Annotated in this window: 53 protein-coding genes, 3 pseudogenes and 1 riboswitch (2 of these 57 cut by a window edge); of the genes and pseudogenes, 32 read left to right on the top strand and 24 right to left on the bottom strand. The window is 69.4% G+C overall.

The window, feature by feature from the left end; all coding sequences use genetic code 11:
- The 9 genes and pseudogenes from OG799_RS22910 to OG799_RS22870 form a co-directional block, all read left to right on the top strand.
- Nucleotides 1-1000, top strand: the 3' portion of a protein-coding gene (locus OG799_RS22910) for a hypothetical protein (RefSeq protein WP_406037358.1). 71 nt of this gene lie to the left of the window's left edge; the window shows 1000 of its 1071 coding nt (coding positions 72-1071); the start codon falls outside the window, past its left edge; its stop codon occupies nucleotides 998-1000.
- Between the two features lie 435 nt (nucleotides 1001-1435).
- Nucleotides 1436-1630 (top strand): annotated as a pseudogene (locus OG799_RS22905) (helicase); the annotation flags it as partial.
- Nucleotides 1631-1819: 189 nt separating this feature from the next.
- Entirely contained in the window at nucleotides 1820-1945 is a 126-nt protein-coding gene (locus OG799_RS22900) for a hypothetical protein (RefSeq protein WP_406046518.1), read from the top strand.
- Entirely contained in the window at nucleotides 1942-4995 is a 3054-nt protein-coding gene (locus tag OG799_RS22895; protein WP_406037356.1) for a hypothetical protein, read from the top strand. The genes OG799_RS22900 and OG799_RS22895 overlap by 4 nt, the downstream gene beginning before the upstream one ends.
- Nucleotides 4996-5007: 12 nt before the next feature.
- Nucleotides 5008-10347, top strand: coding sequence for a DEAD/DEAH box helicase (locus OG799_RS22890; RefSeq protein WP_406037354.1), 5340 nt, complete (start codon nucleotides 5008-5010; stop codon nucleotides 10345-10347).
- A 319-nt stretch (nucleotides 10348-10666) separates the two neighbouring features.
- A complete protein-coding gene (locus OG799_RS22885; RefSeq protein WP_406037352.1) occupies nucleotides 10667-11872 on the top strand; it encodes a DNA cytosine methyltransferase in 1206 nt (401 codons plus the stop codon).
- Between the two features lie 12 nt (nucleotides 11873-11884).
- Complete coding sequence (locus OG799_RS22880) at nucleotides 11885-12415, top strand: DUF4365 domain-containing protein (RefSeq protein WP_406037350.1); 531 nt, start codon at nucleotides 11885-11887, stop codon at nucleotides 12413-12415.
- Complete coding sequence (locus OG799_RS22875; RefSeq protein WP_406037348.1) at nucleotides 12412-13548, top strand: hypothetical protein; 1137 nt, start codon at nucleotides 12412-12414, stop codon at nucleotides 13546-13548. The genes OG799_RS22880 and OG799_RS22875 overlap by 4 nt, the downstream gene beginning before the upstream one ends.
- A gap of 69 nt (nucleotides 13549-13617) precedes the next feature.
- A pseudogene (locus OG799_RS22870) lies at nucleotides 13618-14078 on the top strand (transposase family protein); the annotation flags it as partial.
- Nucleotides 14079-14099: 21 nt separating this feature from the next.
- Here OG799_RS22870 and OG799_RS22865 read toward each other — a convergent pair.
- From OG799_RS22865 to OG799_RS22855, 3 genes are all read right to left on the bottom strand, one after another.
- The gene (locus OG799_RS22865; RefSeq protein ID WP_406037346.1) at nucleotides 14100-15221 is read right to left on the bottom strand and encodes an ISAs1 family transposase; all 1122 of its coding nucleotides are present in this window, start codon (nucleotides 15219-15221) and stop codon (nucleotides 14100-14102) included.
- 371 nt (nucleotides 15222-15592) lie between these two features.
- Nucleotides 15593-16807 carry a restriction endonuclease gene (locus OG799_RS22860; RefSeq protein ID WP_406037344.1) on the bottom strand — a complete coding sequence of 405 codons (1215 nt, stop codon included), beginning with the start codon at nucleotides 16805-16807 and terminating at the stop codon, nucleotides 15593-15595.
- Nucleotides 16808-17056, bottom strand: a complete 249-nt coding sequence (locus OG799_RS22855; protein ID WP_406037342.1) for a GntR family transcriptional regulator — start codon at nucleotides 17054-17056, stop codon at nucleotides 16808-16810.
- 398 nt (nucleotides 17057-17454) lie between these two features.
- On the opposite strand from OG799_RS22855, the gene OG799_RS22850 reads away from it, so the two are divergent.
- The 4 genes from OG799_RS22850 to OG799_RS22835 are packed head-to-tail and all read left to right on the top strand — an operon-like array spanning nucleotide 17455 to nucleotide 18647.
- Nucleotides 17455-17709, top strand: a complete 255-nt coding sequence (locus tag OG799_RS22850) for a hypothetical protein (protein ID WP_406037340.1) — start codon at nucleotides 17455-17457, stop codon at nucleotides 17707-17709.
- Complete coding sequence (locus OG799_RS22845; protein ID WP_406037338.1) at nucleotides 17706-17969, top strand: DivIVA domain-containing protein; 264 nt, start codon at nucleotides 17706-17708, stop codon at nucleotides 17967-17969. The genes OG799_RS22850 and OG799_RS22845 overlap by 4 nt, the downstream gene beginning before the upstream one ends.
- Complete coding sequence (locus OG799_RS22840) at nucleotides 17966-18229, top strand: hypothetical protein (protein WP_406037336.1); 264 nt, start codon at nucleotides 17966-17968, stop codon at nucleotides 18227-18229. The genes OG799_RS22845 and OG799_RS22840 overlap by 4 nt, the downstream gene beginning before the upstream one ends.
- A gap of 10 nt (nucleotides 18230-18239) precedes the next feature.
- The gene (locus OG799_RS22835) at nucleotides 18240-18647 is read left to right on the top strand and encodes a GIY-YIG nuclease family protein (RefSeq protein WP_406037334.1); all 408 of its coding nucleotides are present in this window, start codon (nucleotides 18240-18242) and stop codon (nucleotides 18645-18647) included.
- 323 nt (nucleotides 18648-18970) lie between these two features.
- Here OG799_RS22835 and OG799_RS22830 read toward each other — a convergent pair whose 3' ends face one another.
- The 3 genes from OG799_RS22830 to OG799_RS22820 form a co-directional block, all read right to left on the bottom strand.
- Nucleotides 18971-19888, bottom strand: coding sequence for a hypothetical protein (locus OG799_RS22830; protein WP_406037332.1), 918 nt, complete (start codon nucleotides 19886-19888; stop codon nucleotides 18971-18973).
- Between the two features lie 105 nt (nucleotides 19889-19993).
- Nucleotides 19994-20128, bottom strand: a complete 135-nt coding sequence (locus OG799_RS22825) for a hypothetical protein (RefSeq protein WP_406037330.1) — start codon at nucleotides 20126-20128, stop codon at nucleotides 19994-19996.
- The gene (locus OG799_RS22820) at nucleotides 20125-23418 is read right to left on the bottom strand and encodes an NACHT domain-containing protein (RefSeq protein WP_406037328.1); all 3294 of its coding nucleotides are present in this window, start codon (nucleotides 23416-23418) and stop codon (nucleotides 20125-20127) included. Before OG799_RS22820 ends, OG799_RS22825 begins: the two co-directional genes overlap by 4 nt.
- Before the next feature lie 102 nt (nucleotides 23419-23520).
- Here OG799_RS22820 and OG799_RS22815 point away from each other — a divergent pair, with 102 nt between their 5' ends.
- Nucleotides 23521-24087, top strand: coding sequence for a hypothetical protein (locus tag OG799_RS22815; protein WP_406037327.1), 567 nt, complete (start codon nucleotides 23521-23523; stop codon nucleotides 24085-24087).
- Here the strand turns inward: OG799_RS22815 and OG799_RS22810 are convergent.
- Together OG799_RS22810 and OG799_RS22805 are read right to left on the bottom strand one after the other, a co-directional pair.
- Nucleotides 24079-24558, bottom strand: coding sequence for a hypothetical protein (locus OG799_RS22810; RefSeq protein ID WP_406037325.1), 480 nt, complete (start codon nucleotides 24556-24558; stop codon nucleotides 24079-24081). The genes OG799_RS22815 and OG799_RS22810 overlap by 9 nt on opposite strands.
- A gap of 23 nt (nucleotides 24559-24581) precedes the next feature.
- Nucleotides 24582-24917 (bottom strand): winged helix-turn-helix transcriptional regulator, encoded by a 336-nt coding sequence (locus OG799_RS22805; RefSeq protein ID WP_406037323.1) that lies wholly within the window; start codon nucleotides 24915-24917, stop codon nucleotides 24582-24584.
- Between the two features lie 125 nt (nucleotides 24918-25042).
- Between OG799_RS22805 and OG799_RS22800 the strand changes: the two genes are divergently transcribed.
- Nucleotides 25043-25963, top strand: coding sequence for an alpha/beta hydrolase (locus tag OG799_RS22800; protein WP_406037321.1), 921 nt, complete (start codon nucleotides 25043-25045; stop codon nucleotides 25961-25963).
- A gap of 15 nt (nucleotides 25964-25978) precedes the next feature.
- On the opposite strand, the gene OG799_RS22795 is transcribed toward OG799_RS22800, so the two are convergent.
- A complete protein-coding gene (locus tag OG799_RS22795; protein WP_406037319.1) occupies nucleotides 25979-27052 on the bottom strand; it encodes a sulfite oxidase in 1074 nt (357 codons plus the stop codon).
- A gap of 575 nt (nucleotides 27053-27627) precedes the next feature.
- Here OG799_RS22795 and OG799_RS22790 point away from each other — a divergent pair.
- A pseudogene (locus OG799_RS22790) lies at nucleotides 27628-27723 on the top strand (hypothetical protein); the annotation flags it as partial.
- A 41-nt stretch (nucleotides 27724-27764) separates the two neighbouring features.
- On the opposite strand, the gene OG799_RS22785 reads toward OG799_RS22790, so the two are convergent.
- The 5 genes from OG799_RS22785 to OG799_RS22765 all read right to left on the bottom strand — a co-directional run bounded on the left by OG799_RS22785 (nucleotide 27765) and on the right by OG799_RS22765 (nucleotide 32379).
- Nucleotides 27765-28421 carry a HupE/UreJ family protein gene (locus OG799_RS22785; RefSeq protein WP_406037317.1) on the bottom strand — a complete coding sequence of 219 codons (657 nt, stop codon included), beginning with the start codon at nucleotides 28419-28421 and terminating at the stop codon, nucleotides 27765-27767.
- A gap of 220 nt (nucleotides 28422-28641) precedes the next feature.
- Complete coding sequence (locus OG799_RS22780; protein ID WP_406037315.1) at nucleotides 28642-29403, bottom strand: zf-HC2 domain-containing protein; 762 nt, start codon at nucleotides 29401-29403, stop codon at nucleotides 28642-28644.
- A gap of 75 nt (nucleotides 29404-29478) precedes the next feature.
- Nucleotides 29479-30033 (bottom strand): sigma-70 family RNA polymerase sigma factor, encoded by a 555-nt coding sequence (locus OG799_RS22775; protein WP_406037313.1) that lies wholly within the window; start codon nucleotides 30031-30033, stop codon nucleotides 29479-29481.
- A 206-nt stretch (nucleotides 30034-30239) separates the two neighbouring features.
- On the bottom strand, nucleotides 30240-30884 hold the full coding sequence (locus OG799_RS22770) for a DUF1775 domain-containing protein (protein ID WP_406037311.1): 645 nt from the start codon (nucleotides 30882-30884) through the stop codon (nucleotides 30240-30242).
- Between the two features lie 784 nt (nucleotides 30885-31668).
- Nucleotides 31669-32379: a YcnI family protein gene (locus OG799_RS22765; RefSeq protein WP_406037309.1), complete on the bottom strand. Its 711-nt coding sequence runs from the start codon at nucleotides 32377-32379 to the stop codon at nucleotides 31669-31671.
- 265 nt (nucleotides 32380-32644) lie between these two features.
- Here OG799_RS22765 and OG799_RS22760 point away from each other — a divergent pair, with 265 nt between their 5' ends.
- The 4 genes from OG799_RS22760 to OG799_RS22745 all read left to right on the top strand — a co-directional run bounded on the left by OG799_RS22760 (nucleotide 32645) and on the right by OG799_RS22745 (nucleotide 35076).
- The gene (locus OG799_RS22760) at nucleotides 32645-32776 is read left to right on the top strand and encodes a hypothetical protein (RefSeq protein ID WP_406037307.1); all 132 of its coding nucleotides are present in this window, start codon (nucleotides 32645-32647) and stop codon (nucleotides 32774-32776) included.
- A 332-nt stretch (nucleotides 32777-33108) separates the two neighbouring features.
- Nucleotides 33109-33717 (top strand): type IV toxin-antitoxin system AbiEi family antitoxin domain-containing protein, encoded by a 609-nt coding sequence (locus tag OG799_RS22755; protein WP_406037305.1) that lies wholly within the window; start codon nucleotides 33109-33111, stop codon nucleotides 33715-33717.
- Nucleotides 33714-34613 carry a nucleotidyl transferase AbiEii/AbiGii toxin family protein gene (locus OG799_RS22750; protein ID WP_406037303.1) on the top strand — a complete coding sequence of 300 codons (900 nt, stop codon included), beginning with the start codon at nucleotides 33714-33716 and terminating at the stop codon, nucleotides 34611-34613. Before OG799_RS22755 ends, OG799_RS22750 begins: the two co-directional genes overlap by 4 nt.
- A 157-nt stretch (nucleotides 34614-34770) precedes the next feature.
- Nucleotides 34771-35076: an aldehyde dehydrogenase family protein gene (locus OG799_RS22745; RefSeq protein ID WP_406046375.1), complete on the top strand. Its 306-nt coding sequence runs from the start codon at nucleotides 34771-34773 to the stop codon at nucleotides 35074-35076.
- A 141-nt stretch (nucleotides 35077-35217) separates the two neighbouring features.
- Here OG799_RS22745 and OG799_RS22740 read toward each other — a convergent pair whose 3' ends face one another.
- Complete coding sequence (locus OG799_RS22740; protein ID WP_406037301.1) at nucleotides 35218-37440, bottom strand: choice-of-anchor J domain-containing protein; 2223 nt, start codon at nucleotides 37438-37440, stop codon at nucleotides 35218-35220.
- Between the two features lie 344 nt (nucleotides 37441-37784).
- On the opposite strand from OG799_RS22740, the gene OG799_RS22735 reads away from it, so the two are divergent.
- On the top strand, nucleotides 37785-39107 hold the full coding sequence (locus OG799_RS22735) for an AAA domain-containing protein (protein ID WP_406037299.1): 1323 nt from the start codon (nucleotides 37785-37787) through the stop codon (nucleotides 39105-39107).
- A 375-nt stretch (nucleotides 39108-39482) separates the two neighbouring features.
- Here the strand turns inward: OG799_RS22735 and OG799_RS22730 are convergent, their stop codons facing one another.
- Nucleotides 39483-40397: a DMT family transporter gene (locus OG799_RS22730; protein ID WP_406037297.1), complete on the bottom strand. Its 915-nt coding sequence runs from the start codon at nucleotides 40395-40397 to the stop codon at nucleotides 39483-39485.
- Between the two features lie 400 nt (nucleotides 40398-40797).
- Here OG799_RS22730 and OG799_RS22725 point away from each other — a divergent pair, with 400 nt between their 5' ends.
- The 4 genes from OG799_RS22725 to OG799_RS22710 are packed head-to-tail and all read left to right on the top strand — an operon-like array spanning nucleotide 40798 to nucleotide 43651.
- Nucleotides 40798-41103: a hypothetical protein gene (locus OG799_RS22725; RefSeq protein WP_406037295.1), complete on the top strand. Its 306-nt coding sequence runs from the start codon at nucleotides 40798-40800 to the stop codon at nucleotides 41101-41103.
- A complete protein-coding gene (locus tag OG799_RS22720; RefSeq protein WP_406037293.1) occupies nucleotides 41100-41804 on the top strand; it encodes a VanZ family protein in 705 nt (234 codons plus the stop codon). Before OG799_RS22725 ends, OG799_RS22720 begins: the two co-directional genes overlap by 4 nt.
- A gap of 58 nt (nucleotides 41805-41862) precedes the next feature.
- Nucleotides 41863-42579: a response regulator transcription factor gene (locus OG799_RS22715; RefSeq protein WP_406037291.1), complete on the top strand. Its 717-nt coding sequence runs from the start codon at nucleotides 41863-41865 to the stop codon at nucleotides 42577-42579.
- Nucleotides 42572-43651 (top strand): sensor histidine kinase, encoded by a 1080-nt coding sequence (locus OG799_RS22710; RefSeq protein WP_406037289.1) that lies wholly within the window; start codon nucleotides 42572-42574, stop codon nucleotides 43649-43651. The genes OG799_RS22715 and OG799_RS22710 overlap by 8 nt, the downstream gene beginning before the upstream one ends.
- A 124-nt stretch (nucleotides 43652-43775) precedes the next feature.
- On the opposite strand, the gene OG799_RS22705 is transcribed toward OG799_RS22710, so the two are convergent.
- Both OG799_RS22705 and OG799_RS22700 read right to left on the bottom strand, forming a co-directional pair.
- Nucleotides 43776-44912 carry an NlpC/P60 family protein gene (locus OG799_RS22705; protein ID WP_406037287.1) on the bottom strand — a complete coding sequence of 379 codons (1137 nt, stop codon included), beginning with the start codon at nucleotides 44910-44912 and terminating at the stop codon, nucleotides 43776-43778.
- A gap of 2 nt (nucleotides 44913-44914) precedes the next feature.
- Nucleotides 44915-45066, bottom strand: a riboswitch (cyclic di-AMP (ydaO/yuaA leader).
- Between the two features lie 286 nt (nucleotides 45067-45352).
- A complete protein-coding gene (locus OG799_RS22700) occupies nucleotides 45353-46117 on the bottom strand; it encodes an SDR family oxidoreductase (protein ID WP_406037285.1) in 765 nt (254 codons plus the stop codon).
- Between the two features lie 100 nt (nucleotides 46118-46217).
- Between OG799_RS22700 and OG799_RS22695 the strand changes: the two genes are divergently transcribed.
- Nucleotides 46218-47072: a helix-turn-helix transcriptional regulator gene (locus OG799_RS22695; RefSeq protein ID WP_406037283.1), complete on the top strand. Its 855-nt coding sequence runs from the start codon at nucleotides 46218-46220 to the stop codon at nucleotides 47070-47072.
- A 73-nt stretch (nucleotides 47073-47145) separates the two neighbouring features.
- Here OG799_RS22695 and OG799_RS22690 read toward each other — a convergent pair whose 3' ends face one another.
- On the bottom strand, nucleotides 47146-47958 hold the full coding sequence (locus OG799_RS22690; RefSeq protein ID WP_406037281.1) for a maleylpyruvate isomerase N-terminal domain-containing protein: 813 nt from the start codon (nucleotides 47956-47958) through the stop codon (nucleotides 47146-47148).
- A 244-nt stretch (nucleotides 47959-48202) separates the two neighbouring features.
- Between OG799_RS22690 and OG799_RS22685 the strand changes: the two genes are divergently transcribed.
- Nucleotides 48203-49729: a hypothetical protein gene (locus OG799_RS22685; protein ID WP_406037279.1), complete on the top strand. Its 1527-nt coding sequence runs from the start codon at nucleotides 48203-48205 to the stop codon at nucleotides 49727-49729.
- Here the strand turns inward: OG799_RS22685 and OG799_RS22680 are convergent.
- The 3 genes from OG799_RS22680 to OG799_RS22670 form a co-directional block, all read right to left on the bottom strand.
- Entirely contained in the window at nucleotides 49722-50507 is a 786-nt protein-coding gene (locus OG799_RS22680; protein ID WP_406037277.1) for an SDR family oxidoreductase, read from the bottom strand. The two genes, OG799_RS22685 and OG799_RS22680, sit on opposite strands and share 8 nt — an antisense overlap.
- A gap of 20 nt (nucleotides 50508-50527) precedes the next feature.
- Nucleotides 50528-50848, bottom strand: coding sequence for a GYD domain-containing protein (locus OG799_RS22675; protein ID WP_406037275.1), 321 nt, complete (start codon nucleotides 50846-50848; stop codon nucleotides 50528-50530).
- A 283-nt stretch (nucleotides 50849-51131) separates the two neighbouring features.
- Nucleotides 51132-51677, bottom strand: coding sequence for a dihydrofolate reductase family protein (locus OG799_RS22670; RefSeq protein WP_406046374.1), 546 nt, complete (start codon nucleotides 51675-51677; stop codon nucleotides 51132-51134).
- A 252-nt stretch (nucleotides 51678-51929) separates the two neighbouring features.
- Between OG799_RS22670 and OG799_RS22665 the strand changes: the two genes are divergently transcribed.
- The 4 genes from OG799_RS22665 (at nucleotide 51930) to OG799_RS22650 (ending at nucleotide 54653) form a co-directional block, all read left to right on the top strand.
- Nucleotides 51930-52415: a hypothetical protein gene (locus OG799_RS22665; protein WP_406037273.1), complete on the top strand. Its 486-nt coding sequence runs from the start codon at nucleotides 51930-51932 to the stop codon at nucleotides 52413-52415.
- Between the two features lie 522 nt (nucleotides 52416-52937).
- Entirely contained in the window at nucleotides 52938-53510 is a 573-nt protein-coding gene (locus OG799_RS22660; protein ID WP_406037271.1) for a zinc ribbon domain-containing protein, read from the top strand.
- Nucleotides 53473-53772, top strand: coding sequence for a transposase (locus OG799_RS22655; protein WP_406036412.1), 300 nt, complete (start codon nucleotides 53473-53475; stop codon nucleotides 53770-53772). The genes OG799_RS22660 and OG799_RS22655 overlap by 38 nt, the downstream gene beginning before the upstream one ends.
- Entirely contained in the window at nucleotides 53769-54653 is an 885-nt protein-coding gene (locus OG799_RS22650) for an IS3 family transposase (protein ID WP_406036413.1), read from the top strand. The genes OG799_RS22655 and OG799_RS22650 overlap by 4 nt, the downstream gene beginning before the upstream one ends.
- Before the next feature lie 470 nt (nucleotides 54654-55123).
- On the opposite strand, the gene OG799_RS22645 is transcribed toward OG799_RS22650, so the two are convergent.
- Together OG799_RS22645 and OG799_RS22640 are read right to left on the bottom strand one after the other, a co-directional pair.
- On the bottom strand, nucleotides 55124-55579 hold the full coding sequence (locus OG799_RS22645) for an SRPBCC domain-containing protein (RefSeq protein ID WP_406037269.1): 456 nt from the start codon (nucleotides 55577-55579) through the stop codon (nucleotides 55124-55126).
- The gene (locus tag OG799_RS22640) at nucleotides 55576-55914 is read right to left on the bottom strand and encodes an ArsR/SmtB family transcription factor (protein ID WP_406037267.1); all 339 of its coding nucleotides are present in this window, start codon (nucleotides 55912-55914) and stop codon (nucleotides 55576-55578) included. The genes OG799_RS22645 and OG799_RS22640 overlap by 4 nt, the downstream gene beginning before the upstream one ends.
- A gap of 123 nt (nucleotides 55915-56037) precedes the next feature.
- On the opposite strand from OG799_RS22640, the gene OG799_RS22635 reads away from it, so the two are divergent.
- Nucleotides 56038-56343, top strand: the 5' portion of a protein-coding gene (locus OG799_RS22635; RefSeq protein WP_406037265.1) for a GNAT family N-acetyltransferase; N-acetyltransferase. It continues 195 nt past the right edge of the window; only the first 306 of its 501 coding nucleotides appear in the window; its start codon is at nucleotides 56038-56040; the stop codon falls past the right edge of the window.

The following is a 56343-nucleotide window of genomic DNA, read 5'->3' as shown; positions in this document are numbered from 1 at the left end:
GGTGCCGAACGTGCAGTCCTTCGACGCCGCCGACTCGGACGTGGCCGCGGTCGACGAGCAGTGGTACGCGCAGCGCACGGGCGGCACGTTCGGTGATCTGACGTCGGCCGTGCGTCCGTACGGCACGCGGGTCTTCCTCGGCAACCGGCAGGCGGTCGAGTCGCCGCAGCGGCGCACGGCGTACTTCTCACCGGGCGTCGCCTGGCAGCCGATGGCGATGAGCGGACCGATCTTCACCGAGGTGCTCGCGTCGGTGCCGACCACCTACCAGGCCGGCGAGCGGGCGAGCACGAGCTGGTACAAGCAGCCCGTGCCGACCGGCATCGCGATCGGCGCCGACTTCCGGCCGGCGCACATGGGCGGGCGGCAGGCCAACCTGATGGGCGCGGCGTTCCCCTACTACCGGGACGCCGGGGGCTACTACACCTTCAGCTCGGACTTCGGGGACTTCGGCTTGGCGACCCTGTTCGAGAACGGCACGTCGCTTGGCCAGAGCCCGTTTGCGGCCGAGCAGTGGGTGGTCTCGACCGGGCCGGCCGACTACCGGCTGAATGTCATGACCAACAAGGGCACCGCCGGCGGCGTGCAGGCGCCGAACTGGCGGATGTCGACCCGGACGCTCACCGACTTCGAGTTTCGCTCGCAGCGGCCGGCCGACGACGACACGGTCGCGGTGCTGCCGCTGGTCATCCCGACATACGACCTGCCGCTCGACGAGTACAACCTCACCCCGGCGGCTCCCGGCTTCGAGATCGCCGTCTCCGGCGCGGGTCAGGCGGACTACGACGCCGGCCGGATCGTCTCGGCCAAGGTGTGGACCAGCCTCGATGATGGCACGACCTGGGTGGAGGTGCCGGTGACCTCGAGAGGTGCCGGGTACGTGGCCACGGTGGACAACTCGTCGGCCGCCGGCCGCAACGTCACCCTGCGCGTCCAGCTCACCGACGAGCACGGCGTCAAGGTCACCCAGGACGTAATCCGGGCGTACGGCGTGCGCTGACTCCCGTCCAGGGGCGACGATCGTTCGCGGCCAGACCGGTCGACGCCCTGCTGGCACTGTGGGGCACTGGGTGCGCGGCCGCGTTCGCTTGGGCCGCCACCTTTGATCCCGCGATTGTCAGATGTCGGACAGGCTGAAAGGCTTCGCTGCACAGCCGGGCGGCTGGGTCGGGCCCCTGTTATCCACCTCGCGCCGTGGCCCTGGCTCACTAGCCCGGGCTGCCGGCCACTACCGCTGACCAGCGCAAACGGCGTCGATTCCCATCACTGATTGCTCCGCAGCAATATCAACTTCCGAGGCTATTGACAGCGCAAACAGGGCAGCGGGGACCGGCTAAACGGCTGAATACGCGGGGGTCCCGCCAGCAGGACTCACGGCGATAGGGTCCGAGCACCGTCAGTGGGAAGTGGGGTGACGGTGCATACCGAGCTGGCACTGCCGCCTGGGGTGGAGGCAGAGCGCGTGGTCTCGACGGTCCTTGCTGACCTGCGCTCCGGAAAACACCGGGACGGTGTGGTCGACTCGCCGCCAGGGGCCGGCGAATCGACCCTCGTCGTGCGCGCCGCCGTGGAACTCGCCGCCAGCGGCGAGCCGCGGAGCGTCATCGCGCAGACGAACGAGCAGGTCGACGCAGGACGGCGGGACGCAACTGCCTTCCACCTCGAGCCGGCTCTGGTGCTGACGCCGCGACATCGTCATGCCTGCATCGTGGGCGCGCGCCGATATCGGGGAGCTGTTGGACGTTCATCCCCTCAGGCGAGCAGGTCCATCCCAACGTCGTGGTCAAGTTCCCAGCTGGACCGGCTCGTCGTCGCAGGTGTGGTGCTGCCGGAGGTACGGGCGTTCGGCCGGCCCGCCCTCGACGAACTCGCCCGGCACCTGCGGGAGGCGCTCACCCTGCTCACCGCCCGCGAGGGGGCCTGGACGGGCCGGGGGTGCGTGTGAACCTGACGGAGTGGAACACCGAGCTGCTCGACGACGTCCGTTTGCGAGGACGGCAGGGGCAGCGGCTGTATCTGTATGTCGATCGAGATCTCCTGGCCAAGCTGTCGGGTATGCCTCCCCAGGCCGCCGTCGACGACTTTAGCCGCGCGTTTCGCGCGTCCATGAGCGTCGATCCGTTTCGGCGCGGAGCCCGGGCGGCGATGACCTGGCGCCGGTCCGGCTTCATCGGCGAGCCGCCGTTCGTGGCGCACTTGGCCATGACGGTCCTCGCGGTCACGGAGGAGCCGATCGGCGCTAGTCACGGCATCTACCGCTGCCAGAATCGGCTCCTCGGTCTGCCGGAGATGCCCGCCCCGCCGCCCGGCTACGGAACCGACGTGCACTTGCTCTGGAGCACCTGGAACTCCTGGTTGGACGGTCCGGGCAGCGTCTACGGCTTGAAGACCGCGCAGATGCATCCACACTGGTCTCTACAAGGGTGGGCGCGCAGCCAAGGGCTTGTGCGCTTCTCCGATCGCCTTCAACTCGACGACTACTTCGCGGCCAGTGCCGGCAGGGTGTCGTTCGACGGGCTGCTGACCTGGCTGCGGTTGCGCCGGCCGGACCTCTGGCGCCGCTTTCAGCAGGAACCCGCGCTCGACATCCTCCGGGACGTGTTCGACGAGGAGGCAGCACGCTGGTCTCGCGAGGGTCCGCGGGTGCAGATTCGGCCCGGTCGCCAGGGCCTGCTGCAGTACGACAATTGGACGCGATCCTTCGGCGGAGCGGTTCCGGTAGACGACGCGATGCTGGGCTGGACCGTCGACCTCGGCGACGGTGAACAGCGCGTCGTCGAGGAGTCCGACAGCTTGCTCACCGTGGTGCCCAAGGTGCCGGATGAAGCCCTGTTGCGCGACGGTGTCGAGCACCGGCTGGCGGACGGCGTGGTCATGCGCTTTGGCGGTGAGGTCGTCTACGTCATGCGAGAGGATCCGCTCGTCAACGGACTGCTGCAGGTGCGGACCTGGACCCGTCCCGACGTGGCCGATGTCCTGGTTCGCCAGGACTGGCTGCCCCGTGTCCGGTCCGCTCTCCGCGCGGCCGGCATCGACCCCAGCGAGCATCCTTCGGGAATGGTCGACTGGATGTGGCTCAAGGGGGTAGAGCTGAGTCCCGTCCAGCGGCCGGTCCTCGAGTGCCTGCGCCTCGCGCACCCGGCGGCCAGTGACGAACGACGGTCGGTCTTGCAGGGCGGTCTGCGCCTGTGGGCCAACACCTATCTCGTCGGTGGCGAGCCGGATGTGCTCTTCGAGGGTGACCAGCCCACTCAGGTGAAGGTCGACGACGTGCCGGTGGCCGTCGCACCGGATACGCATCGGTTGAGCCTCGCCGATCTCGTCCTCACGCCCGGCGGCCACGGCGTTGAGTCAACGAGCGGCAAGCTCTCGTTCCAGAGCGTCGAGTACGTACACGAGACGGCGGTGGCCGGGGGGATCTCGATGGCGGTCGAGCGGCGCCGTGACGCCTACGCCTTCGGGTCCGCGACGCGCAGCTGCGCGGCGCAGATCTCCCTCGCCGGTGCGTCGCTGCACGGCGTTGAGGTGACCGAGCCGCTCGTGATCAGACGGAATCCGCTCTCCGAGGTCCTGATCATCACGGAAAGTGGCGAGGTCAGCGAGATTCACCCAGGCGCTCCCTGGTGGCTGCGGACCCTCGACCTGGAGCCGGCTGCGATGGACGTGCTGGCGGCGATCCGCACCACCTCCTCACCGGTGGCCTGTCTGGTGGTCCGCAATACCCGCGGCGGCAGCACCCAGGCGATCGCCGTGCCGCCCAGCGCTCAGCGCATGGACGGGAAGGCCGAGACCCAGCCGCGCCCGGACGCGATCCCGTCGCTGGTGTTGACTCTCAACTCGTGGACATGGATCGGACCGCCCCACGCCCGGATCCGCTGGATCCTGGGCCAGGCGATGCAGACCCGCAACGCCAGCCGCCCCCGGTCGTCATGGTCCAAGCAGAGCCCAGCACTCACGCGAAGCGATGTGTCTGATGGACCGCTCGTCAACAACCCGTTCGACGATGTGCTGACCTGGCTCTCGGAGCGGGAGCACGGGCGGGCCTCGGTTCAGGCGTTCACCGCCACCTGGGAGTGGGCCTGCATGCGCCACGGCTTCTCGTCGCTGGCCGCCCGATGGCGTCGTGCGCTGCGCATCCTCGAGGCACTCGGCCACATCGAGCGCGACTACGACACCACGCAGATCGGCGTCACGCCGGCGACGCTCGTCGCGCTGCCCGCGTCCTCAGGGCTGTACGTCCTGACCGGCTCGCGGCCCTTCCGGCTCCTTGAGCGCCTCAACGACCCGGATGACCGCGATCCGCTCGTGGCTGGGGCGGCGTCGTCGTGGGAGGTGCACGTCCGCACGCCAATGGATCGCAGCGGTTGCCCGGCCGGACCTCAGGCGGTCTACGTCGAGTGGGATCCGGCGTACCGCGTGAGCGTCCGCATCGGCCTCCAGCGCCTGGGTGTCGGTCTGACCGGGTTGTTGGCCGACGCGCTGCTCGCCATGCAGCCCGGCATCCGGCAGCTGGACCTGGTCGGCGAGCGGCTGACCATGTCGCCGGGCCGGGAGATGTGGTTGCGCCGCCGCGCCGCCAACGGCTCCTTCGAGTGGGCTCCGGTCTCCTCCGACGCGGCGCCGGGCCTGTACTGCTACCGGCTGCGTCATCGGAAGGTCTTCGCCTGGCGAGCGGCGCTCGGCGCCGAACTGGTGCAGGTGGAGTTCGCGGTCGGTGAGTGGCTTGGGCGCGTGGCGGTCGGCAAGACCAGTCTCGTCCTCGCGGACGGGGGCGCGCGACGGCTCCTAGCGGTCCCGACAAGCGTTCCGCTGCCGAAGCTGCTAGCTCGCTCGCTCGTTCTGCGCAGCGGTCTGCCGCCGCGCGCGGCGTCGTCGCGAACCGACGGTTCTCTTTACCTGATCTACGAGAACGTTGACGCGCACACCATGGAGCACGTCGCCCATGTTCTGGCGCAGAATCCCGTACACACCGACATCACGACGAAATTGGCATAGGTGAGTCGACAGATGACCTCTTCCGCGCTGACCCTCGACGGGCTCCAGAAATACCTCGAGGACGCGTTCCTGCGCTACTACGAAACGGCCTACGAGCTGCGGGACACCGCACTGGAGCAGGAGCGTCGCCAGCTTCTCAGCCAGCGTGGCACCGTGTTTATCGATCCCTACGTCGAGCTGATGCCGTCGTACCCGTCGTCGGCCTCCTCCATGGCCGAGATCTTCGACAGCGTCGGCCTGCCGGAGGCGGCCGCGCTGGTGAACGCGGGGCTGCTCCCGCATCCGTCGCCCTGGCAGCACCAGGAGGAGGCATTGCGCGCCTCGCTGGCCGGCGACGACGTCGTCGTTGGCACGGGAACCGGCTCCGGTAAGACCGAGTCCTTCCTCCTTCCGGTGCTCGCCCGGCTGGTGAAGGAGTCGCGTGCCTGGAAGACGCAGTCGTCCACGCCGAGCGCGGCCTCGTGGTGGCGCGGCAACGGAACCTTCCAGCCCCAGCGCGGCGGTGAGATGGGCCGGCTTCCCGGCATCCGCGCGCTTCTTCTCTATCCGATGAACGCGCTCGTCGAGGACCAGATGGTCCGCCTGCGCACCGCTCTGGACTCGCCCGCGGCGCGTGGCTGGCTGGCGCAGAATCGACCGGGTCATCGCTTCTACTTCGGCCGCTACACCGGTCGGACACCCCTGCCGGGCACGCGACAGACCGCTACCCCGGACAAGGTCAAGCGGCTCTCCAAGCTGATGCGCGCGGCGGAGGCCCGCCACCAGCGCCTGTTGCAGGGCATCGCCGACGGCGATATCGAGGAGAGCTGGCGTTACTTCCTGCCCGCCCTGGATGGCGCGGAGATGCGCTCACGGTGGGACATGCAGTACGCCGTACCGGACATTTTGATCACCAACTACAGCATGCTGTCGATCGCGCTGTCCCGCTCGGACGAGGCTCCGATGATCGAGGCGACCCGTCGGTGGCTGGAGGCCTCGCCGACGCACCAGTTCAGTCTGGTCATCGACGAGTTGCACATGTACCGGGGCACCTCCGGCACCGAGGTGGCCTACCTGCTCCGGCGGCTCATGACCGCGCTCGGCCTGGACAGGCGCCCGGAACAGCTCCGAGTGATCGGAACCTCCGCGAGCATCCAGGACGACGCCGAGGGTCGTGGCTTCCTCAGCGAGTTCTTCGCCCGGCAGAACGGCTCGAGCTTCACCTTCATCAAGGCCGAGTACAAGGTTCCGGACGGCGCCGACGACCTGCGGGCCCTGACGGCGCCCTTGCTCGCGGGCGAGGTGAAAGTCGAACACCTGCCCACGGATGACTCCGTGAAACGGGCTCTCACCCTCGCGATGACCGAGAACGGCGAGTTCCGGCCCCGCTCGATCGCGACGGTCGCCGGCAAGGTCTTCCCAGACACCGCTCCGGAGCAGGCGCGGAAGGCGCTCGACGAACTCACCGCGCTGCTGGAACAGCAGCCTTCGCCTGCCGCCCGGCTGCGTGGGCACCTCTTCGTCCGCACGCTGCAGGGTCTGTGGGCATGCGTCGACCCTGACTGTCCTCAGGTATCCGAGAAGCTGCGGTCACCCGAGCGTCGCATCGGGGCTCTGTACGCGGCGCAGCGGTTCACCTGCGAGTGCGGTTCCCGCGTTCTGGAGCTGCTCTACTGCCAGTCATGCGGCGAAAGCATGCTCGGCGGCTATGTCGCCCGCGCCTCCGGCCGGGAGTTTCTCGTCTCCTCGATCGCCTCCCTCAACGAGCTGCCGGACCGCGCTCCGACCGGCCGCAACGGCCAGAACTACCGGTTGTACTGGCCCACCGACCGGGAGCCGGTCGGCACCACGCAATGGCAGCGCAAGGGCACCCCGACGGCCGCCGATCCCAAGGCGCCCAAGTACCAGATGAAGTTTGTCAAGGCCCGGCTCTCCCCGGGTACCGGCATGCTGGAGCGCAACCCGAGGCAGCAGCGCACTGGCTTCGTCTACAGCCTCTCCGCCAACGGCGCCGAGGATCGGATGCCGGCCTATCCCACGATTTGCCCGTCCTGCGGTGACGACTGGGAGTGGGTGCGGAAGAGCAAGCGGGTCGAGGACCGTCAGCGGTCGCGTTCCTCGATCCGTACCCAAGGTGTTGGTTTCGACCGGGCCAACCAGGTGCTGACCGGCGCCCTCAAGCGGCGGCTCCAATCTCACCTCGTCACGTTCTCCGACAGCCGGCAGGGCGCCGCGCGAGTGGCGGCCAACCTTGAACTCGCGCACTACCTGGACCTCATCCGGGCGTTGCTCTTCAAGACGCTGCGGGAGAAATCGGAAGACGGTGGCCTGCTGCAGAAGCTGCTCGGCGGCGACTCCAGCCCCGAGACCACGGCATTCCTGGAGCGCCTACAAGCCACCGACCCCAACGCCGCCATGGCGGTCATGAAGAAGTCGAATCGCTTTCCGCTTACCTCCGCCGATGAGCGCGCGCTGCAGGGCGCGATGGAGACGTTGGGCGGACGGCCGAGCCTCGTCGACCTCGTCAGTCAGTTGCAGCCGATGTTGCTGGAACTCGGGGTCAATCCGGGCGGTCCGGCGCCCTCGCTCAACCGCCTGCGCGACGACCTGTCGTGGACCAGCCTGTTCGACTGGGACGTCCACCCCGTACGCGACCGTGGCGCCTTCCTGGACGCCGAGGGCGCGGGCCTGCTCGATAAGATTCAGCGGGCACTCGCCGAGCAGGTGGTCAAGACTGTGTTCGCGGGCGGTGATCGGGACGCGGAGTCGCTCGGCGTGGCGCACGTCGTTCCTGCGGCGGCCATCTCCCTCGGCTCGCTCGATCCCGCGGTGGCACACCAGTTCGCCTGCTCGGCGCTGCGAATCCTGGGGCGTCGCCGTCGTCTCCCATGGACGACCGACACCGAGAGCTACTGGCCGAAGCAGTTGGTGGAGTACGCCGAGGCCGTGGCGAACGTGTACCCCTGTGGTCTCGACGGCGAGGGCCTGGCCGACGCGGTGGGCCAGCGGGTCAAGGCGGGCCAGGCCTCCGGCTTCCGCGTGGACCCGAACGAGATGCGTATTGCCCTCGTCGACAAGCCGCAGATCTGGCGGTGCATGACCTGTCGCACCAAGCATCTGCACCCCAGCGCCGGCATCTGCATCACCTGCTACCGACAGCTGCCGGCTGAGCCGGAGCCGTCCGATGCCGCGAAGGAGGATTACTACGCCTGGCTCGCCGATCAGGACGGCGGCGCCTACCGGTTCCACTGCGAAGAGCTCACCGGGCAGACGGATCCGCTCGAGGCCCAGGCTCGGCAGGCCCGCTTCCAGGGTGTCTTCCTGGCCGGAACGGAGGTAAAGAAGGCCGACGAGATCGACATCCTGTCGGTCACGACGACGATGGAGGCAGGTGTCGACATCGGCGCCCTGCGCGGCGTCGTCATGGCGAACATGCCTCCCCAGCGCTTCAACTATCAGCAGCGTGTCGGCCGTGCCGGGCGACGGAGCGAACATCTCGCCATTGCGCTCACCGTGTGCCGCGGCGCCCGCAGCCACGACGAGCACTACTTCGCCAACCCGGCGTCGATCACCGGTGATGAGCCGCCACAGCCGTTCCTCGACATGCGGTCCCAGCCGATCCTGACTCGCGCGTTCACGGCCGAGGTCCTGACCCGCGCCTTCCGGAGGGCGGCAGCTCAATTGGCCTTCGACGGTGGCCGCAGCGTGCACGGCGAGTTCGGGTCGGCCCACGACTGGCTGAACCACGCCGGCCTCGCGGATGCCGTTCGCGACACCCTCGCCGCCGGACGCGACACCTGGGCCGCCATCGCCGGAAGTCTGCTCGCCGCGACTCGGATCGATCCGGCCACGGCCGCTAAGCTGGCCGACTGGGCGGCGAACGAGCTGGCCGACCGGATCGCCACGGTTGCCCAGGGAGCGCGTGTGCCGGCCCTGTCGGAGGCTCTCGCACAGGCGGGTCTGCTGCCCATGTTCGGCTTCCCGACGCAGGTGCGAGTCCTTTACACCGACCGGCCGAAGAATTGGGAAGAGCCCAACACCCTGGATCGGGACTCCGGGATCGCCATCTCCGAGTTCGCGCCGGGCTCTGAAGTGGTCAAGGACAAGTCGGTGCACACTGCCGTCGGGGTCGTCGCCTACATGCAGCGGCCGGACGGCACCTGGCAGGAGAGCCCCGACGACCCGCTCGGGCCGCTGTCGGAGGCCGGAATCTGTCAGTCGTGCCTGGGCATCGCCACGACCCCCGTCGACAAGTGCCCGCACTGCGGCGCCGGCGCTCCCGACTTCGCCCAGGTGACACTGGCGGAGCCGCTCGGCTATCGGACGTCCTACTGGCCGCGCGACTACGAGCAGCTCGGCGACCCGACGGCGCGCGCTTCCCAGCCGAGGCTGGCCCTGGACGACGTAGCCGACGAGAAATACGCCAACGCACTCATCCGGTCGGCGAACGGGGAGATCCTCGCCGTCAACGACAACAACGGCGAACTCTACGAGTTCAACCCGGCCATCAAGACCACCAAGAAGGGCTCGTGGCCGGCGAACGGGCTCATCGAACTCGGCCTGCTCACCGACAAGGACCGGCAGGACCGGGCCAAGCTGTGGGGCCACGCCGTCGCGGGGCCGGTACGGGAGCCGGTCGCTCTCGCCGCGCGGCGGCGGACCGACGTTCTCGTCGTCGGCCTCGACCAGCTGGGGCCCGGGCTCGTGATCAATCCCCAGGAGCCCGCTGGCCGTGGCGCCTGGGCGTCGCTGGGCTATCTGCTGCGCGATGCCGCGGTCAAGTGGCTGGACATCGGCCCGGAGGAGATTCAGGTCGGCGTGCACCCCAGGAAGCGCGGTGAGCACCTCGTCGGTGAACTGTTCATCGCCGACAGCCTCGAGAACGGCGCCGGCTATGCGTCCCGCCTCGCCGAGAAGATCGAAACCCTATTCGACGAGGCTGACGCCTACGCCAAGGGCCTCGGCGAGCACGGCGGCGGCCAGCCCTGTGACTCAAGCTGCCACAGCTGTCTGCGTGACTACAACAACCGGTCGTGGCATCCACTTCTCGATTGGCGCCTCGCCGTCGACCTGCTCGACCTGCTCCGTGGCCGGCCGCTTGAGATCGACCGGCAGCGTGAGCGCGACCTGAAGGCCGCCCAGAGGTTCGCGCGCGACTTCGGCCTCACGATCGCCGACGTCGAGGTTCCGGTGATCGCCGGGCAGGGGCAGGGTGGGTTGGCGATCATGCATCCCTTCGAGGACCGGTCCCCGACATCCCCCAACCTGCGGGTGGCACGCATCCGTAACCGTCACCGCGGGGTGAGGTTGGCAACGTCGTACGAACTGATCAGGCGGCCAGGCGCTTTGATTGCGCAGCTGATGGCCGACTGAGTGGACCATACGCTCTCCGGAACAGACGTCGTGACCTCGGCCTTCGCGGCTAGTGCCTTGACCACAAACGCTGGCGCGGGTATGGCTCACTTCGGATAGATCGACAAGGCGTAGAGAACCTTGATCATCTTCTGGACCGGTCATGCCCGCCCTGGTACTCGCCGCAAGAGCGCGTCTACACCAACCATCTCAAGCCGGACACTCGTAACGACTTTGCCGGCCCGGGGGGTCTAGCGCTTGACATCAGCCGCCAGATCAGCTGAGCTCTTTAGGTGATCCCGAGACGTCCCCCCACGACCGCCGACCGGAGAAACATCTCGTGAACTTTCCTGACTTGCCCAGGATGACCGTTCTATCGGTCTTCACCGGCACCGGCGGGCTGGACTGCGGGCTGGAGGTCGCCGGGCTGGAGACGGTCGGCTGTATCGAACTCGATCACCTCTGCCGTCGCTCCATTGAAGAGAACCGCCCGAACTGGAAGCTCCTGGACTCTGCGGATGTGCTCGTGGCGGCCAAGACCCTACGCCCGGCTGACGTGGGGCTGGCCCGGCGTGAACTCGACGTGCTTGCCGGTGGGCCTCCCTGCCAGCCGTTCTCGGTGGCGGGCCAATGGACCAGCAGTGGACGACGGGGGATGGACGACGACCGGGCCCGGACCGTTGCCGCGATGCTTGACTTAGTTGAGGTTTTCCTGCCGAGGACGGTGGTGATCGAAAACGTCGCGGGCTTCCTGCGGGGCAAGATCTCGGCTCTGCCCTTCGTGGAGAACCGGCTCGACGAGATAAATGAGCTGCACGGGACTGCTTACCGGCTGCATGCCCAAATTGTGGACGCCGCGGATTATGGTGTACCGCAGCACCGCCGACGTGTCATCGCAGTTGCCACCCGGGAAGGCGTTCCGTTCGCCCTGCCGAAACCAACATTCGCCGAGCACCCCATCACTGCCTGGGACGCGATTGGCGATCTCAAGGAGGCAACGGTGCCAGCCTGCAAAGGTGGCTGGACTGACCTCCTTCCGTCGATCCCTGAGGGCGGCAATTATCAATACCTGACCGCACGAGGCGGTGGGAGTGAGCTGTTTGGATACCGTACCCGGTATTGGTCGTTCCTGCTCAAGCTCGCTAAGGACAAGCCGTCCTGGACCCTGCCGGCGAGCCCTGGCCCGTCGACTGGGCCGTTTCACTGGGCCAATCGACCATTGTCTGCTCGAGAACGGATGCGGCTGCAGAGCTTCCCAGACGACTGGCAGCCGGTTGGCAGCTACGGAGAGCAGGTGAAGCAGATCGGCAACGCGACGCCTCCGCTGCTCGGCGAGGTCATCGGGCGGGCACTTGTCTCCCAGGTGCTCGCACCCGGTGTCACATATCCGAGGGATGCCACGCTGCTCCGTCCGCGTCTCGGCGCGATACCGGCGGCCGTCCCACCGGCGCCGATTCCGCCCCGGTTCGAGCTGATGGTGGGGCAGAAGACGGCTCACCTTGGCACGGGCAAGGGGCCAGCCCCACGGCAGGCCGTCGTGAGTTGACAGGGTGGACCGGTGAGACGACTTGGTGCCCTGGACCGCCGCATTCATCAGGGCAACTACGGAGAAGCGTTCGTGCGGGTCCTAGCCGCCTCAGCTGGCCTCGTGGTGTCCCGGCCGGACGTCGACGCTACTGGCGAGGACTTCGTCATCGGGTGTCCCGGCTTTCGCGGCAGCACCCGGCATCCAAAGATTGAGGTCCAGGTGAAGTCCTGGAGTAACCCCGCCGGCAATGACCAGTTCTGGCGCTACCGTATGAAGGCGACGCATTACAACGAGATCGCGGGAAACGATTTCTACCTGCCTCGGTTCCTCTTCGTGATCATCGTCCCGACTGAGGCGTCGCTCTACGCCAAGGCGGAGAGCGACGCGCTGCGTCTGTACTACGCAGGGTACTGGGCCTCATTCCGGGATCAACAGTGCGTGGCTGGTGTCCAAACGGTCACCGTCGATGTCCCTAAGCGGAATCTGTTGACCGCCGAATCACTGCGTAGCCTCTTCCCCGGCGAGCCGGCAACGGGGCTCCTTCAAGGGAGTTCGTCATGACTCTCCGAATCCCAGGCCTCGATGCAGTCGAACCGACGAAGGTGGCGCAGTATCTGCGCGCCGCCGGTTGGGTGGAGCGCCAGCGTGGTCTGCACGCCTTGGTTTGGACCCTCGGGGACGGCGACGAGGAGCTTGAGCTGCTTTTGCCGCTGGACCCCTCATTCCGGGACTACCGCTCCCGACTCTTCGACATGCTGCAGGTGCTTTCTCTGGCCGAGGAGCGTGACCCGCGGGCCGTCATCGCAGATATTGCGGCACTGGCGGTCGACACTCAGCACTTCCGGCTGCTACCCAACCTTCCTTCGGGGAGCATCGCGCTTCTTGATGTCGCGGACGCGATCCGTGGTGTGCGCGACCTGATGTATGCGGCGGCCCACTCTGCACTTGAGAACCGGCCCATGCTGGTACAGCCGCGGAAACGTCCACAAGGCGTTCATCGCTTCGTACGGGAGGTACGGCTCGTCGCCCCAACCGCGGGCAGCTTCGTGCTCACGGCCCAGGTTCCGTTGGAGCCGGCTCAGCAGGAGAGGTTTCCTCGGCAGCATCGGCCTATGGAGCCCGCCACCGCAAGGGCCGCCACGCCTAATCGGCAAGTAGTGCTTCAGCTGCACCGGGCGGTGCGGGCGGCCCATCATGCCGCCGGTGAGTCCCTGCGCACTGGATCGGTTGAACCGTTTGCCGCCCGAGCCGATGAGGGTGTCTCGTCGAACCTGTGTGAGGCGGTAAGCCTGATCGGGCGAATGCAGCCCTTCGAACTCCGCTTCTCCTGGGCGCAGTCAGCGCCTCTGGCCGTGCAAACGCCGCGGCTAAGGTTCGACAGCCATCTGGTTGAGGCCATTGGCGCCGCCGCCAAGGAACTCCCAGGGTTCGCCGAGGCGGAGCAGGTCGAGTTCCTTGGGCAGGTGGTTCAGCTCAACCGTGCCGAGCAAGGCAGCGGTCGTGTGACTCTTATGGGAGTCCTGAGGGCGGCGGCGGGCGAGGTGCGTGGGGTGCGGCTGTCAGCGACCTTGTCGTCCGACCACTACGACGCGGCCGTCACTGCCCACCGAACGCAGCACCGGGTCCTTGCCACCGGCCAGCTGCGCGACAATCATCTCCATCCCGTGCAGTCATTTACTCTCTCAGACAACTAACGGTCTGACGCGCCGCTCGCGACTTCACTGACCCAACGGTACCGGCCGGATCAGGACGTCGAAGTCCAAGGCCCTCTTCAAGCTCACTCTGCCGCGCACCGAGTCATCGACACCCTCGGACCGCTGCTGGCACTGGCACCGATCCGCCGGTGGCCGGTCGACCAGATCGACATCGTCGAAGGCACCCTCAGCCCCAACCGGCCCACCGCCTGGCCGCCGCGCGGAGCAAGAACTACCGCAACTCAACCAACCTGCAGGTCGCCATCGACGCCAGCACCCGCCCAGTCATCGTCGTCGGCGATCTGCAGCCGGGCAACCGCAACGACACCATCGTCTACCGCACCTCGGCATCGACCAGAAGCTGGACGGGCGGCCGGTCATGGCCGACGGCGGCTACCGCGGCAATCCCGAGGTGATCATCCCCTACCGCAAGCCCGCGACGGCAGCCCGCTACCGGCCTGGAAGAAGACCTGAACGCTCAGCACCGCACCGTCCGAGCGCAGGTCGAACACGTCCTGGCCCGCATGCAGAGGTAAAGCAAAGTCAGTTGATCATGTTCGGGATGCGGCGAGTAGTGGCAGGATCAGCAGTTTGTTGCCGTGGAGTCGCTCCAGGACCTGTTTGATCTTGGAGTGGCCGGCGAGGCGGATCAGTCCGATGGCGAGGTTGCGGAACAGGGCCATGGTGTGGGCGGCGGCACCGAGCCAGGCATGGTGGTGGTCTTCGGCGAAGAGGACGTCCCGGACCCAGTGGATCTTGTTTTCGATGCCCCAGTGTCGGCGGGTGTAGTCGGCGATGTCCGCGGCTGTGGTGGCCTGGGCGTCCAGGTTGGTGATCCCGTGGACGATGTCCTTGTGCAGGCGTTGGCCGGTCAGGTCGTAGGTGTCGCGGCGGATCCGGAAGACCTGCGCGGCGGCGGGGAACTCGATGCCGGCGGCGTCGGCGGTCCAGATCCGACGCTCGATGATGAGTCCCGAGCGGTGTTCGCGGTGAGTGTGGGCGGCGCTGTCGCTGGTCGCGGCGGGTAGGCGCTGCCAGATCGCCGCGAGGAGGGCGGGTCTGTTGCCCTTGACGGTGAACACGTAACCGGCGCCGCGGTGGTGCAGGTAGGTGGCGGTGTCGGTCGAGGGGTGCGCGGCGTCGGCGGTGATCACCGTGCCGGCGATCTCGACCGGGTCCAGCAACGCTTGGACCTGGGTGACCTCGGTGGTGTCGTCGGGCACCCGGAGTTGAGCGATCACGACGGCGGTGTCGTGGCGCATCGCGGAGAACAGTCTCACGTTGTTGGCGGGGTCGCCGTCGTGGGAGGCCCGTACGGTCTTGCCGTCCAAGGCCAGGCCAGGCCGCCCGCCGTCGGTGGGTGGGATGCGGGTGGCGATCCACTGACACAGCAGGCGGTCGGTGGCGGCGGCGTCGATCGTCTCGGCCACACGGCGCAGGGTGTCCCGACTGGGCGGTATCCGCCGGCCGTGGCGGGGGTCCACGCGGGCGCCCGCGGCGGCCAGCAGCAGCGCGGGCAGCTCGGCGACGCGGTCGGCGGCCTGGCGGAAGTTACGGGCTCCGCAGAGCACCGCCAACGCCAACATGGTCAACGCCGCCGGCAGCCCGTGACGCACTCCCCGAGGCTTGCGTGGGTCGCTGACCTGGGAGAACACCTCGTACAACGCGGTCACGTCGGAAACGTCGATGTCAGCGCCGCTGTCGGTGACGCAAGCGGTCAAGGCATGGGAGACTGCCACGAGCGGCCTTTCTTTGCAGACGATGCTGGCGTAGAGAACCTTCATCATCCACTTAGGAAGGCCGCGTCTATGAACCGGCCTCAGACAGCGAAACCGCCGCTGAGCAGCACGTCCACATGATCACCTGACTTTGCTTTGCCCCTGGGCCCGCATGAGTGCTGGATAATCCTGCGCGACTACCGCCGCGCCGCCCGCACATTGACCGAAACCGCTTCCGGAATTGCCACCCGCACAACATCGCCCTCGCCGGGTTGAGCACCAACCCGGTCACGGGCATCGCCCTCCACTGAGTTAGGAGAAGTCCTTTAGGCAGGAATGGGAAAGCGTTGAGCTAGCCAGTCCTGGACGGCGGTGGCGGTGGTGTAGCCGTGGCTTCGAAGGGTGTCCACGACATCGCGGCCACAGATGAGCACGATCGGATGCCCGTCAGTGCGAACCTCTTCGTATGCCTGTCGATCGATGTGAGCGGTTGTGATTAGAACGCCAAACATCCTGTGGCGGATGCGCGAGATCAGGCGGGAGACCTCTCGAACTCCAACCGAATTGCCAGGCGCGTAGCACTTGGCTTCAAGTGCAAAGTCTAGCCCGATGGTGTCCGCGGCAGGACCGAGGAGATACTGACCAACAGCATCACGGCCGCCATCCCGGCTGCGCGGCGTCACCTCCGTCCGACCCGTTGCGGGCGCCATCATCCGCCACAGCTCGACCGCACATTGCTCGAACCCATGTCGGTCGTCCGCGAACCAGTCATGGATCGTCGAGAGAATTCTCTTGCCTTCGATATCCTGAGGTACCTGGTCTTCCTTCATGCGGATAACCGTCGTGCGCTGGGCAACGAGCGGCCGGTAGGCCCGTCCTTCGATCCAGTCTCGCCATGCCGTCGGGCAGTTGGTGCCATCTACCTGTCCGGCTAGGATCTCGTCTATCCATGCCCGCCGAACAATCGGAACGTCGAGGACGGTGAAGCGGGACCGGTAGTTCTGAAAACGCAGTCCCTTTTTCGTCCGCCAGATTGCCTGAAGGTCATCGTCAGGGTTCGAGGACGGTCCACCGGGGGCTAAGAGGCCACGGAACCGCGCATCGCGCCCTGTGCCAGTCCGCACGAACAGAAGGAACGGCGGGATCAGGCGGCGATCATTCGCCGACCCGTAGCTGCGGGCGAACACATCCCGTAAGAGCAGGTTCCCGCGCCTGGGCGTCTCGTGGAGGTCCGCTCCCGGCTGTTTGTTGTCCCCATAGTAGGTAAACGCGCCAGTCTGCTCATCGAGGGCATCTGGCCAATCAGGGTCCCGTCCGGAGGAATCTAGTGCCACCAATCTGACTAACCCAGACTTGGACCTTGCCGGCCGGAATCCGCCTTGGTTTCCGGCACCCGGTATGAGTCGGGCAACAGGCTCATCGCCAAGATTGCCGGCCCGCCCGCCGTAGTAGTAGGCGTCAAGAACCAAATCGGCTTGTTTGAGCTGATCGAAGGGAACCCCGGTCTCAAAGGACCCACCCTTGGCGTGCGGGGCGGCCACTTACTGCCGATCCTGGAGTCGCTCTGCGACGAAGACGCCGAGCCCCTGGTGGCCATACAGCTCGCCGGTCTCGATGAGAATCGTGATGGCCTGGCGGACTGTTGACTGGCTGCCGACCTCGTACATCTCGGCGAGCGCCTTTGTGGACGGCAGCTTGTGGCCGGGGGGCCACTCGCCTGAGGCGATGCGCCCCCTGACGTCGGCGATGATCCGCCGGTAGTGCGGCTCGAACTTTCGTGGTGCGGGCATGCGTAGTACTCCCAGCTAGGCCCACACATCTGATCACGAGAGCCGGGAGAACCTCAAGGGCATCGTTGACTTTACCAGTAACGCCGGTAAAGTGCAGAGACGAGGAAACGCCCCAGCTAGGCACTGCGGTGGATCCTTCGTCGGAGCAGCCCCCGCCTCGGCCAGCCGAATCCCCCGAGTTTGCGCTGGCGAGCGCGCTGCTCCGACGCCCACAAGCTTCCCGCTACAGCCGCTGCATCGGCGGAGGTGCGAGCAGAGAAGAGGACTTCCGGCCGTGAGGCAGCGGCGGGATAAACAGGCAGGCCCGGGGTGGGTGCTGGGCTCCGGTCGGTACGGACGCGCGGTCGTACCGATCGTCCCCGCCCGCCTCGGCGCCACCCCACTACCTGAGGAGGGACATGGACTCGATTGACGAGATCCTCGGTGAACTACCGCTACCGCCCCACGTCACCGCCGAAGACGTCAGCTTCGCCGTCAAGGCGGTCACTGTGCACGCCGCCGAGCGGTGGCCCGACGGTCCGCGGTGTCGCAACGACCGTGCACCCCACCCCTGTCGGCTGCACCGCTGGGGCCGTCGGGTCCTCGACCAACGCGGCCTCACAGACCGGCAGATCCGTTCGCTGATCGCCGAGCAGAAGGCGCCGCAGCGATGATCTACGTGACCGGGGAGCGTCTGCAGCCGCACCACGCTCGCATAGCTTCCTTCGACACCCGCTGGCGCGGCCTTGACCCCGCCCAGGTGCACGACTACCTCAACCGGCTGGCCGACGAACTCGAACGACTGCACCGCGAGCTGACCACGGCAAACACCGAGGCCGAACGCATCCGCCAGGCGCTGCGGCAGTGGCAGTCCCGGCACACCGGCTGCCGCCACACAGATCCAGGTTCACCGAACAGCCGGTGGCAGCGATGACCGCACCCCGCTGGATCATCCACCTCCCCACCACCCTGACTAGCCTCGACGAGGCCATCACCCTCGCCGTGGCCCTGCGCGACTCGCTCGGTCACGTCACCGCCATCGACTTTGGCGAGACCACCCTCAGCGAGGAGGATCGCCAGTTCCTGCGTACCCGGATCTGGTGTGACGCCAAGCTCGACGGCGCCGGCCGCTGCCGACGCCGCGATGACCACGACGGCCCGTGCGGGGCCACGGATGAGGGCCCACGCCGGTAGCGTCCCGGGGATGCCCGACACCGCGCACGACGACCTGCTGGCCGGCTTCACGGCTCCCCAGCCGTACACCATGGAGGCCGTCGCCGGCGCTCCCCGCGCGCCCGGCGTGCACGTGGTCCTCGACGGCGGCGTGGTCATCTACGTCGGCCGGACCAGGCGGGGTCTGCGGGATCGCCTCCGGCAGCACCTGACCGGCAACCGCGAGTCATCGGTGCTGCACGAGCAGGTCGGTCAGCTCCTCGACACCCTGGACAACGCGGCGTCGGCCGCCGCCATTGCCGGCTGGCTGGGTCGGTGCGAGGTCCGCTGGCAGGAGACCGACAACCCGGAGGGTACGAAGGAAGCCCTGGTCGTCGCCCTCAAGCCGCGCTTCAACCGGCAGGTGCCGAAGCCACGTCACGCGGGCGGTGGCGAATAGCGGAGCGGCGCGTGGGTGACTGCCCCGCTGCGATGTCCCGGCAGTGCTCCAGGCGGCCCACATGAACATGGTGCTGTCGACCTGGTTGGTGATCGGAACACGGTCGCCTCCGTAGATGGAGATATACACCAGGTGCGGTCTCCCCGCCCGCAGCGCCGCCCGCATGAGATTCCGCGCTGCCTCGGGATCGCCCTTGTAGTTGCTCGCGCAGTGGGCTGTCCTCGAACGGTCCGCCGGAGATTGGCCCGTTCTGACCGCTGTTCGCAGGAGCCCGTAGTCCGTGCCCGTCACGCGCCGCACCCTACCGACCCGGCCGGCCGACCTCATTCCGGCTTCTTCGTCTCGATCACCTTCGGCACCAGCTCGCTGAGGATGGTGCACGCACTGGTGAGATCGGCGATCATCACGTTGTAGATCGTGGGCTTGGCGATTTCGTGCTGCGCGAGAACGCGTTCGAACTCCTCGGCTCGGAGCAGGGCGGCGGCCAAATACCCGTGCACGGTACGCAGGTACTCCGGCACCGGGTACGCGATGCGCTGGCCGCCCAGCGCCTCCAGCATGCGGTCACCCTTCAGCATGTCGGCGGTCATGACGGCGAACAGGTCCCAGGCCTCGTGCGCGTCCGCGCCCATCCGGCCGGCCAGCCACTCGTACGCCTGGTCCCGCCGTCCGATGGCCTCGTGCAGGTCTCGTCGGGTGCGCATCAGATCGAGCCGGATGGACACGGGGATGCCCTCGTCGGGCCTGGCCTGCTTGCCGCCGTCGAGGGTGGCGCGTAGCGTCGCCACGTTCGCCGCTGCCTTGTCCAGGTCGTCGAGGGCGACCCGCAGCAGCGGCGCGTGTCGGTAGAACTGCAGGCGTCGCGCCTGCGAGTCGTAGTACTCCGACAGTCGCCCGACCGCGGCTTCGATGTCGCGATCGAGGACGGACAACGTCCGGAACGCGCCTTCGTCGTGCAGGCGTTCCTCCATCTTCCTCCGGAGCACCCGGTCCACCGCCTCGGTGGGCGTACTGATCATTTCGAGGGCTCGCTGCTCCTGCGTGCGGCTGAAGGCCCGGCCGAAGCAGAAGCCGGCGACTGAGAAGAGCGTTCCGACCAGGAAGTCCTTCTGTGAGTCGTAGATGGTCTGGAGGTTCGAAAACGCGACGACGGCGATGAACACAAGGTCGGCCAGTCCGACCGTCAACCAGATGACCTGAGAGCGTGAGAGCTCGGCGCGGAAAATGCCAGGGGTCGCCATGCCCCACATCTTGTCGGGCCGCGGCCACCAATGTGGACCCTCAACCCGGGTGGGCCCGCGCCAGCGGTCCGCTCCGTCGCGTTCGCGGAGCCAGCGTGCGGAATTTCAGGCGACGAGCGAGGCGTTCAGCGCGGTGGCGAAGCAGGCCCACGCCACGTACGGCAGCTGCAGGCGTCGCGCCTGCGAGTCGTCGTACTCCGACAGCCGGCCGACCGCGGCTTCGATCTTGTCTTCGGTCACTTCCGCCAGGCCGGCGCCATCCGCTCGGACATCTCCCGCCAGAACGTCCGCAGGTCCTCCCGGTTGACCGCCTGCCAGTCCGCCCGCCCTGGCGACCGGAACCAGTGCCCGACGAGGTCGATCTGGTGGGCGCAGAAGGCCTCGTCCATCTGGTACGGCAACTCGTCCCCCTTCGGCGGCAGCGGGCACAACCGGAACGGGCAGTCGTCGATGCAGGTGGAGCCCGGTTGGACGTCGTGGGCCTGGCGGCGGCTCAGGGTGACCCGCATGGCGCTGCGGTCGATGGTGAGGCACGGGGGCAGTTCGGCCCGGCTGGCCCGGCTGAGCCGACGCGCCCGCTCGGAGTTGTCCTGTCCCCGGTCGGCGAGGTTGAGCAGCAGCATCACGTCGGCCAGCAGCCGTTGGGCCCGTGGTTGCAGCACCGCCCAGCCGTGCGACGGCGGCAGCCAGGAGTTCTGGAGCCGGCGGACGGCCGGCTGAGGGCTGACCGCCCCCACCCGCCCGACGATCTCCCGCTCGTCCACCCAGCAGTGCCGCTCCGGATGGCGGTCGATGAGCGCCTCGACGCACAGGTCCGCGACCTCGAGGACGAGTGGGTGGGCCGTACCGCTGCCGGGCTGCGGGGCGCGGTGCCCGCCCCCGGCGATGGAGGTCCAGTAGCGGACCAGCCCGCGCGGGTCCGAGCCGTGACCCCGCTCGCGCAACGTCTCGCCGGGATCCCGGGGCAGGGCCAGCAGGGTGAGCGCCTGGATGAGCACCAGGTGCGAGTACCAGAAGCGGGAGTGCCGCAGCGCCTTCTCGGCTTCCTCGATGAGGGTGCTGCGGTGCGCCGGGTACGCGCGGCAGTTGGCCGCCAGCCGGAACCCCTGCGCGAGCGTGAGTTCGTAGACGCGGGCCCCATCCGAGGCGTCGATGGCCAGGCGGTGCACCCAGCGCCGCAGGGTCTCCCGGGCCACGCCGCGCCAGTCCGGTTCGTCGGGGGCGTGCTCGCCCTCGGTGAAGAGGAACAGCGACGGCGCGATCCAGGTCCGTAGCTCCTCCAGGCGTTCCCGGCCCGTGGTGTCGGCCGCCTCGGGCGGCTCGTCGAGCAGGTCGCGCAGCGCGCGGACGGCGGCGTTGCCGCCGCTGGCGATCTCGCGGGCGGCGCTCAGGCGCGGTAGGTATGAGGACTCGTCAGCCATCATCTGGAACAGCTGCCGGTACTGCGGCTCGGGCTGCTGCCCCCGGGACCCGGTGGCCTCCGGGGGCCGGTCCCTGAGCTGCCGAGCGGCGTCGCCGTACCGGTGCACGAGGGCGATCTTGGCGTCTTCGAGGGGGCGGTCGGTGACCGAGCCGTCCCCCTGGTAGTTGGGCCAGGCGTCGCGGATGGCGTCGGCCAGTTGCCGGTGGACCGGGTGCCCGGTGGCGGCGTCCATCTCCAGCGCGGCCGCGAACATCTCCAGCGCCCGGGTCCGGTTCCGCGTGCCGGTCGCCGCATCGGAGAGCCGGTGTACGAGGATGATCGACCGGTTCCGGGTGACCTCCGCGTCCTGGACGCCTGTGCGGCGTCCCGCGGTCTGTCGGACGGCGTCACGGAGGCGGCGCAGCTTTCCTTGCGGGGAGGGGGGAGTGCGCCGCCCGTCCAGCCGTTCGAACACGCCACCGCTGCGGCTGTAGAGGGTGAGGGCCGAGAGCAGCTCCCGTCCGGGCCCGTGGTTGCGGGTGAAGGCCCGCTGGAGGAAGGCGTCGTCGCGCAGGGCGGCGGTGAGGAAGCGCGAGCCGAGGTACGCCTGGATCACCCCGTGCTGGAAGCGCACCCCGTCCTGCCCCTTCACCACGATGTTGAGCGCGTCCCCGGTGGTCTCGGCGAGCCCGATGTCCTGCGGGTTGTCGGCGCTGAGCTTGTGCAGCCGGGCCCGGAGCTCCGCCAGGATCCACTGGTGGCCGGCGTCCTCGGTGCAGTCGGCGCCGGTGAGTTCGGTGGTGCGCACCGACGGCTGGTTGTCGCGCAACCCGATGCAGGCGAGCGCGGAGAGCACCTCGATCGCGTCGGACCGTTCGGTCGGCGGCAGGCCGTAGTCCTCGTACAGGTCCCCGGCGACGGTGGCGTCGTACCACTCCTCCAGCAGACTCCACCGCAGTGCGGATCTGTCCTGGCCCGCCGGCTCGACGTGGTCGAGGCGGTCGGCCTCGTGGAGCTGGCCGATGACCCGCAGGTAGAACGGTGCGTCGGCGACGTCGGCGTTCTTGACCAGCCCGACGATGCGGTCCGACCGCTGTCCCGCGTCCGAGCGGCGGCTGCGGCGCTGCACGTACTCGAGGGCGGCGCCCTGGGCGAGCGGCTCCAGTTGCAGCAGCAGCGCATCCAGTCCGCGCAGCGGATCGGCGGGGCGCGACGCGACCACCAGGGGGAGGCGCTCGCGGACCGCGCCCCGGACGGCCTCCCGGAGCAGGCTGTCCCGGTCGGCGGGCTGGGCGGTGTCGGCGAGCAGCTCCTCCAGGCCGTCGGCGAGCACCACGATGCGGTTCTCCAGCCAGAGTCGCCGCCACATCTTGTCGGCCTCGCCCGCGGCGTGCAGCTGGGTGTCGATGGTGCGCTCGAACTGTGCCTGGGCGAGCTGGTGGAAATTCAGCTTCTCCGGGTCCGTGACGGAGCGCAGGTCGATCCCGATCGGCACCACGTTGGTCGCCATCAGCATCTCCGCGAGGCGGACCAGCGTGGCCGTCTTGCCGGTGCCGATCCCGCCCACCAGCAGCAACGGACGGCGGCTGCCCTCGTCGCGGAGCCGCTGGATCATCAGTTCGCACAGTTCGTCCCGACCGACGACGTCGATCCGGCTGATGTCTTGTTCCGCGGTGGGTATCACCATCCGGCGATTGCGCAAGGCATTGCGGGCGTACCAGCCGCGGACCCGGAGATACCGCCAGAAGAGGAAGACCGCGAGGCCCAGCGCCAGGACCAGCGGGCCCTTGACGAAGCCCTCGACCTGCCCGCAGTAGTACGACCTCGGCGGCTGTCCCGCGCACCACTGCGACATGCGGAGGAAACCGGGCTCGGTGTTGAGGACCATCAGGACCAGCGCGTAGCTGGTCCACACCACGAGTATCGAGGCGGTGGCGATGATCACCCACCGCAGCCCGCGGTGGTGCCGCCAGTCCATCCGGTGGTCGGATCGGTGGTCCGTCTGCCGGCGGAGGTTCCGCTCGGTCTGGCGTTCGCGTCGGGTACGCCACCTGCGTCGGCGCTGGCGTAGCCACAGCCCGCCCGCCCAGACCGGACCACGTCTCGACCCGCGCATGGACACCCCCATGATCGACATGGTCGGCTACCGGACGGAGGCGGGTCGCTCCCCTTCCACGCCTACGCTAGTGCCCGTTCCCGCAGGCCAGCGCCCGTTCCGGCAATTCTCACGGTGACCGGGGATCCGTCCGCCGGCCGGCGGCGGCGTAGGGTCGCCGTCGTGGTGGCGGCGGGGTGGCGGTACCGGTACGTGGGACCGGAGGAGGTGCGCGCCGGGGACGCGCCCGAGGGGCGGCCGATCTGGTCCCGGGACGACCTGGAGAGCTGGCTCGCCGCCGTCGACCGGCGCGACCGTGACGAGCCCGTCACATACGTGGTCGACGTCCAGGGTGTCCTGCGGCTCGCGCCCCGGCGCAGCGAGCACGTCGCCTGCGCCGGAGGTGGAGAGGTGCTCGGCGCGGGGGAGATCGCCTTCGTCCTCCACCAGGGCCGCTGGGCAGTGACCGAGGTCAGCAACCAGTCCACCGGCTACTGCCCCGATCTCACCTCGTGGCTGGCGGTGGCGGCCGCTCTCGACCCTGCCCGGATCGCCCGCCCGCACGGCTTCACCGCAGCCGTCGTCTTCCGGCGCTGCCTGCGCTGCCAGGAGCGCAACGTGGTCCGCGACGACGATTTCACCTGCGCGGTCTGCGAAGCGCAGCTGCCGGCGGCTTGGAACGTGGCCGACGGATCACCCTGAAGCGGACCAGCGTTCGCCGTCCTCGGTCTTCCCCGCGACCGGGTAGCGCTGGGCCAGGAACCGCCGGTACCAGTGGGCGAATCCCACCCGCTCGCCCGCGTCATCCAGCACCGGTCGGAGCCCGCCGTCGACGCACCGGTCGTCGAACCACATGCTGCCGCGCGTCGGCCCGCTCACCACCAGCAGCGTCGCGAAGCCGCAACCCCGGTCGTCCAGGAAGAGCGCACCCTGGGTTGCCGCCGGATCATCCTCGATCTCGACGCCGCGCCGCCACCAGTCCCGCAGTGCGGCGTCGAACTCCTTCTGCGAGGCGAAGTCCTCCCGGAGCGGCTCGGGCCCCGGGACCAGGACCTGTGCCCGATAGACGAAATGGGGATTAACGTCCTCGCCGCAGCGAGCCTCTACATCGTGATCGTGGGCGGTTGAGCTGGCAAGGGGGACGGGCGTGGCGATGCTCCGGATAGGACACACGCGCGGCTACGCGCCGGGAGCAGTCAATGAGAAGGCTGCTGGCTGATCGCCCAGTCGCAGATCGCCGCGAGCGGTTTCTCGAGCGTGTGCCCGAGGTCGGTCAGCTCGTACTCGACGTGCTGCGGCGCGCTCGCCTTGACCACCCGGCGCCGTACGAGCCCGTCGGCCGCCATCCCGCGCAACGTCTCGGTCAGCACCTTCTGGCTGATACCCGGCAGGCGGCGGCGCAGCTCGGCGTGCCGCTGTGGCCCGGCCAGCAGCGCGTAGATCAGCAGGACCCGCCACTTAGCCGCGAACCGCTCCAGCGCCTGCCGGGTCGAGCAGCTCTCCTCGAGTACGTCGGGAATGACGAGAACCATCGAACCTCCCGGTCGTTCGGCACCGCTGCCTCGGCATGGGCACTCCACAGTGCCTTCTGGTCCGTGCCGGCCCCGCCGCCTACCGTCAGGACCAACCCTAATTCGCCGAGGCTGAGGACCAGAAGATGAGCCTTGCCCGCACCGCCGACCCGGGTGCCGGACCCGACCAGCCGGCTGCCTCCGACACCGAACGCGTCACCTTTGCCAGCGACGGCATCGACCTGGTCGGCGAGCTGCGGCTGCCGCCCGTCGCCGGGCCGGCGCCGGCGGTCGCCCTCACCGGGGCGTTCACCGGCGTCAAGGACCAGGTCGCCGGGGGGTACGCCGAACGGCTCGCCCGGGCCGGCTTCGTCACGCTCGCCTTCGACCATCGCGGCTTCGGCGAGAGCGGCGGTCGCCGGGGACACGAGGACAGCCAGGGCAAGCTCGCCGACCTGCGGGCTGCCGTCGAGGCGCTACGGTCCCGGCCCGAGGTGGATCCGAACCGGATCGGACTGGTCGGCGTCTGTCTCGGCGGCGGCTACGCGGTACGGGCGGCGGCGGAAAACCCCCGGGTGAAGGCGGTCGTCGGCATCGCCGGCGGCTACAACAGCCCGGCCTGGTTCGCCGAGCGGATGGGAATCGACAACTACCGCTCGGCGCTCGCCGGGCTCCTCGACGCGTACGACGAGCTTCTCCCCGCCGTCGCGCCCGGCGGCGCGGAGGCGGCGATGGGCGGTGACGAGCCGTACGCCTACTACGGCACGAGCCGGTCCGCCTCACCGCACTGGGTCAACCAGGTCACCCGGGGCTCACTGCACACGCTGATGACGTTCGACGCGCTCGGCGCGGCCCCGCTGCTCGCCGCGACCCCGCTGCTGGTGGTGCATGGCAAGGTCGACGCCTACTGCGCGCCCGAACTCGCCGCCGAGCTGCACCACCGGGCCGCCGGCGAGAAGGAGATCGTCTGGCTCGACGCCGCCCAGCACATCGACCTCTACGACACCGAACCGTACGTCACCGACGCGGCGAGCGCGGCAGCCGCCTTCCTGCACCGGCATCTCTGACCACGCCAGAGCAGGTCAGCGCACATCGACCTGTACGCGGGGCCAGGAGTTGTTGCCGTAACCCATGGGGTTCCACACGGTGGCGGGGGACTCGGGCTGCGACTCGCCGGCGTCGTCCCACGCCCGGGCGGTGATCTCCCTGCAACCGGACGGGAGGTCCAGGGTGGCGTGCCATTGCTGCCACGCCCACCGGCCGGCCGCGTCGTCGATGGAGGCCTGGATCCAGGTCTGCCCTCCGTCGGGTGAGACATCGACGCGGACGACGGCCCGGCCGTCACCGGTGAAGGCGTAGCCGGCGACGTCGGTGGGGCCGGCGGCCATGCTGGCGCCATCGTCGGGGGAGAGGATCGCGGAGGTCAGGGCCACCGGGCCGAGCGCGAAGCCCTGCCCAGGCCGGGTGGGGTCGGCGTCGGGCGGCAGCAGTCGGTAGTCCGCCGCCTGGAAGTAGTTGTCCGACGGCTGTGCCAGGGCGGTGATGCTCTGCACCCATTTGACGCTGCGGGCGCCGATGTAGCCGGGCACCACGACGCGGACCGGCCCGCCGTGCGCCGCGGGCAGTGGCTGCCCGTTCATCGACCAGGCCAGTAGCACCTCGTCGGAGAGGGCTTTCCGTAACGGGATGGAGCCGCCGAACGGCTGTGGCGGATCCGCGACCTGGGAGACGTCCGGAGCGGTGAAGGCGATGTGCGCCGCGCCGGGGGTGGGTCCGGCCGCGGCGAGCACGTCGGCGAGGCGCACGCCGGTCCATTCGGCCGTCGAGATAGCGGCGGGCCCCCACGGGGTCTGGCCCGGGATGTCCCGTACCGCCATCAGCCCGGCCCGCCGGTTACCCGCGCACGCGAGCGTGGCCACCTCGGTACGGGGCTGAAACCGCTCCTGCAGATCGGCCAGGACCAGGTCCAGCTCCCGGTGGACCAGGCCATCGACACGCAGTCGCCAGGTCGACCGGTCGATCTGCGGTATCGATCCATGGTTGCGGCTGTAGAAGGCGTCGGCCAGGGTCAGCGGCCCGGCCAGCGCGGCCGGCGGTGGCTCGGCGTTGAACGGCTCCGTCTGGTGGACGACCATGTCGTCCCGCTTCCCCCACATGCCCTCGGCTTTCCTCCTGGTGTTCCTTCGGCTGCTGCACATCGTGGCGTGCGAGGTTGCGCTCTGCTGCACGTTCGCCGGGGGCGCGTAGCTCCCCTTCCACGCCTACGCTAGTGCCCGTTCCCGCAGGCCAGCGCCCGGTTTCGGCAATTCTCGCGGCGGTCGACCTCGAGGGAGCAAGCGTGGCTGGCGGCACGGCCAGGGCTTGTTCACCCTGGCCGTGCGCCCCACCGCAGCGGCCGGAATCAGCCTCCGTAGAGCCAGTCGATGTGCTTGTAGTCGTCCGGCGCCCGATCCCAGTCCAGGCCGCCGCCACGGTCTTGGCGGCCTCGGTGGCGACCGTGTACGCGTCCTCGATGGCCTGACGGGCCCCCTGCGCCAGGTACTGCACCATGGGTGGGCGGCGGTCCAGCTCGTCCGGGTTGCCCCAGTCTTCCTCGCCTCGTTCGTAGGCGCCGGACGTTCATCGTCGCCGCGACTTGCGTCCCTCGACCGGCGGCTCGCCGAAGCGGGAGAAATCCGCCACACATTGCGGCGGGGTGTATGGGATTTCTCCCGTGGCCGCACCGGATGAGATGAACGCCGAGAGCAGGTGGTTGCAGGGCCTACCCGCAACCTTCAGCTACTCTCAGGCGCTCGAAGCCGGCCTGTCGAGGCGGCGGCTGTACCGGTTGCGCGATGAAGGCGTCATCGAACCTGTCGGCCGGGGTCTTTATCGACGCCATGACGCAGAGATGGCAGATGTCGATCTTATCGAGGTTCGGAGCGCTTGGCCGCCGGAGGTGAGGGTCAGCGCCGCCGCGGTGACCACACCGGCTGCGACCAGGGCGCCGTGGGACAGACGCGGGTTCCGCAGCCTTGGGATGTAATGGCTGAGCACGTCACCGAGCATGAACATACCGAGCAGCGCGACGAGCTGGCCGATCTCCACACCGATGTTGAAGGCCAGCTCCCGGGGGATCATCCCGTCGGAGGGCAGCCCGATCGCCTGCAGCCGGGTCGACAGGCCCAGGCCGTGCACGAGCCCGAAGGCGAGCACCGCCGCCGCGAACCACGTCCAGTCCTTCGGTCGGCCCCGCAGGCCGACCACTCCGATGAACACCAGGCTCGACGCCACAATCATCTCCACGAGGACTGGGTTGACCTGCCAGTCGGCGACCGTGGCGGTGAACAGGGTGATGCTGTGCCCGAGCGCGAACAGCGAGATCAGCTTGGCCGCGCGCCGCATCTCGCCGGCAAGGAGCAGGATGCCGCCGACGAAGAGCAGGTGATCCCAGCTGGCGAGCATGTGGGTGTTGCCCAGCCAGACGAACCCGCCGACCGTGTCGGTCGGCCCGCCGGCGGAATGTGCCCAAGCGGCTTGCGGCAAGACCAGCATCGTGCTCACCAGGGCGGTCGCGATGACCGCACCTCGTCGCGCCGCAGCCGGCATCCGGGTCCACTCCTCTTTTCCGCAGGCCGCAGACCTGCCATGTCCTCAATCAGTCGCTGCGCAGCCGCGTCTAGTTCCCCTGAAGTCTGTCATATGGCCCGATTTTGCCCGATTCGCCGCCGGACGCGCGGGGCGGCAGATGCACGACCGTGGGTTGTCACGCGGCGCGACGGTGTACGGCCTGCGCTGAGTATGGCTGCGGCGGCAGCAGCCGCAGCGGGACCGTTGGCTGTTCGGTGTCGTCGAGTTGGGCGCGCCATCGGGACGGCTGCGGCTGACCCTGTTGCGGCGGTGGGCCGCCGGGCCGCAGGCCGGGACGGGACAGCAGCACGGTGATCAGGTAGCCACCCAGCAGGAAGCCGTGACTGACCAGCCGAGTCACATCGACCTGAGCGGTGATCAGGTCGTTCACCGAGAGCAGCACCAGGGTCGCGACGAAGACACTGAGCATCGGCAGCAAACCGGCGGGCGGGGTCCGCCGCAGCGCCACGAGCAGGAAGCCTGCCCCGACCGCGACGTTCCACGCCGCGGACTCGTGCCACAGGTGCTGCCCGGAGTGCAGGTGATCGGTGACCGTTCCCATGCCGACCTGAGCAAGTCCCAGCACAAGTTGCACGGCGCCGAGCAGGCCCAGCCCACCACGCAGCCCGGCCGCCAGCCGACGACGCCACGCCACCGTGGGCCGCCATCGCGACCGGCGGACCTGCGGCGGTGCGGCCGCGAGGATCGCATCGGTCAGATCGGGCAGCGACGTCACGACCTGCGTGCGGGCCCGCCGGGTCACCGCGGCCGCCGCATCCAACCACCGTCGGCAACTCTCACACGAGTCCAGATGCTCTTCGACCCCGGCCCGCTCGGCCGGCGTCTCCTCACCGTCAAGCTGGGCCGACAGGATCTCCCGCCACTGCTCACACCGCATATACCAATAGTCGCTTACCGCCCCTACCTGGTTCCCGACGCGGCCGGATGCGTCGGACACTTGTACCCGCCGCCCTCAGCCGGCGCGGCCCGCCCGCCGGTCGCGCTGACCCCCAACCGCGGCGACCAGGTCCTCGCGGGCCCGGGCGACCCGGGAACGGATCGTCCCGACCGGGCACCCACACACCTGCGCCGCCTCCGCGTACGACAGCCCGAGAATCTGCGTGGCGATGAACGCCTCCCGCCGCTCCGGCGACAGCCCCAGCAGCAACCGGCCCAACACGACCTCGTCCTCGAACCGGCCACCACCGGCCGGCGGCTCCCAGTCCTGAAGCGGAGTCGTTCGGGGACGCGTCGCCGCCGAGCGCAGGTGGTCAGCGGCCACCCGCCGGGCGATGCTGAACAACCACGTCCGCGCCGACGACCGACCCGCGAACCGCGGCAGACTGCGCAGCGCGCGCAGGTAGGTCTCCTGCACCAGATCATCGGTGTCCGGCGAACCGAGCAGATGGTGCAGGAACCGCCAGGTCTGGTGCTGGGTCGCCCGCACGAACGCCGCCAGCGCCTGCTGGTCCCCGCGGCCCGCAGCCAGTGCCCACGCCGTGACCTGCTCGTCCTCGCCTGCCGCCATCACAACCTCCGGTCCGGTCGCCTGCCCGCGCGGTACCCGATGCGGTCCGCCGCCCGCCACGATCTTCCACTACGACAGAACGTAGTGGATTGATGTTGACCATTGTCACAGTAGTACCCGCAGAGCGGCCCGTCTGTACCTTGATCGATTCGTCTGCGGTGAGTGTGAGGACCAGTTCACCGCCCGCCCGACGGGGCGTAGCCGTACTACCTCCTTGACCGACGTCGCCACCGGACGGACGCGACGATGGCGGCCACCACGACGGCGACCGCGATGAGCGAAATCCAGAGCGCCTTGCCGCCGGTTGTGTTGGCGGTTGGGCGGTGGGTCGCGTTCGGCGCGGCCGAGCTGGGGGCGGGAGCTGCGCTCGTGGCGGTCGGCGACGCGCTGGTCGGTACCGCGGCGGCTGGTTTGACTTTGAGGACCGGGGCGGGGTTGTCGGGCTCGGGCTTACCAGCTTCAGGGATTTCGATCCACCGGGCCACCGTTCCGTCGCTGTAGGTTTCCAAGGTCTTGAACGGCGGCTCGGTGGCGTTGGACGGCAACTGCGCGATCGTGACGGCCCACACGGCGTCCTGGCCGACCTTCAGCGCGGGCCCGGCCACGGTGAACCCGTCGGGATTGCGGGACAGCTTCCAGTCGGTCGGCGCCTTGGCCAGTCGGACGTCTTCGGGCCCGATCCCGGGTGGGAGGACCACTCGTTCTGACTTGATGCCGGCGCGGGGGGACTCGGCCTCGCCGGTGAACGTGATGGTCACATCACGGGCCCCAGCCTGGGGCTTGTCGGCCTGGACCTGGACGTGGGCGAAGGCGGGTGCGGCGAGCACGAGGGCGGTGGCGACGCCAGCCACGGCGGCCAGGGCGACACGAACGCGCCTAGCTGGCCCTGCGATACGCACGCGCACCTCCTCTCTACGACAGGCGACCCTGGGCCGCAGCCGGTGAACCAGACGCCAAGCAGCTATCGGTAAGTCGCTTCCCCTGAGGCGATTGGTTCCGGCCGTCCAGCCGAATTTACCCCGACTGCTACCAAATCTTTCGTTTGGTGAGAAAAGGGGCCCCTGGTGCCCGGGAAGGGTCCAGCAAGCCGAGGCGCCCCCGATGCACCTCCAGCTACCAAGATGCGGGCCAGTGCTCCGCCCTTCAGGGCGGGGGTGAAGGCCCGCGCGGGAGGGGCCGCCAGGCCCCGAGCGTGCCATTGACCGTGGTAAAATCTCGGCGGGCTCCAGCGATAACCAAGCTGGAGCCCGCCGCATCAGACGTCGCCGCAGGGCATGCGGAGACGGAAAACGCCTGTGGAGCGGACGTAAGACCGGAGCATGCTCCGGCTGATCGCGGTGAAGCAGGAACCCACCCGGGCGTTGCGCGTTCCGCGCGCAGCGCGGAGGGAATCCCCGCCATTCATGGCGGTGGAGGAAGTCAATGCGTCACGGTTGGCAGCGACGGGACTCCGTGGGACAGAGCCGAGCGGCCCCTGACCTGCATTTCTGCTGGTCAGGGGCCGTTCTCGCACCTGCTGGCGGGTAGTAGAGGATTCGAACCTCTGTAGCTTTCGCGACGGATCTACAGCACGTCCCCGTAGCGGACCCTCTTTGCTTGCGGCGGGCTGCCTCGCCGATAGGTCGGACAGCGTGGTCAGCCGGCCCGGCTGGCCTTGCGGTAGGCGAGCAGACCGGCGGCCAGCCCGGCGAGGCCCAGGACGAGACCGCCAACGCCGAATCCGATAGCTGTCCCATTGGCGGATTCGCCGTCGCTGCTGTCAGCGGTGTTGGCTACGGCAACGGGGGCCGCGGCGGGCGTGGCGGCACCCTTTTTCGCCAGCTTCAGCACCGGAGCCGGGTGCTCCGGCTCAGCGCCGTTGCTCGGCTCATCGATCCAGCGCACCACGTCACCGTCGGAGTAGGTCTGCAGGGCCTTGAACACGACCTGATCGGCCTCCGGCAGCGGGCCGAGGGAGACGTCGAACTCCTGGAACTGGCCCGGCTTGATCGCCGCGTTGGCGTCCGCGGTCCACGTGATCTTCGTAATCGCCTCGGTGATCTCCCCGTCGTCGGTCTTGATCGGCGTGGCGAGCTTGGACGTCTCGGTCTGTGCGGTCCATCCGGCCAGCGGCTTCAGCGACACGGACGCGATCGGCGTGCTGGTGGGAAGGTTCACCTCGACCTTGGTGGTGTTGGCGTTGTCCTTCTCGTTCGGCACGCGGAAGGTGACCTTGGTGTAGCCGCCCTGCGTCGCCTCCTTCGGGTTGACGGTGACGTGCGCGAAAGCGGGGCCGGCAAACGCGAGGATGGCAGTGACGGCCCCGGCGGCGGCAGCCCCGGCTCGCAGGACGTGGGTACGAAGCATCGGTGGGTGGGTCCTTTCCCTTTCAGCGCCCGACTTGCGGGTTTCGCGGTGGTCCGTGCGGACGTAAGAGATAGTCGCTGCGTGCCCGCCAAAAGTTCCGCGCCCGCCCTGGAACAGTCGGCGGGGTAGCAGCAGCCAGAGATCGACTCGTAATGCGCGGCTCCCACGCATTCGTTGTGCCTGATCTGCGCCCCGGGTCCCCTCCCGCTGCCCGACGGTGGTGCGGGGGAGGGACGCACATGAGCGGCGCTCGCGGTCTGGACGGATGGGGCTGGAGGGGTTGAGCCCGGCCTGGCGGTGGGAGACGTCGCCGGGTGGGCCGGTGCTACGCCGGCCTGTCGCCCTGATGCTGGCCGCGCCGGTCGACTCGGTGCCCGAGGGTCCGAACCTGGTCTAGAGTTTGTTGGCCATCGATGCCTGGCGGTGGGCAGCCGCCGATCAGGTCGGCCAGCCGCTCGCCACGGCAAGGATTTCGTCGGGTAGTTCGCCGCACTCGGCGCGGTCAGCCGTCGTCTGGGCCATGACCGCCGATCTTGACCGATCCCGGGCATCCTGGCCAGGTGATGACCGGAGCCCCGGTCTGGACCAGTCGTCCTCGATTCCCTGTGATCGGGCTCTTCCCCTTCGCAAGCGCGGGTCCGGGTAGGGGAACGGGCGGCCGCTTACCAGCGTGGCTTGGTCTCCAAGGAAATCCGCTACAGATGGCCGCAATGTGTGTAGAGTTTCCCTGTGGGGTCAGCGGACAGGTCGGAGACTGAGAGCGCGCCGTTGGGCATTCTCCCAGCCACCTTCAGCTACTCCCAAGCCCTTGAAGCGGGCCTCTCTGAATGGCAGCTCTATCAGCTGCGCGATCAAGGGATCATCGAACCTGTCGGCCGGGGGCTCTACCGGCGCCACGACGCCGACGGGGCGGATATTGATCTCATCGAGGTCGCCCACCGCGCCCCGTCAGCCACCCTGTGCCTGACCACCGCACTGGCTCGGCACGGCCTCACCGACGAGATCCCCTCCCGTATCGACGCCGCGCTGCCTCGTGGGCGGCATCGACCGGCCACTACCGCCCCGGTCGCCTGGCACTGGTTCGACCCGGCCACGTTCGAGATCGGCCGCACGGAGCTGCAACTCGACCCGGACACCTCAATCGGGCTCTACAGCGCCGAACGCAGCATCATCGACGCGGTTCGTCTGCGGCATCGAGAGGGGCCGGATCTGGCGTACGCGGCGCTACGGCGCTGGCTGCGACGGGGCAACGCCTCACCGGCGAAACTGCTGAGGATGGCTCGGCAGTTTCCCCGAGCCGAGCGCCCGCTCCGAGAGGCATTGGAGATCCTGCTGTGACCGCACGTCCGACGCGGGCCACCGTCGCTGGCCGCGCCTACCTCGACCTCCAGAACCTCGCCCGCCGCGCCGGTCGACCCACGGACGAGCTGCACCAGTTCTATGCCCTGGAGGGCTTCCTTGCCCGTCTGGCCCAGTCCTCGTACGCCGACAAGCTCGTGCTCAAGGGCGGAGTGCTGCTGGCCGCCTACGCTGCCCGCCGGCCCACCCGCGACGTAGACCTTCAGGGTCGATGGATCTCGAATGAAACGGAGCAGGTGGTCGGCATCGTTCGCGGCGTCGCGTCCCTGCACCTCGATGACGGCCTGGTCTTCGATGCGGCGGGCGCGAGCGCGGAGACGATCCGGGACGACGACGTGTACGCCGGAGTGCGCGTCAGCCTTACCGGCAGTCTCTCCGTCGCGCGGCTGACCTTCCATGTCGACGTCAACGTCGGCGACCCGATCTGGCCCGATCCGCAGCCGATCAAGCTGCCGCGCCTGCTCGACGGGGAGATCGAGGTGGCCGGCTATCCGCTCCCCATGGTGTACGCGGAAAAGTTGGTGACCGCGTTGCAGCGGGGCGAGGCGAACACCCGCTGGCGCGACTTCGCCGACGTTTACCTGCTGTCCAGTCGGCACGATGTCGACGGCGGCGAGCTGGCGGCGGCGGTGCAGCGGGTGGCAGAATATCGCGAGGTCACGCTTGCGCCGCTCAGTCAGGCGCTCGACGGCTATGCGGAGCGGGCGCAGTCACGGTGGGTGGCCTGGCGGCGTAAGCACCGCCTCGACGATCGTCTCCCTCTGGACTTCGGCGCGGTGCTGCAGCAGGTGTTCACGCTCGCCGACCCTGCCTTGGCCGGGATCTCCCACGGGCGGACCTGGAACGCGACGGCCCAGGGCTGGACTGCTATGTGACCAACGCGGGGTGGCCGTCCAGCCATCGGCGGTGAGCCTGGGCGACCCCGAGATGGTGCGGACCTGGTCCCCGGCAGGCGGCGAACTACCCGGTCGGGCAGGCCGCCGCTGACGCCCGCCGGATCGCCCGGGCCAGCAGGATCCCGGTCACCCGCCGCTGGTCAGGGTCGAACAGGGCGGTGGCGCCGACCGAGCCCTCGGCGGCCGGCCGGACCGGCGCGGTCAGGCGATCGCCAACTCCACGCAGTACGGCCTCGCCGCGTACGTGTACACCTCAGACATGCGGCGTTGCATCCGGGTCGTTGAGGCGCTGGAGTTCGGCATGGTCGGCCTCAATCAAGGCATTGTGTCCAACCCCGCAGCCCCGTTCGGCGGAATGAAGCAGTCCGGGGTCGGACGAGAGGGTGGCCGCGAGGGCATCGAGGAGTACCTGGAGACGAAGTACGTCGCCGCGAAGGTGTAGCGGTCGGACGGGCTGCGGCCCGTGGCGAGCAGATTCGAGCGGGCGCTGTTCGTCGGCGACCCTGGACGGCCGGCTGCCGGCCCGTCAGGGCACCTGCCACCAGACCGGCGGCAGGTGCCCTGACGGTTTTACCGGTTCAGGTCAGGCGCCGCCGCCACCGGGCTGGACGACTCCGTTGACCTTCAAGGTGTAGGGCGCGTACTGGTTGACCTGCTCGGTCGGCTCGTCGTAGGCGACCACGGCGACGACCTTCTCGAACGGGCTGAGCGCGGCCAGCTGCCCGCGGCTGAGCGTCAGGCCGGGCTTGCCGTCGAACTCGATCTGCCGCGCCACCGAGTGCCGCTCGTCGATGCCGATCAGTCGCAGGTTCCAGTTCTTGACACTGATCGGCTTGATCTCGGTCGGCGAATCGAACGGCGCGAGACTGCTGCCGTCGCTGATCGTCGTGCCGCCGACGGTGATGTCGTCGATCAGCCACCCGCCCTCGTTGACGCCACCGTCGCTGACGTAGCGGAAGCCGAGCAGGACGCTCTTTCCGGCGTACGCGGAAAGGTCGTACGAGTGCGGCTCGAACCCGGTGGTCGTGCCGTTGATCGCCGGGCCGAGCGGCCCGTCAACGGTTTTGTCGCCCGGGATGGCGGTGTAGGTCGCGCCGCCGTCGGTGGAGACGGTGACGTAGCCGTAGTCGAAGCCGGCCTCCGCGCCGTACTTGGCGAGGAAGCGCAGCGTCGGGTCGGCGGTCGGCACCGTGACCGACGTGACCGCCCCAGCGTCCGTGTTGCTGGCGTTTCCGGACCAGAGGACGGGGTTACCGGAACGGTCCGGATCGTTCGACACGATGGTCCACGCCAGCGGGAGCGGCGGCAGGGTCTTGGCGCCCTGGAACGACAACGACCGCAGGTCGCGGCCGCGCAGGAGCTGCCCGTCGGCCTTCTGCAGCGGTACGTAGTCAGCACCGTTCGGTGCCGCGCCCGGGGTGGCGTTGGCGGTCGGGTTGGCCAGGTTGACCGTGGAGCGCAGGCTCGGCGTGGTCACTCGGCTCTTCGGCACGCCGAGCATGATCCCGTGGCGCGAGTCACCGACGATCTTGTCGACCAGCGTCATCGTCTGGTAGTCGTGGATGACCTGGTACATGTTCCGGGCGCCCTCCGCCTTCAGCGCCGCGTTCAGGCTGGCCAGACCCTGCAGGTCGCCGTCGTTGTGCAGGCGGGAGATGATGTCCGTGCCGTACCGGTCGTACAGGAACAGCATGAACGAGTACGCGTTGCCGTAGTCGGCGAGCACCGCGTTCGGGTTGGGGCTCTCGCCCCACAGATTGAGCGAGTTCTCCGGGCCGCCGCAGTCCCGTGGGTTGGTGTTGAACGGCGTCTGCACCGTGCCGAAGCCCTGGTAGCAGAAGAGGTGGCTGTCGGCTCCCCGGTCGAAGACGGTAGCCGTCCCATCGACGTAGCCGACGAGCGTCTGGGCGAAGTCGGACAGGCCCTCGTTGACCCAGGTCGTCTCGAACGGGTCGGTGTAGTACTGCGCCAGGTGCTGCCACTCGTGGGCGAAGGTTCCCTCGTAGAGGAACGGGCGGCCCGGGCGGCTGGTGCACAGGTCGTTGGTGGGCTCGTTCGGCGGGTTGGCCTGGGTGCGGTGTAGCCAGTCGTACGCGTCGATGGTCATGACGTTGCGGTCGAACAGCTCGTTGAACTGGGCCGAGAAGAAGCCGGCGATGTAGGTCGGCCTGGCCGGGAAGTCGTAGAAGTTGTCGTCCCGGACGTTGTCGACGAGGGTGACCGTCTTGTTGCCGCCGCCGGTGTAGACGCCGCCGTTGCCGTTGGCGTCCGGGCCGAGCAGGGCGTTGGTGCCGTCGCGGTCCGGTGGTGTGCTGAACGCCGCCGTCTCCTTCGGATACATGTTGTTGTCGAACTCGTTGACGAGGTTCGCGACCTGCGCGTCGGTGATCTGAGTCGACGACGGGATCTGGGCTCGGCAGTCGCCGGCCGGGAACGCGAGGTCGTTGGCGACCCACACCTCGATGTTGTTGCCCACGCCCCGAAGCGTGTAGTTCTTGCGGTAGAGCCGGCCCTGGAAGTCGTCGAGCCCGAGCCACTGCCGGACTGTGCCAACGGGCGGAGTCGCCGCTGCTGCCATGGTTTGCGAACGCGCCTGCGCGCGCGGCTGGTAACGAGCAGGCGTCTCGATCTTGCGGCCGTCCAGCGTGAAGTCCTTGCGGGTGAGCTCTCGGACGTCGCTGGGCCGATCCTTCTTCGCGGCGGCCGGTTGGGCGGCGGCGGCCGCCGCGGCTGACGCGGGCAGGACGCCCAGGAGTGGTAAGACGAGTGCGATGGCTGCTGCCCCGGCGATGCGGCTGCGTGCCATTGGCCCCCCTCGGGTCTTGTGAATCCGGTTAACGATCTTCGTCGAAAGTAACCGGGCTGACATTCACGTTCGTACGCCCATTAGTTGCCGGTGGCAATCGTCTTACCGCACGACTTGACATTGGCGGCGGCGGCTACACCGAAAGGCCTCGCCCCGCTGACCGAAAAGCACCGACAGATCCGCCCGACCGGACATGGCCACGCCGCCGAGCGCCAGTGTCAGTCCGACCGGACGGCGATGCGGTCGGCAAGGGGCGAGGACCAAGACTGCGGACGTGAGGTGACCGGAAGATGGTCGTGCCCTGGCGGTAGGGTCCCGGCGATGCCCCGTCGGGAGGTGTGGTCATGCTTGCTGGGCTGGAGGTGCCGCCCGCGGTCGAAGCGGAGCGGGTGATCACGGCCGTGCTGGCCGACCTGCGCTCCGGCGCGCACCGGGGCGTCGTGGTCGACTCGCCGCCCGGCGCCGGCAAGTCGACCCTGGTGGTCCGCGCCGCCGTCGACCTGGCCGCCGCCGGCGAGCCGCTGGTCATCATCGCGCAGACCAACGAGCAGGTCGACGACCTCATTGACCGGCTCGCCCGCAAGGCCCCGGAGCTGCGGATCGGCCGGCTCTCCGCCGCCGACTACCGGCCCTCCGACCGGGTCAAGGACCACGACATGGTCCGGGTCGCCGCGAAGGTCGCAGACCTGGGCGGTCCGGCGGTCATCATCGGTACGGCCGCGAAGTGGGCCACGGTCGCCGAGGGCTGCTGGCCGTGGGCGATCGTCGACGAGGCGTACCAGATGCGGTCGGACGCCCTGCTGCGCGTGGCCGGCAGGTTCGAGCGGGCGCTGTTCGTGGGTGATCCGGGGCAGCTCGACCCGTTCTCCACGGTCGAGACCGCGCGGTGGACGGGCCTGACCTGGGATCCGATGCAGTCGGCGGTGGCGGTGCTGCTGCGGCACAACCCGGAGCTGCCCGTACACCGGTTGCCGGTGTCGTGGCGGCTGCCCGCCACGGCGGCGCCGGTGGTGGCGGCGGCGTTCTACCCGTTCACCGGCTTCCGGTCCGGCACGGAGTGGGCCGACCGGGCGCTGTCGTTCACCGAGGCCGGGCCGGGGGACGGGTACGACGCGGCGGTGGACGTCGCGGCCGCGTCGGGGTGGGCGCTGTACGAGCTGCCGGCCCGGCACACGCTGCGTACCGATGCCGAGGCCGCGGCGGCCTGCGCGGAGCTGGCGCTGCGGGTGCTGCGGCGCGGCGCGGTCGCGGTCTCCGAGCAGGCGCCCGACGGCGTGCCGGTCACGGCGGACCGGATCGCCGTCGGGGCTGCCCACCGGGACCAGGTGGCGGCGATCCGATCGCAACTCGGCGCGGCCGGCGCGGGCATCACGGTCGACACCGCCAACCGGCTCCAGGGCCGGGAGTACGACGTGACGATCGTGCTGCACCCGCTGTCGGGGCGGCGGGACGCGACCGCCTTCCACCTGGAGTCGGGGCGGCTCTGCGTGCTCGCCTCGCGGCACCGGCACGCCTGCGTCGTCGTGGCGCGGGCGGGGATCGCCGAGCTGCTCGACTCGTACCCGTCGACCGAGCGGGTGCACCTGGACGTGCCGGTCAAGTTCCCGGACGGCTGGGCAGCCAACCAGACGATGCTCGGCCACCTCGCCGCGCACACCGTCACCTGACTACGGCAGAAGCGTCAGCGGTGTCCGGTGGCTCCTGTACGTTCTCGTGGGTCTTGTCGCCCGGCGTGCTCCTGGCCAGGCAGCGCGTTCGGTCAGGTCGTGCGGCGGCTGGTGGATCGGCGTGGGTCGTCGTGGCGCCAGCCCGACGAGCGGTCGATCGCCGCGTGGCGCGAGCATGCCGCCCACGCGGCCACCCGCGCGCACGGTCGGCAGCACTGGCACGAGGAAATCGCCGTGCACGTGGCCCGGGTGGAGCGTGCGTACGAGTTCACGTGTCCGGCCTCCGCCGGAGGGCCGCCTTTCCTGATCGAAGCGCCGACGTCGCGAGACCGGGGGCCCGGGCAGGTCCTGTCGGTCCTGGCCGGGCCCCGGTTGTCAGTGGTGCGTGCTGCGGGTGTTCAGCACGATGGCGGTGGTGATCAGCCCCGCACCGATGAGCCCGGTCGAGCCGAGGCGGTCGCCGAGGAACAGCGTTGCCAGGAGCGTGGCGACGAGCGGTTCCAGTAGTGCGATCAGCGCTGCCGTACTGGCCGGGGTGGTACGCAGGCCCCGGAAGTACAGGGCGTACGCCACCGCGGTGGGTGCGGTGCCCAGCAGGAGCAGCAACCCCACGGACGCTGGGGTCGGGACGAAGTCCATGCCGGATGTCACTGTGGCCGCGGGGGCGAGCACGGCCGCGCCGATCGCGAAGCTCACGCCGGTGGCGGTGAGGTCGTGGAGACCGGCGACGGGCCGGGTGCCTATGAAGGTCATAGTGGCGAAGCCGGCTGCCGACAGCAGCGCGAATCCGGCGCCGGCGAGCACGCTCGTGGCGGTGAGGCCGCCGGGCGGCGTGCCGACGAGCAGGGCCAGACCGCTGACGGCCAGCGCCACCGTGGCGAGCATCCGCGGGCTGACCCGCCGCCGTCCGGTGGTCCATTCGGCGGACAGGACCAAGGCGGGTGAGGTGCCGATCGTGAGTAGGGTGGCGAGGCTGACGGTGGTCAGTGACACCGCGGCGAAAAAGCAGGCCTGGAAAACGGCGGCGAGCAGCCCGTTCACGGCCATCCGGGCCCAGGCGCGACGGCCGCGTGGCAGCGGCTGCCGGGTCAAACAGAGCGAGGCGATGACGAGCGTGCCGCCGGCGGCGAGCCGGTAGGCGGCCACAGCCAGCGGTGACAGCCCCGTTTCTTGGGCGAGGAGGCTGCCGGTGGGGCCACCGGTGCCCCACAGCACGCCTGCGAGGACAAGCGACCACAGGCCGGTGGCGGAGCGTCGGGCGGCGGCCACCGGGTGTTCGGAGACAAGCATGAAGAATTCGCTCCTGCGACGAGAGGAATTGGGGTCGCGGAAGCGGGGCGTACCGGACTCAGCGATGCATGGACCGCGCGTCCAGCCGGCACAGGCTGGACACGATGAGCAGAGTCGCCCCGCTCAGGAGCGCGGCGGGGTGATGATGTCGAAGGTCCGGCCCATGATCCGATCCTAATCACGGCCAGTGGACGACACGAACCTATTCTCACGAGCGCCGAGCCGACGCATTCTCATGTTCATCTCGCAAGCGACATTCGCCGCGACGCGATCTTGAGACAGCGTCATCGAGGTTGAGAACCTACAGGTCTTGTAGGTTCTCACACCCGATGTGATCATGGCGCTTTCCGCGGCGGGTTGTTGAGCGGCGTGGACGGGACGGAAGTCCGCCGATGCCGCGGTGTGCGGGGCCGAACGGCGCCCGAAGTCGGTTCGCGACGAGCTGCTGGTGCGCTGCCGGACGGAGCGGATCGAGCCGCCGGTGGCCGGGCGGATCGACCGGATCGTGCGCTCCGCGCTGCACCGGGTCGAGCAAGCGCTGACCGTCCGGGTCGTGGACCGGTTGCCCGTCGATGTCGACAGCCGGCTGCGGGCTCTGGTCGCGGCAGAGGTGCCGGGCGACGACGCCGGGGATTCCGTGTATCGCGGACTTATCCAAAATCGCATACGCCACCGCAACGGCCCTCCGTTTCTAATGGGGGCATGAACCACAGCGCATCCCTGTCAGCACCGCCTCGCCGCACGCGCAGGATCGTGCTTGTCAGCCTGGCGATCCTGGTCGTGGCGAGAGTCGCGTTCGCCGTGCGGCGGCCGCTCATGATGTCCGCTCCGAGGTGCATGGCCGGGCGGTGGCACGGCTGCTTCGATACGTTCAACGGTGTGCTGCTCATGATGCTGGTTGCGCTGCCGTTGGCCGCTCTGGTGGTGTGGGCTTTGGCGCGCCGTCGGCGTGCCGCCGGCGTCACATCGGCGTGGCGGATGTCGCTGGCCGAGGTGGGCATGGTCCACGGGGCGGTGCCGTTCGTATGGATGACCATGATGCCGGGCCTTGGGGCCGGCATCGTCCCCGGTCGGGTGAGTCTGGTCCCGCTGCGGGACCTGGTCACGATGGGGCCGGTCGGGATCGTCGGCAACCTGCTGATCTTCGCGGCGCTGGGGTTCTTCGCTCCGATGCGGTTCGCGGCGCTGGCGTCCGTGCCGCGGATCCTGGCGCTCGGGGCAGGCTGCTCGGTCCTGGTCGAAACCGCACAGTACGTCCTGCGGCTGGACCGGGTGTCCTCCGTCGATGACGTACTGGTCAACGCCGCCGGCGCCGTGCTGGCCGGGCTGGCGTCGCGCCACTGGTGGCGCACTGCGGCGGAGGTGCCGTCGGACCAGCCTCGTCCCGCGCTGGCATCGGCGGACTGAGTCGCGTGTCCAGTATGCAAGTATCAACGGAATTTTGTGCTGATCATAGGCTTCAAGCATGCGCGTACTGATCGTGGAGGACGAGCCCTACCTGGCCGAAGCGGTCCGTGACGGTCTGCGGCTGGAGGCGATTGCCGCCGACATCGCCTCCGATGGCGACTCCGCCTTGGAACTGCTCAGCGTCAATTCCTACGACCTCGCGGTCCTCGACCGCGACATCCCCGGCCCCTCCGGCGACGAGGTCGCCCGGCGCATCGTCGCCTCCGGCAGCGGCATCCCGATCCTCATGCTCACCGCTGCCGACCGGATCGACGACAAGGCTTCGGGGTTTGAGCTCGGCGCCGACGACTACCTCACCAAACCGTTCGAGCTGCGGGAGCTCGTCTTGCGGCTGAGGGCGCTCGACCGCAGACGCGCGTACGCCCGGCCCCCGGTCCGCGAGATCGCGGGCCTGCGGCTCGACCCCTTCCGGCGGGAGGTCTTCCGCGACGAACGCTACGTCGCGCTCACCCGCAAGCAGTTCGCCGTGCTGGAAGTCCTCGTCGCCGCCGAGGGCGGGGTCGTCAGCGCCGAGGAGCTGCTGGAACGGGCCTGGGACGAGAACGCCAACCCCCTCACCAACGCCGTGCGCATCACCGTCTCCGCACTGCGCAAACGGCTCGGCGAGCCATGGATCATCGCCACCGTGCCCGGCGTCGGCTACCGGATCGACACCGGTATGAACACCATCGCCCCTGGCAGGGACACCACCGCCCCCGGCAGTACGCATGCATAGACGCCCAGGGCTCAGCGCCCGACTGAAACTCACCCTCAGCTACGCCGGGTTCCTCGCCGTCGCCGGCGCTCTCCTGCTGGCCGTGGTGTGGGGGTTCCTGCTGCGCTACGTACCCGACACCTCCAAGGGCCTTCTCGGGATCTCGCCCAACCGCTACCTCCTTGTGCACACCTTCGCCCCGGCCGCGGCCGTGGCGATGCTCTTCCTGCTCGTGTTCGGGCTCGTCGGGGGATGGATCCTCGCCGGCCGGATGCTCGCACCACTCACACAGATCACGGATGCGGCACGGATGGCCGGGAGGGGGTCGCTGTCCCACCGGATCCGTATGAAGGGCCGCCAGGACGAGTTCCGTGAACTCTCCGACGCGTTCGACTCGATGCTCGAACAACTCGAGTCCCACGTCGCCGAGCAGCAGAGGTTCGCCGCGAACGCCTCTCACGAACTGCGCACCCCGCTGACGATCTCCCGGACACTGCTCGACGTCGCCCGCAAGGATCCCACGCGAGTCCGGGGCGAACTCATCGAACGCCTGCACGCCGTCAACAAGCGGGCGATCGACCTCACCGAGGCCCTCCTGCTGCTCAGCCGCGGCGACCGCGGAAACTTCACCCGCGAGAGCGTCGACCTCTCCCTTATCGCCGAAGAAGCCGCCGAAACGCTGCTTCCCCTCGCCGAACAGCGCCGGATCACGCTGGACGTCACCGGCGGGGCGGCCCAGACCAGCGGCTCCGCCGAACTCCTGTCGCGGATGGTGACGAACCTCGTCCAGAACGCCATCGTCCACAACCTCCCCGCCGGCGGCACCGTGACGGTCCACACCGAGGCGCACGGCGACACGAGCGTGCTGCGGGTCGAGAACACGGGTCGTCGGCTCCCACCGGAACTGGTACCGACCCTCACCGAACCCTTCCAGCGCGGAACGGAACGCGTACGCACCGACGAACACGCCGGCGTCGGCCTCGGCCTGGCCATCGTGCACAGCATCGTCCGCGCCCACGACGGAACCCTCGACCTCGTCCCCAGCCCCGTCGGCGGTCTCCTCGTCACGGTCCGGCTTCCCGGCACGCCGTAGGCATCGTCCCCGAGCGGGGCCCCGTTCAGTCTGGCGCCGTTCTTGGCGATCAGGTCGGGCGCCAGCATCGACCTCCAGAGTGACGCCCCGGAGCCGGAGCACCGCCGGCGGGTGGACCGGACGGTCAGCCGGGGCGGCGAGCACCGCTGTACGCCATATTCGCCAGCTGGGCCATTCGGACCACGTCCCCGGTGTGCGGCGCGTGGACGATCAGTCCATTGCCGACGTAGATACCCATGTGATGGTGATCGGAGTAGAAGAAGACGAGGTCACCCGTGCGAAGGTTTGCTCTGCTCACCGCCACACCTTCGGTCCATTGAGAACCTGTGTAATGGTCCAGCTGCACCCCGGCGGAGGCCCACGCGTACTGGGTCAGGCCGGAGCAGTCGAACGAGTCCGGACCGTTGGCCGCCCACACGTACGGCTTGCCGATCTGCCTGCACGCGGTCTTCGCCGCGACGCCGCCGCTTCCCGTGATGGGGACGGCGGGACACTTCCCACCGATGAACAGCGAACTGGTCGACGTGATGGGCGAGGTGCTGCTCGCGGTGGCGGCGGACCGCGCGGCGGCTGCGGCTCTGGCCGCCGCGGCGTCCGCGGCCGCCTTGGCCGCTGCGGCCGCGTCCGTGGCTGCGATCTGTCGGTGTAGCGCATCCAGCCGCTTGATCTCGGCGTCGATGGCCTTCTTGCGAGCCGCTAGCTGGGCCTGCTCGCGCTGCTGTATCGCGATCAGCGCGTCAACCTTCTCCCGGTCGGCGTCGTAGCCCGCCTGCTGGGCCGACAGCCGGGTGATCTGTCGCTGCTCCGAACCTGCCACCTGATCCACGAGCGCGAGCTGATCCCCCAACGCGGTCGGCGGCGAGCCGCGGGACAGCAGGGCGTTGAATGTGGAGAGCGACTTTTCCCGCTTGTAGTACCCCGTCACAATCTCCTGGACCCGGGTCCTGCTGGCCTCCACCGACTTGCCGAGTGGCTCGATCCGCCGGCTCAGTTCGGCCGATCTCCGCTGGTTCGCCGCCAGTTCCGACCGGACCTTGTTGTACTGCTCGATGACGGGTTCGAGTTTTTGCCACGCCGCGTCGATCTGCTGCTGCACATCGGCGGCCGACGGTGCGGCGTGGGCGTGGGCCGCTGGCCCGACGGCCACCATGACCGCCGCCGCGGCGGCGAGGATTCTAATGAACAGACGCGATCCTGCGGGCCGGGTGCGCACGGGTGGCAACGGGTTCGGCTCCTTCCACTCGAGGCCGACGCACGTCACGGTGCACCGACCTCGACCGCCTACCGGGTTAGCTGACGGGTTCGGGCGTGGAAGGCGCCCTACCGCTGACGCGGATTCACCCCGAAAACCTGCGGTGGTTCCCCGGCTCGCCTGGCGACGCCAGTGACGTCCAGCGACTCGGCGGTGGCCGTCCCGGGGCACTCCAGGTGGAGACCGACATCCGGAACGGACGCTGACCAACATTAGTGAGGGCGGGCGGAAGAAATCAACGAGCCGGTAACGTCAATTCTCTGCGCTGTCAGGCGGGCACATTGGGTGCCGGAATTATGCGTACGATAAGACTCCGCTAATCGAATTCTCAATTGTTCCTAAGCTTGACCTAAAACTGCGCGCTGTTGCCCTGTGGTAACGCAGCAAACGGCGTCGCCGCGGCCCCGGCGACGGCTCCGATCCCGCGCCGCCCGCCGGTCCGGCCGAGGCTACTTCCCGTGCGGGTCGGACGCGTTGAGCGTCGCGACGACCTGGTCGTAGTCGCCGCGCGCCTCGCCGTAGCGGAGGAACTTCACCCGCTCGACCTGGATCTCCTTCGCGTCGGGCTGCGACTCGAGCAGCGCGACGACCTCCGCCACGAACTCGTCCAGCGGCATCCCGTACTCGCTCGTCTCCTGCCCGGGCAGCAGCGCGGTACGAACGGCCGGCGGTTCAAGCTCCACGATCTTCACGGTCGTGTCCGCGAGCTGCAGCCGGATCGACTCGCTGAGCATGTGGATCGCGGCCTTCGACGCGTTGTAGCTGGGGGTGATCTTGAGCGGCGCGAAGGCGAGGCCCGAGGAGACGGTGATGATGGTGGCGTCCGGCTGCGCTTGCAGGTGCTCGATGAACGCGCCGATGAGGCGGATCGGGCCGAGCACGTTGGTCGTCAGCACCGCCTCGGCCGAGGCGAGGAACGATTCCGGCTTGTGCCAGTCCTCGATGCGCATGATGCCGGCCATCGTGACCAGGACGTTGAGGTCCGGGTGCTTCGCCAGCACCTCCTTCGCGGCGACCTCGATGCTCGCGGCGCTCGTCGTGTCGATCGCCACGGTGTCGATGTCGGGGTGCTCCGCGGCGATCTGCTCGAGCAGGTCGGTGCGCCGACCGCCGACGATGACCGTGTTGCCCTTGGCCCGCAGCTCGAGCGCCAGGGCGAGACCGATCCCGCTCGTGGAGCCGGGGATGAAGATGGTGTTTCCGGAGATGTTCATGCACCGAGCTTCGCCCGTCGTCCCAGGTTTCGGGCAGAGACCGGTCATCGGGGGATCCGCAATCCCTGGTTCGCGCCCGCCGCAGCCGGATACTGGGATCATGGATCGTGCAGCACTGGCCGATTTCCTGCGCCGCCGCCGCGAGGCGCTGCAGCCCGGGGACGTCGGGCTGGCCGCGGGCGCGCGCCGGCGCGCACCGGGCCTGCGCCGTGAGGAGGTCGCCGCCCTCGCCGCGATGTCGACCGACTACTACACCCGGCTCGAACAGCAGCGCGGCCCGCAGCCGAGCGCGCAGATGCTCGCGTCGCTCGCCCGGGCGCTTCGGCTAACGAAGGACGAACGCGACTACCTGTTCCGGGTGGCGGGGCACAACGCCCCGGCAGTCGTGTCCGCGGCGACGCACGTCGCCCCGGCGCTGCTGCGCGTGCTGGACCGGCTCGACGACACCCCGGCGCTCATCCTGTCCAACCTCGGCGAGACGCTCGTGCAGAACCGGATGGCCGAGGCCCTGCTCGGCGACAAGTCGGGCTACACGGGCCTCGCCCGCAGCGAGATCTACCGGTGGTTCACGGCTCCCGCGGAGCGGCTGCGCTATCCCGAGGAGGACCGCGACCGGCAGAGCCGCGCCCAGGTCGCCAACCTGCGTGCCGCGTACGGATCGATGGGCCCGCAGTCGCGGGCCGGTGAGCTGGTGCGGGCGCTGCAGAAGGCGAGCCCGGAGTTCGCCGAGCTGTGGGAACGGCACGAGGTCGCCAAGCGCTTCGCGGACCACAAGACGCTCATCCATCCCCAGCTCGGTGCGATCGGGCTCGACTGCCAGGCGCTGTTCACCGAGGACCAGTCCCAGGCACTGCTCGTGCTCACCGCGTCCCCGCGCAGCGAGGGCTGCGAGAAGCTGCAGCTGCTCGCCGTGCTGGGGCACGAGCGCTTCCCCGCCGACTCGACGCCCGGCTAGCCCTGCCGAGAAGAGGCGGCCTTACGTCGGGGGACCACCCGGAGCAGCAGGTCGCGGACATCGTTCACGGCTGTCACGGGACGGCGAAGAGGCCGAGGAACCGGAAGGCGAGCCACGGCTTGCGTCCCCACGCCCGCAGTGCCCCGCGCGCGAGCAACGGCCACTGGCTGCTCAGGCCGGCGCTCAGGAGGAAGAACGACACCGGGTCGATCGAGATCGTGCAGTCGACCCGTCGTGGCGGGGTGTCGCTCACCGTGGCGACCCCGTCGGTGAAGAGCACCGAGAAGCGGGTGAGGCCGCGTAGCCGCAGCTCGTAGCACGCGGTCAGGTCCTGGACGGCGGTGCGGTCGACGAGCCGAGGCATCGTGACGTGGATGAACGGCAGGATGAGTTCGACGTGCCGCGGCCGTACGATCGGCGGCTGCCGGAGGGCGACGGCGATCGCGCTGCCGTGGCTCAGCATGTGCGCGAGCAGGTAGCCGCTGAACACCCCGAGCGGCATCGGGCCCATGGGCGTGTCGACGAGATCCGTCGCGGGTCGGGCCCGGGCGGCCTCGATGAACGCGGCGGCCTGTCCCGCGATCCGCTGCGCGAGTACGGCCGGGTCGCGCTCCGTGTACTCCGTCAGCGACTGCGCGTTCGCGCTGGCCAGCCCGGCTTTCGTCCCGTCGCCGTGAGTCGCCGGTCGGCCGGCGGCGATCGTCGCCATGAGTTCGTTGGCCATCGCCAGGTGTGCGGCCGCCTCGGCGACGGTCCAGGACGCACCGGGGATGGCGATGTCGGCGGTGGGCAGCGGGCCGATCAGGTCCGCCAGCCGCGTCGCCACGGCAAGGATTTCGTCGGGTAGTTCGCCGCTCTCGGCGCGGTCAGCCGTCGTCTGGGCCATGACCGCTGATCTTGATCGATCCCGAGCCGCCTGTCCAGACGATCGCGGTCAGCGAATAGCTGCGGCGGCTGGGCTGACCGTGCTCGTCTGCTCACTTCCGCCCGGCCGCACGCTCACCCGCCGTCACGCTCGGAGCCTGTGCCCTTTGACCGCCGGGGAGCGGGCTGGTTCGAGCCACTCGAGCTCCTGCCGTCAGCCGACGTTGCGAGAGCCCGGCCCGCCTCTGCCGGTAGGGTCGGCCGTCATGCGAATGGTCTACACCTCGGCACCGGACCACGTGTTCATTCCCGCCCGCCAGCGGCTGCTGCGACGGTTCGGCCGTTGGGCGCGGCGGCACCACCGGCCGGTCGACGAGTTCGTCGTCGAGTCGCTGCTCGACTACCGCTGGGCCGACGGTGACGGCCTGCTCGGGCGGTGGCAGCCCGAGGACCTGGAAGAGGCGCTGCTCGACTGGTTTCCCCGCCAGGTGACGTTGCCGCCGGAGCAGTGGGCCGGCGTCACTCCGACCGTTTGCGCGTTCGTCGACTTTCTCTTCGACCACGATCTCGCTGACCGGCGCTGCACCGACCGGCACCTGCTGCACGCCGCCCTGGACAAGCTCGCCGCGCCGTTCGCCGACGCGATGGCGGACCAGAGCCGGTACGGGCTGGCGAAGTTCTGGGCCACCCGGATGCTCCACGAGGGGGTCGACCCGACCGATCAGGCGGCCGCCGAGCGGTTCATCGCCGACCTGCACGCCGGCCGGATCGCCGTCGATGAGAACCTGCTGCACCAGGTGATGGCCAATCATCTGCTCGGCGAGGATCCCGACCGGCACCCGCCACTGCCGCTGGTGGCCGTGCCCGACGACGACACCCTGCGCGGACTGGCCGCCGAGTCCCTCGTCGTACGCCGGCTGCAGGAACTCGTGCGGTGGCTCGGTGACGGGCGGACCCTCACCACCACCGGTCGCCTGCGGCTGGCCGACGCGCGGGAACTCGTCGCGCTGCTGGAAACCGGCGACCTCATCGACCCCGTGATCGGCGACCGGGTCTTCAAGACCCGCACCAGCGACGAGCTGTACGGGCTCACCGTGCTGGTCGCCTGGGCCCGGGCGGCCCGCGTCGTGCGGATGGTGAAGGGGCGGCTGGTGCCGGTCAAGAGCGCGGCGAAGGTGCTGGCAGACCCGCTCGCCCTGGCCCGGCGGGCCTTCACCGGACTGTTCGAGCTCGGCGAGGTGGTCTGCGGAACCGGGTGGGCCGAGTCGGTGCTGCGGTGGCGGTTCGACGAGGCGGTGTTCGCCGTGCCCATGGCGCTGCTCATCGCACCCGACCCGGTCGAAATCGACGAGCTGCGGCAGCTCGCGTACCAGGCGGCATGCGACGGCCTGGGATTCGGCCCGGGCAGCGACGAGCAGGAGCGGGGCTGGCGCCAGCTGGCCGACAACGACACCGACCGCCTGCTCGACCAGCTGGCCGGGCTCGGCGCGATCGAGAGGGACGGCACTGTTGCCTCACTGACTCCCTTGGGTGTCGGGCTGTTCGCCGGGCACCTGCGTGAGCTGGGCGTGACCCTGCCGACCATCGACGAGCTGCTGGACGAGACCGCGGAGGTGGTGGTCGCCACCGCCGCCGGGAGCCCGCCGGAGACCGCCGCCGCCCTCATGCACGAGTGGTGCGCACGCAACCCCGCCGGCTCGATCCAGTTGCGCGCACTGGCCGACCGCACCGACGACCCCGAGCATCGCCGGCTCGCCCTGGCGGCGACAGCGCCGTTGAACCGCCTTACCTGACCCGGTCGGAGAGGAACTCCTCCCAGGTCCGTCGGCCCACGGCCTGCTCCGGCGCCAGGTTGGCCCCTCCCCGCACGGCCCTGGCCGCCTTGCCCGGCACTGGCACCGGCACGACGGCCCGGCGCCGGTGCGCGGCCCGCAGGTAACCGCGGACCAGGTCAGCCGCCGCGTACGCTCTTGGACCGCCGACGTCCGGCATCAGGCCAGCCGGTGTGCCGAGCGTGAGCTCGACGAGCCGGGCCGCCACCTCGTCGGCTTCGATCGGCTGGAACCGGAAGCCAGCGGGCACGGGCATGACCGGTGACCGCGCCAGCGCCTGCGCCACCTTCAGGATCAGGTCGTGGAACTGGGTCGACCGCAGCGTCGTCCATGGCAGGCCCGAGTCGGTCACCACCCGTTCGGTCACTCGCTTGGCTTCGTAGTAGCCGAACATCGTGCGGTCGATCGGGCTGCTGATCGGAATCCGGTCGACTCCGACGATGGAGATGTACACCAGGTGCGGCCTGCCCGCCCGCGACGCCGCCCGGACGAGATTCCGAGCGGCGCCGGGGTCGCCCCGGTAGCTGCTGGCGCAGTGCACGATCGTCTCGACACCCGCCACGGCCCGTTCGACGCCCTGGCCGCTGGCCAGATCGCCGGTGACGAACTCGACTCCGCCCTCGGCCGGTCGGCCGCGCCGGGTCAGGACGCGTACGTCGCGGCCGGCGTCGCTCAGCCGTGCCACCACGTGGCGGCCGAGTGTCCCCGTGCCGCCGGTGACCAGGATCGGTGGTGCCATCGCTCCCTCGCCGCGCAGGGTCACCGCCCCGGTGGCTGGTACTCGGTCTTCTGGTGTGTCGCCTCGTCGACCTCCGCCGGTGTCAGCAGCGGAGTGATCCGCGAGTCGACACCGCCCGACGCCCGGATGGCAATGGCGAGTCCGGCGGCGGTCTTGTGGTCCGGCAGGTCACACACCACGTAGGTGTCGTGCTTACCGAATGAGAAGTGAATGGATTCCATCCGCCCGCCGCTGGCCTCGATCACCTTCCGGACGACCTCGGCCCGCTTGGTACCACCATCGTTGACCAGACCCTTGAGCCCGTCGATGGTGTAGGTCGACTGCAACAGGAATTTCGCCACTTTTACCTCACCTACCGAGTCCCTTGGCGTTGAACCCGCTCCGAACCCTCGACCCTGGCCCGGCCTTGGTCGCGTTCGGTGCCCGATGTCCCGGTCGCGGCCCGCAGATGTCGGCGGTCCGGCGAGTGTTCGACCTCCGAGCCCTGCCGGCCCCGCGCCCCGCTGCCGGGATTCCGCCCCGCACGTGCCGACTCGCCGCCGGGGTCGTGCTTATTCGGCTTGTGACTACCCATGGACCGCGCGTACCCGCCAGGCCGGCGGCTAGTCATCGGCCGCCCGCCGCTCAGGTTCGTGCGTAGGTCAGCAGCAGCGCGCCGGTGCTGGTCGGTTCGCTGCGAGCCAGGGCGAACGACGACAGCCGCCCGTCCTCCGGCCAGATCCGCTTGCCGCCGCCGAGCAGCACCGGGTCGACCATCAGCCGCAGCTCGTCCACCAGGTCGTGCGCCAGCAGGGACGCGGCCAGCCGGGCGCTGCCGATCACGTGCAGCTCGCCGTCACCGGACTCCCTGAGCTTGGCGACGGCGGGCAGGTCCGGCAGCACCGAGGTGTGCGCCCAGGTGGGGGACGACAGCGCCGAGGACACCACGTACTTCGGCTTGCTGTTCAGCGGGTCCGCGACCACCCGCTCGGGCCCGCTGACGTGCGGCCAGTGCGCGGCGAACCTCTCGTAGGTCAACCGTCCGAAGAGGAATGCGGAAGCCGACTCCAAACCGTCCACCACCCACTGCCGGGAGGTGTCGTCGAACCAGCGCAGGTGCCAGCCGCCGTGCGCGAACCCGCCGCTGGGGTCCTCGTCGGGCGCGCCGGGCGCCTGCACCACCCCGTCCAGGGTTTGCCACTGCTGGCTGGTTGGCTAAGCGATCCTATGTGGTATTTTCCCGTCATTGGTGGCCGTGTTCGCCGGCCGAGTGTATGGGATCCGGTCTCGTGAGGCGAAGCGTCGACTGCTGGCGGCCGCGGGTAGGGGCGTGGGGTAGTGGCGGGTTCGGTGCTGACGTCGACCGCGACGTGCACTGGGTACCGGGCGGTGTGCGGTGGTACGCCCGACGCGCCGGGAGCTCAGAGGCCTGTGGCGGGGCGGGTGTTTGCCGAGCGGGTGGGGTGGCTGGCGGACCTGGTGCGGGGGATGGCCGATCAGGTGATCGCCGCGCGTTGGTCGGATGCCGACCTTGCGGTGCTCGCCGGCGGGGTCGGTGCTGATGGGAGGCGTCTGCCGGCAAGTGGGTGGATGGCGTTGCGCCGGCTGGGCTGGGGTGCCGTGGCGCCGGCGGGTGTGGTGGTGTCGGACCGGGTTCGTCGTATCGCCGAGGAAGAAGCCGCCCGTGCTCTGCGTCTGGCCTGCCATCGTCGTGCGGTGGTTGCCGCGCTGCTCGCGACGTGGCCGGCCGATCCGTTCGCCCGCACCGATGCCGAATGTCAGCGTTACGGGCGGCGCTATCCGAAGGCACCGACAACGCGACGATCCGCAACCGCACCCGGCAGATCACCGCATACCTTCGAGTGCATGGGCGGCTGCCCGCGGGGCTGTGTGAGCTGGAGGGCCCGCCGGTCGTGGCGCGGCAGGTGAGCCTGGCCGCGGCCGACCGGCAACAGGTCGTCGTCGACCGGGACGACCGGATCGTGCGGGTGTGGTCGCAGCTTCCGGTGTGCGCGGCGCCGGTCTCCTACCGCGACTGGGCGTGGCATGCCGCCGAGGTGGTGCTGCCGCCCGCGGTGCCCGCCGGGGTGAAGGTGTGCACCCCGACGCTGCGGCCCCGCGATGGCAGGGTTCGTGTCGACCTGCCCTGGCAGACCCCGCACACCCCGGCGCGGGTGGACGGGCACACGCGTGGGCTTGGTGTTGACTGGGGGGTGAACACCCTGCTGACCGGCACCGTGGCCGACCTCGAGGGCGGCTGCGTCGTCGTGGACGGGCGTCCGTTGCGGTTCGACGCGACCGGCGTGTCAGCGAAACTGGTGCGACTACGCCGCCACCGCGAGCCTCAACACCAAAGCCGACCACCTGACCCGGCTGCGCGACGGCCGGCCCGCGCACGCCGACCCGGCCCTGACTGGCAAGCTTGCCCGGCTGCAGGCCGAGCATGCGGCGGTGTGCGCCCGGATCCGGCATCTCAACCACGCGCTTGCCTGGTCGGCGGCGCGATGGCTGGTCGACCACGCCAGCGCGGTCGGCGCCACCATCATCTACGTCGAGGACCTCGCCACCCTCGAGGCGGCTGGCCGGTCACGCAGCCTCAACCGGCGACTGTCCGGCGCGGTACGCGGCACCGTGTTCACCGCCGTCGCTCACCTCGCCGCGAAAGCCGATATCGCAGTCGTCACCGTTCCCGCGCGTGGCACGTCGTCGGGCTGTCCCCGCTGCGGCGCCGCGGTCACGCACGTCAAAACACCGGAGGGGCGAGTGGCCGGGTACCGGTGGGCCCACTGCTCGTGTGGCCTGTCACTGGACCGCGACCACGCCGCCGCGCAACGCATCGCCGCCCGGGGCCTGACCAACCAGACCAAAACCCGCCGCGACCGCAACGGCCAGGCCGCGATCCGGACAGCCACCGACACACTGAGCTTCCCCCCTCGGGCCGGACACCCTGATCCCTGGCAGATGAGCCAGGAGGAAGGATGCCCTGGTGGCACGTCCCTCGCAGTACACCGAGCAGTTCCGTAAGGACGCGGTGGCGTTGGTCCGTTCGTCGGACTCGCCGTTGCGGCAGATAGCCCGTGACCTGGGCGTCAACCATGAGACGCTGCGTGGTTGGGTCCGGGCCGAGGAGCGTAGGGAGGCCGGCGGCCGGTCCGCGGAGCCCGAGTTGACGCTCACCGAGCGCGAAGAGCTGCGCAAGCTGCGTGCTCGGGTGCGGGAGCTGGAGCTGGAGAAGGACATTCTCCGCAAGGCAGCCCAATATTTTGCCAAGGAGATGGGGCATTGACCAGCCGCTACCGCTTCATCTCCGCCGAGCGCGCCACCTACGGCGTCACGCGGCTGTGTCGAGTCCTGCGGGTGCGCCGCCAGGGCTTCTACGAGTGGTTGCACGCCGCGGAGGCCCGCGAGCAGCGTGAGCAGGACGAGGACGCGCTCGCTGCGGAGATCACCGCGATCCACGCGGCGCACCGACAGGCGTACGGGTCCCCGCGCGTGACGGTGGAGCTACGCCGGCGCGGCCGGCGGGTCAACCGCAAGAAGGTCGAGCGGATCATGCGTCAGCGCGGGATCGTGGGCTTCACGCGCCGGCGACGCCGATCGCTGACCAAGCAGGATGTGACCGCGCCACCGGCCCCGGATCTGCTCGGCAGGGGCTTCACCGCCGCCGCGCCGGGCGAGAAGCTGGTCGGCGACATCACGTACCTGCCCACCGAGGAGGGCTGGCTGTATCTGGCCACCGTCATCGACCTGCACACCCGCGAGGTGGTCGGGCACGCGATGGCCGAGCACATGCGCGCCGAGCTGGCCTGCAACGCGATCACCCTGGCCGCCCGCCGGGGCCTGACCGGCAAGGGCGCGATCTTCCACTCGGACCGCGGATCGCAGTACACCTCCACCGAGTTCCGCCGCTGCCTGCGCAGACATCGGCTACGGGCATCGATGGGCCGTACTGGATCTTGCTATGACAATGCGGCCGCGGAAAGCTTCTTCGCGACCCTGAAAACCGAGGTCGGCACCAAGGTCTGGCCCACCCGCGCCGCCGCTCGCCAAGCGGTCTTCGCCTACCTGGCCTACTACAACACAAACCGTCTACATTCGACCATTGGATACCGCACACCCACCGAGGCCCGCCTCGGGTATCGTCACACCCACGCCCTCGCAGCGTGAGAACCCCGGTGTCCGGTCCCGGGGTGGAAGCTCACACCAGTGCGGCGCCGGGAGCGTCGGCCAGCCCCAACCGCGACAACCAGGCCGGTGCGGGATCGACGGAAAAACGCGCCCACCCCGAAGCAGACCCGACCTGCACCTGTCAAGACTTCACGCCTGCTGCCCTTGCGACGGCGGGTTCCCGCCCCGACAGACGCCCCCTGGCGATCTGCCGGCAAGCGTCCGGCGGGACGGACACCCCAGGAGACCAACCCGCCAGGGACGGTCCGCCAGGTGCCGCACACGGTAACCACCACCACTCCGCGACACCCACACCGGGTCCGCGGAGCAGCCCTCGGCCGCGGCTTCCACCGCCACGTCCACGCCACCCCCATCACCCAACCGGGACGGCGCGGCACAGGCGGGATGTCCGGCTCGCTGAGGATCACATAGGAAACCAGAGACGCTCATCCACTCCACCACCACGAGCTTCACGCCGTCACCTCCGCGAGCTTGTCCAGCACCGACTGCCAGCCGGCCGCGACGCCGTCGGCGACCTGCGGCATCGCCGCCGCCAGGTCGTCCAACCTTTCGTGTACGAGGCTGAGCGCCGTCCCGCCGTCCGGGTTCGCGTCGAGGGTGACGGTCAGCAGCGAGTCGAAGGTCGGGCCGGCTTCGCGCTGCGGGCCGAGGAAGCCCCACCGCCAGACGATCCGCCGATCCTGCTCCAGTTCGACCAGTTCGCAGTCGAAGCCGCCGACGTGGGCGCCGGCGTCGGTGTGCCAGATCCGGTACCGGCCGCCGACCCGGGGCTCGACCTCGGCGCGGGCCACCTCCAAGCCGCCGGGGGCGAGCCAGCGGCGCAGCAGGTCGGGGTCGAGCCAGGCGCGGTAGACCTTGTCGGGTGGGGCGGGCAGGTCGCGGTGCAGCCGTACGGCGGTGCTCATCGGTCGGTCCCTTCTTCGCCGGTGAGGAGCGTCTGCAGGGCGTCGAGGCGGTCGGTCCAGTGGCGCTGGTAGAACTTCAGCCAGGCGGAGGCGGTGGCGAGCGGGGCGGGTTCCAGCGCGCAGACGTGCCGGCGGCCGGTGATGGTGCGTCGTACCAGGCCGGCGCGTTCCAGCACCTGCAGGTGCTTGGACGCCGCTGCCAGGGACATGTCCAGGGGCTCGGCCAGCTCGCCGACGGTCAGCTCCCGTTCGGCGAGCCGGCGCAGCATGGTGCGTCGTGCCCCGTGCGCGAGGGCGTGGAACACCGCGTCCATCCCCACCGGATCCTCAACCATGCGGTTGACGGTAATTGTTGCAGCGCGATTTGTAAACCGATTGGTTGAGCTTCTTGCCGCCCGGGCTCCGCCGGGGGTGTCGGTGCCGGCTGCTTCAATGAGCGCCGGAGAACGGGGGATGGCATGACCGACGTCCGCATCGAGCGGTGGAGCGCCGACGACCTGGAGCTGTTGCAACAGCTCAACAGCGACGAGGTGCGCGCGCACACCGGCGGCCCGGAGACCGACGAGGAGGTGCTCGCCCGGCACGAGCGGTATCTGCGGGGCCCGGGCCTGCGCAGCGGCCACATGTTCACCATCGTCCTGCCGGACGGGACGAAGGTCGGCAGCGTCGGCTACTGGGACCGCGAGTGGCGCGGCGAGCAGGTCTACGAGCTGGGCTGGGCGGTCCTGCCCGCGTACCAGGGACGGGGGCTGGCGACCGCCGCG

This window comes from Micromonospora sp. NBC_00898, from assembly GCF_045207895.1.
In the GTDB taxonomy this organism is placed as follows: Bacteria; Actinomycetota; Actinomycetes; order Mycobacteriales; family Micromonosporaceae; genus Micromonospora.
The sequence above is the reverse complement of the archived record's forward strand: the minus strand, read 5'-3'. Positions and strand labels throughout refer to the sequence as shown.

What these genes read in the sequence shown, in the direction of transcription:
- OG799_RS22890 (WP_406037354.1), top strand. Translation starts at nt 5,008, where the DNA reads ATGACCTCTTCCGCGCTGACCCTCGACGGGCTCCAGAAATACCTCGAG.
- OG799_RS22875 (WP_406037348.1), top strand. Translation starts at nt 12,412, where the DNA reads ATGACTCTCCGAATCCCAGGCCTCGATGCAGTCGAACCGACGAAGGTG.
- OG799_RS22855 (WP_406037342.1), bottom strand. Translation starts at nt 17,056, where the DNA reads ATGCCCGCACCACGAAAGTTCGAGCCGCACTACCGGCGGATCATCGCC.
- OG799_RS22850 (WP_406037340.1), top strand. Translation starts at nt 17,455, where the DNA reads ATGGACTCGATTGACGAGATCCTCGGTGAACTACCGCTACCGCCCCAC.
- OG799_RS22845 (WP_406037338.1), top strand. Translation starts at nt 17,706, where the DNA reads ATGATCTACGTGACCGGGGAGCGTCTGCAGCCGCACCACGCTCGCATA.
- OG799_RS22840 (WP_406037336.1), top strand. Translation starts at nt 17,966, where the DNA reads ATGACCGCACCCCGCTGGATCATCCACCTCCCCACCACCCTGACTAGC.
- OG799_RS22835 (WP_406037334.1), top strand. Translation starts at nt 18,240, where the DNA reads ATGCCCGACACCGCGCACGACGACCTGCTGGCCGGCTTCACGGCTCCC.
- OG799_RS22830 (WP_406037332.1), bottom strand. Translation starts at nt 19,888, where the DNA reads ATGGCGACCCCTGGCATTTTCCGCGCCGAGCTCTCACGCTCTCAGGTC.
- OG799_RS22820 (WP_406037328.1), bottom strand. Translation starts at nt 23,418, where the DNA reads ATGGGGGTGTCCATGCGCGGGTCGAGACGTGGTCCGGTCTGGGCGGGC.
- OG799_RS22805 (WP_406037323.1), bottom strand. Translation starts at nt 24,917, where the DNA reads ATGGTTCTCGTCATTCCCGACGTACTCGAGGAGAGCTGCTCGACCCGG.
- OG799_RS22800 (WP_406037321.1), top strand. Translation starts at nt 25,043, where the DNA reads ATGAGCCTTGCCCGCACCGCCGACCCGGGTGCCGGACCCGACCAGCCG.
- OG799_RS22795 (WP_406037319.1), bottom strand. Translation starts at nt 27,052, where the DNA reads ATGTGGGGGAAGCGGGACGACATGGTCGTCCACCAGACGGAGCCGTTC.
- OG799_RS22780 (WP_406037315.1), bottom strand. Translation starts at nt 29,403, where the DNA reads ATGCGGTGTGAGCAGTGGCGGGAGATCCTGTCGGCCCAGCTTGACGGT.
- OG799_RS22775 (WP_406037313.1), bottom strand. Translation starts at nt 30,033, where the DNA reads ATGGCGGCAGGCGAGGACGAGCAGGTCACGGCGTGGGCACTGGCTGCG.
- OG799_RS22765 (WP_406037309.1), bottom strand. Translation starts at nt 32,379, where the DNA reads ATGCTTCGTACCCACGTCCTGCGAGCCGGGGCTGCCGCCGCCGGGGCC.
- OG799_RS22760 (WP_406037307.1), top strand. Translation starts at nt 32,645, where the DNA reads ATGGGGCTGGAGGGGTTGAGCCCGGCCTGGCGGTGGGAGACGTCGCCG.
- OG799_RS22740 (WP_406037301.1), bottom strand. Translation starts at nt 37,440, where the DNA reads ATGGCACGCAGCCGCATCGCCGGGGCAGCAGCCATCGCACTCGTCTTA.
- OG799_RS22735 (WP_406037299.1), top strand. Translation starts at nt 37,785, where the DNA reads ATGCTTGCTGGGCTGGAGGTGCCGCCCGCGGTCGAAGCGGAGCGGGTG.
- OG799_RS22730 (WP_406037297.1), bottom strand. Translation starts at nt 40,397, where the DNA reads ATGCTTGTCTCCGAACACCCGGTGGCCGCCGCCCGACGCTCCGCCACC.
- OG799_RS22720 (WP_406037293.1), top strand. Translation starts at nt 41,100, where the DNA reads ATGAACCACAGCGCATCCCTGTCAGCACCGCCTCGCCGCACGCGCAGG.
- OG799_RS22715 (WP_406037291.1), top strand. Translation starts at nt 41,863, where the DNA reads ATGCGCGTACTGATCGTGGAGGACGAGCCCTACCTGGCCGAAGCGGTC.
- OG799_RS22710 (WP_406037289.1), top strand. Translation starts at nt 42,572, where the DNA reads ATGCATAGACGCCCAGGGCTCAGCGCCCGACTGAAACTCACCCTCAGC.
- OG799_RS22700 (WP_406037285.1), bottom strand. Translation starts at nt 46,117, where the DNA reads ATGAACATCTCCGGAAACACCATCTTCATCCCCGGCTCCACGAGCGGG.
- OG799_RS22695 (WP_406037283.1), top strand. Translation starts at nt 46,218, where the DNA reads ATGGATCGTGCAGCACTGGCCGATTTCCTGCGCCGCCGCCGCGAGGCG.
- OG799_RS22690 (WP_406037281.1), bottom strand. Translation starts at nt 47,958, where the DNA reads ATGGCCCAGACGACGGCTGACCGCGCCGAGAGCGGCGAACTACCCGAC.
- OG799_RS22685 (WP_406037279.1), top strand. Translation starts at nt 48,203, where the DNA reads ATGCGAATGGTCTACACCTCGGCACCGGACCACGTGTTCATTCCCGCC.
- OG799_RS22680 (WP_406037277.1), bottom strand. Translation starts at nt 50,507, where the DNA reads ATGGCACCACCGATCCTGGTCACCGGCGGCACGGGGACACTCGGCCGC.
- OG799_RS22645 (WP_406037269.1), bottom strand. Translation starts at nt 55,579, where the DNA reads ATGAGCACCGCCGTACGGCTGCACCGCGACCTGCCCGCCCCACCCGAC.
- OG799_RS22640 (WP_406037267.1), bottom strand. Translation starts at nt 55,914, where the DNA reads ATGGTTGAGGATCCGGTGGGGATGGACGCGGTGTTCCACGCCCTCGCG.